General features: G+C 50.7%; 53 protein-coding genes, 1 tRNA gene and 2 pseudogenes (1 of these 56 only partly in view). 25 read left to right on the forward strand and 31 right to left on the reverse strand.

The features are described from left to right. Positions 1-273 precede the first annotated feature (273 nt). Entirely contained in the window at positions 274-1,395 is a 1,122-nt protein-coding gene (rnd, locus tag GTPT_RS10110; protein WP_025903023.1) for a ribonuclease D, read from the forward strand. Positions 1,396-1,448: 53 nt separating this feature from the next. Here rnd and minE read toward each other — a convergent pair whose 3' ends face one another. Genes minE through minC form a run of 3 tightly spaced genes read right to left on the reverse strand, consistent with a single transcriptional unit; the run spans position 1,449 to position 3,296 of the window. After that, positions 1,449-1,718: a cell division topological specificity factor MinE gene (minE, locus tag GTPT_RS10115; protein ID WP_025903024.1), complete on the reverse strand. Its 270-nt coding sequence runs from the start codon at positions 1,716-1,718 to the stop codon at positions 1,449-1,451. 3 nt (positions 1,719-1,721) lie between these two features. Next, entirely contained in the window at positions 1,722-2,534 is an 813-nt protein-coding gene (minD, locus tag GTPT_RS10120; protein ID WP_025903025.1) for a septum site-determining protein MinD, read from the reverse strand. A gap of 33 nt (positions 2,535-2,567) precedes the next feature. Next, positions 2,568-3,296, reverse strand: a complete 729-nt coding sequence (minC, locus tag GTPT_RS10125) for a septum site-determining protein MinC (protein ID WP_025903026.1) — start codon at positions 3,294-3,296, stop codon at positions 2,568-2,570. Between the two features lie 157 nt (positions 3,297-3,453). Here minC and GTPT_RS10130 point away from each other — a divergent pair, with 157 nt between their 5' ends. The 3 genes from GTPT_RS10130 to GTPT_RS10140 all read left to right on the forward strand — a co-directional run bounded on the left by GTPT_RS10130 (position 3,454) and on the right by GTPT_RS10140 (position 5,172). Next, on the forward strand, positions 3,454-3,726 hold the full coding sequence (locus GTPT_RS10130; RefSeq protein WP_025903027.1) for a YcgL domain-containing protein: 273 nt from the start codon (positions 3,454-3,456) through the stop codon (positions 3,724-3,726). A gap of 272 nt (positions 3,727-3,998) precedes the next feature. Continuing rightward, positions 3,999-4,658 (forward strand): fumarylacetoacetate hydrolase family protein, encoded by a 660-nt coding sequence (locus GTPT_RS10135; protein WP_025903028.1) that lies wholly within the window; start codon positions 3,999-4,001, stop codon positions 4,656-4,658. A gap of 64 nt (positions 4,659-4,722) precedes the next feature. Next, a complete protein-coding gene (locus tag GTPT_RS10140) occupies positions 4,723-5,172 on the forward strand; it encodes a YcgN family cysteine cluster protein (protein WP_025903029.1) in 450 nt (149 codons plus the stop codon). Positions 5,173-5,207: 35 nt separating this feature from the next. Here GTPT_RS10140 and dsbB read toward each other — a convergent pair whose 3' ends face one another. Further along, positions 5,208-5,723 carry a disulfide bond formation protein DsbB gene (gene dsbB, locus GTPT_RS10145; RefSeq protein ID WP_029990332.1) on the reverse strand — a complete coding sequence of 172 codons (516 nt, stop codon included), beginning with the start codon at positions 5,721-5,723 and terminating at the stop codon, positions 5,208-5,210. Positions 5,724-5,987: 264 nt separating this feature from the next. On the opposite strand from dsbB, the gene fadR reads away from it, so the two are divergent. Then, positions 5,988-6,707: a fatty acid metabolism transcriptional regulator FadR gene (gene fadR, locus GTPT_RS10150; protein WP_029990333.1), complete on the forward strand. Its 720-nt coding sequence runs from the start codon at positions 5,988-5,990 to the stop codon at positions 6,705-6,707. 31 nt (positions 6,708-6,738) lie between these two features. On the opposite strand, the gene GTPT_RS10155 is transcribed toward fadR, so the two are convergent. After that, positions 6,739-8,274, reverse strand: coding sequence for a SpoVR family protein (locus GTPT_RS10155; protein ID WP_029990334.1), 1,536 nt, complete (start codon positions 8,272-8,274; stop codon positions 6,739-6,741). A gap of 478 nt (positions 8,275-8,752) precedes the next feature. Here GTPT_RS10155 and GTPT_RS10160 point away from each other — a divergent pair, with 478 nt between their 5' ends. Further along, positions 8,753-10,051 (forward strand): D-amino acid dehydrogenase, encoded by a 1,299-nt coding sequence (locus GTPT_RS10160; protein ID WP_025903033.1) that lies wholly within the window; start codon positions 8,753-8,755, stop codon positions 10,049-10,051. Positions 10,052-10,068: 17 nt separating this feature from the next. Further along, positions 10,069-11,139 (forward strand): catabolic alanine racemase DadX, encoded by a 1,071-nt coding sequence (gene dadX, locus GTPT_RS10165; protein WP_029990335.1) that lies wholly within the window; start codon positions 10,069-10,071, stop codon positions 11,137-11,139. A gap of 95 nt (positions 11,140-11,234) precedes the next feature. On the opposite strand, the gene GTPT_RS10170 is transcribed toward dadX, so the two are convergent. The 5 genes from GTPT_RS10170 to GTPT_RS10185 all read right to left on the reverse strand — a co-directional run bounded on the left by GTPT_RS10170 (position 11,235) and on the right by GTPT_RS10185 (position 18,136). Next, positions 11,235-12,425 carry a multidrug effflux MFS transporter gene (locus tag GTPT_RS10170; RefSeq protein ID WP_025903035.1) on the reverse strand — a complete coding sequence of 397 codons (1,191 nt, stop codon included), beginning with the start codon at positions 12,423-12,425 and terminating at the stop codon, positions 11,235-11,237. A 159-nt stretch (positions 12,426-12,584) separates the two neighbouring features. Continuing rightward, entirely contained in the window at positions 12,585-14,300 is a 1,716-nt protein-coding gene (locus tag GTPT_RS10175; protein WP_371190692.1) for a potassium/proton antiporter, read from the reverse strand. Positions 14,301-14,512: 212 nt separating this feature from the next. Continuing rightward, the gene (locus tag GTPT_RS17525) at positions 14,513-14,611 is read right to left on the reverse strand and encodes a YoaK family small membrane protein (RefSeq protein WP_145959578.1); all 99 of its coding nucleotides are present in this window, start codon (positions 14,609-14,611) and stop codon (positions 14,513-14,515) included. A gap of 251 nt (positions 14,612-14,862) precedes the next feature. Further along, positions 14,863-16,137: a YeaH/YhbH family protein gene (locus tag GTPT_RS10180; protein WP_029990336.1), complete on the reverse strand. Its 1,275-nt coding sequence runs from the start codon at positions 16,135-16,137 to the stop codon at positions 14,863-14,865. A 64-nt stretch (positions 16,138-16,201) separates the two neighbouring features. Beyond that, complete coding sequence (locus GTPT_RS10185; RefSeq protein ID WP_025903038.1) at positions 16,202-18,136, reverse strand: PrkA family serine protein kinase; 1,935 nt, start codon at positions 18,134-18,136, stop codon at positions 16,202-16,204. 401 nt (positions 18,137-18,537) lie between these two features. Between GTPT_RS10185 and GTPT_RS10190 the strand changes: the two genes are divergently transcribed. After that, entirely contained in the window at positions 18,538-19,287 is a 750-nt protein-coding gene (locus GTPT_RS10190) for a MipA/OmpV family protein (RefSeq protein WP_241964815.1), read from the forward strand. Positions 19,288-19,389: 102 nt separating this feature from the next. Here GTPT_RS10190 and GTPT_RS10195 read toward each other — a convergent pair whose 3' ends face one another. Both GTPT_RS10195 and gapA read right to left on the reverse strand, forming a co-directional pair. Beyond that, positions 19,390-20,265, reverse strand: coding sequence for a D-hexose-6-phosphate mutarotase (locus GTPT_RS10195; RefSeq protein WP_029990338.1), 876 nt, complete (start codon positions 20,263-20,265; stop codon positions 19,390-19,392). 88 nt (positions 20,266-20,353) lie between these two features. Next, the gene (gapA, locus tag GTPT_RS10200; RefSeq protein ID WP_025903041.1) at positions 20,354-21,352 is read right to left on the reverse strand and encodes a glyceraldehyde-3-phosphate dehydrogenase; all 999 of its coding nucleotides are present in this window, start codon (positions 21,350-21,352) and stop codon (positions 20,354-20,356) included. 349 nt (positions 21,353-21,701) lie between these two features. Here gapA and msrB point away from each other — a divergent pair, with 349 nt between their 5' ends. Beyond that, on the forward strand, positions 21,702-22,088 hold the full coding sequence (msrB, locus tag GTPT_RS10205; RefSeq protein ID WP_029990339.1) for a peptide-methionine (R)-S-oxide reductase MsrB: 387 nt from the start codon (positions 21,702-21,704) through the stop codon (positions 22,086-22,088). A gap of 3 nt (positions 22,089-22,091) precedes the next feature. Then, positions 22,092-22,367 (forward strand): YeaC family protein, encoded by a 276-nt coding sequence (locus tag GTPT_RS10210; protein ID WP_025903043.1) that lies wholly within the window; start codon positions 22,092-22,094, stop codon positions 22,365-22,367. 50 nt (positions 22,368-22,417) lie between these two features. Here GTPT_RS10210 and ansA read toward each other — a convergent pair whose 3' ends face one another. Together ansA and sppA are read right to left on the reverse strand one after the other, a co-directional pair. After that, entirely contained in the window at positions 22,418-23,431 is a 1,014-nt protein-coding gene (gene ansA, locus GTPT_RS10215) for an asparaginase (RefSeq protein WP_025903044.1), read from the reverse strand. A 101-nt stretch (positions 23,432-23,532) separates the two neighbouring features. Further along, the gene (sppA, locus tag GTPT_RS10220; RefSeq protein ID WP_029990340.1) at positions 23,533-25,398 is read right to left on the reverse strand and encodes a signal peptide peptidase SppA; all 1,866 of its coding nucleotides are present in this window, start codon (positions 25,396-25,398) and stop codon (positions 23,533-23,535) included. A 169-nt stretch (positions 25,399-25,567) separates the two neighbouring features. Here sppA and GTPT_RS10225 point away from each other — a divergent pair, with 169 nt between their 5' ends. Next, positions 25,568-26,116, forward strand: coding sequence for an NAD(P)H nitroreductase (locus GTPT_RS10225; RefSeq protein WP_025903046.1), 549 nt, complete (start codon positions 25,568-25,570; stop codon positions 26,114-26,116). A 204-nt stretch (positions 26,117-26,320) separates the two neighbouring features. Beyond that, positions 26,321-28,246, forward strand: a complete 1,926-nt coding sequence (locus GTPT_RS10230; protein ID WP_025903047.1) for a DNA topoisomerase III — start codon at positions 26,321-26,323, stop codon at positions 28,244-28,246. A 168-nt stretch (positions 28,247-28,414) separates the two neighbouring features. On the opposite strand, the gene xthA is transcribed toward GTPT_RS10230, so the two are convergent. The 4 genes and pseudogenes from xthA to GTPT_RS17080 all read right to left on the reverse strand — a co-directional run bounded on the left by xthA (position 28,415) and on the right by GTPT_RS17080 (position 31,231). Beyond that, positions 28,415-29,221 carry an exodeoxyribonuclease III gene (gene xthA, locus GTPT_RS10235; protein WP_025903048.1) on the reverse strand — a complete coding sequence of 269 codons (807 nt, stop codon included), beginning with the start codon at positions 29,219-29,221 and terminating at the stop codon, positions 28,415-28,417. Positions 29,222-29,637: 416 nt separating this feature from the next. After that, positions 29,638-29,722: transfer RNA gene (locus GTPT_RS10240), tRNA-Tyr, on the reverse strand. 144 nt (positions 29,723-29,866) lie between these two features. Beyond that, entirely contained in the window at positions 29,867-30,715 is an 849-nt protein-coding gene (gene purU / locus GTPT_RS10245; RefSeq protein WP_025903049.1) for a formyltetrahydrofolate deformylase, read from the reverse strand. Between the two features lie 53 nt (positions 30,716-30,768). Further along, positions 30,769-31,231 (reverse strand): annotated as a pseudogene (locus tag GTPT_RS17080) (YchJ family protein). A 218-nt stretch (positions 31,232-31,449) separates the two neighbouring features. Between GTPT_RS17080 and rssB the strand changes: the two are divergent. The 3 genes from rssB (at position 31,450) to GTPT_RS10260 (ending at position 34,780) form a co-directional block, all read left to right on the forward strand. Next, the gene (rssB, locus tag GTPT_RS10250; protein WP_025903051.1) at positions 31,450-32,466 is read left to right on the forward strand and encodes a two-component system response regulator RssB; all 1,017 of its coding nucleotides are present in this window, start codon (positions 31,450-31,452) and stop codon (positions 32,464-32,466) included. 181 nt (positions 32,467-32,647) lie between these two features. Next, entirely contained in the window at positions 32,648-33,547 is a 900-nt protein-coding gene (gene galU / locus GTPT_RS10255) for a UTP--glucose-1-phosphate uridylyltransferase GalU (protein ID WP_025903052.1), read from the forward strand. Between the two features lie 225 nt (positions 33,548-33,772). Beyond that, positions 33,773-34,780, forward strand: a complete 1,008-nt coding sequence (locus GTPT_RS10260) for an NAD-dependent epimerase (RefSeq protein WP_029990342.1) — start codon at positions 33,773-33,775, stop codon at positions 34,778-34,780. Between the two features lie 81 nt (positions 34,781-34,861). On the opposite strand, the gene hns is transcribed toward GTPT_RS10260, so the two are convergent. Continuing rightward, positions 34,862-35,266, reverse strand: a complete 405-nt coding sequence (gene hns / locus GTPT_RS10265; protein ID WP_025903054.1) for a histone-like nucleoid-structuring protein H-NS — start codon at positions 35,264-35,266, stop codon at positions 34,862-34,864. 271 nt (positions 35,267-35,537) lie between these two features. Between hns and GTPT_RS10270 the strand changes: the two genes are divergently transcribed. After that, complete coding sequence (locus GTPT_RS10270; RefSeq protein WP_025903055.1) at positions 35,538-36,161, forward strand: thymidine kinase; 624 nt, start codon at positions 35,538-35,540, stop codon at positions 36,159-36,161. Between the two features lie 50 nt (positions 36,162-36,211). Here GTPT_RS10270 and adhE read toward each other — a convergent pair whose 3' ends face one another. Then, entirely contained in the window at positions 36,212-38,893 is a 2,682-nt protein-coding gene (adhE, locus tag GTPT_RS10275) for a bifunctional acetaldehyde-CoA/alcohol dehydrogenase (protein ID WP_025903056.1), read from the reverse strand. Between the two features lie 388 nt (positions 38,894-39,281). On the opposite strand from adhE, the gene GTPT_RS10280 reads away from it, so the two are divergent. The 6 genes from GTPT_RS10280 (at position 39,282) to oppF (ending at position 45,974) form a co-directional block, all read left to right on the forward strand. After that, positions 39,282-39,938: a YchE family NAAT transporter gene (locus GTPT_RS10280; RefSeq protein WP_025903057.1), complete on the forward strand. Its 657-nt coding sequence runs from the start codon at positions 39,282-39,284 to the stop codon at positions 39,936-39,938. Between the two features lie 459 nt (positions 39,939-40,397). Next, the gene (locus tag GTPT_RS10285; RefSeq protein ID WP_025903058.1) at positions 40,398-42,038 is read left to right on the forward strand and encodes an ABC transporter substrate-binding protein; all 1,641 of its coding nucleotides are present in this window, start codon (positions 40,398-40,400) and stop codon (positions 42,036-42,038) included. 86 nt (positions 42,039-42,124) lie between these two features. Then, the gene (gene oppB, locus GTPT_RS10290) at positions 42,125-43,045 is read left to right on the forward strand and encodes an oligopeptide ABC transporter permease OppB (RefSeq protein WP_025903059.1); all 921 of its coding nucleotides are present in this window, start codon (positions 42,125-42,127) and stop codon (positions 43,043-43,045) included. A 15-nt stretch (positions 43,046-43,060) separates the two neighbouring features. Further along, positions 43,061-43,969 (forward strand): oligopeptide ABC transporter permease OppC, encoded by a 909-nt coding sequence (gene oppC, locus GTPT_RS10295; protein ID WP_025903060.1) that lies wholly within the window; start codon positions 43,061-43,063, stop codon positions 43,967-43,969. An 11-nt stretch (positions 43,970-43,980) separates the two neighbouring features. Further along, positions 43,981-44,970, forward strand: coding sequence for an oligopeptide ABC transporter ATP-binding protein OppD (gene oppD / locus GTPT_RS10300; protein ID WP_025903061.1), 990 nt, complete (start codon positions 43,981-43,983; stop codon positions 44,968-44,970). After that, positions 44,967-45,974, forward strand: coding sequence for a murein tripeptide/oligopeptide ABC transporter ATP binding protein OppF (gene oppF, locus GTPT_RS10305; RefSeq protein WP_029990343.1), 1,008 nt, complete (start codon positions 44,967-44,969; stop codon positions 45,972-45,974). The genes oppD and oppF overlap by 4 nt, the downstream gene beginning before the upstream one ends. 383 nt (positions 45,975-46,357) lie before the next feature. Here the strand turns inward: oppF and GTPT_RS10310 are convergent, their stop codons facing one another. Then, positions 46,358-46,687 (reverse strand): HI1450 family dsDNA-mimic protein, encoded by a 330-nt coding sequence (locus GTPT_RS10310; protein WP_025903063.1) that lies wholly within the window; start codon positions 46,685-46,687, stop codon positions 46,358-46,360. Positions 46,688-46,721: 34 nt separating this feature from the next. Continuing rightward, positions 46,722-48,182: a cardiolipin synthase gene (gene cls, locus GTPT_RS10315; RefSeq protein ID WP_025903064.1), complete on the reverse strand. Its 1,461-nt coding sequence runs from the start codon at positions 48,180-48,182 to the stop codon at positions 46,722-46,724. A 137-nt stretch (positions 48,183-48,319) separates the two neighbouring features. Here cls and GTPT_RS10320 point away from each other — a divergent pair, with 137 nt between their 5' ends. Continuing rightward, the gene (locus GTPT_RS10320) at positions 48,320-48,517 is read left to right on the forward strand and encodes a YciY family protein (RefSeq protein ID WP_025903065.1); all 198 of its coding nucleotides are present in this window, start codon (positions 48,320-48,322) and stop codon (positions 48,515-48,517) included. Between the two features lie 252 nt (positions 48,518-48,769). On the opposite strand, the gene GTPT_RS10325 is transcribed toward GTPT_RS10320, so the two are convergent. Beyond that, positions 48,770-49,066, reverse strand: a complete 297-nt coding sequence (locus GTPT_RS10325) for a YciI family protein (RefSeq protein ID WP_025903066.1) — start codon at positions 49,064-49,066, stop codon at positions 48,770-48,772. 157 nt (positions 49,067-49,223) lie between these two features. Here GTPT_RS10325 and GTPT_RS10330 point away from each other — a divergent pair, with 157 nt between their 5' ends. Beyond that, positions 49,224-50,006 (forward strand): energy transducer TonB, encoded by a 783-nt coding sequence (locus GTPT_RS10330; protein WP_025903067.1) that lies wholly within the window; start codon positions 49,224-49,226, stop codon positions 50,004-50,006. A gap of 97 nt (positions 50,007-50,103) precedes the next feature. Here the strand turns inward: GTPT_RS10330 and yciA are convergent, their stop codons facing one another. From yciA to GTPT_RS10345, 3 genes are read right to left on the reverse strand one after another with little or no spacing between them, the layout of a single operon-like run. Continuing rightward, positions 50,104-50,523, reverse strand: coding sequence for an acyl-CoA thioester hydrolase YciA (yciA, locus tag GTPT_RS10335; RefSeq protein ID WP_025903068.1), 420 nt, complete (start codon positions 50,521-50,523; stop codon positions 50,104-50,106). A gap of 36 nt (positions 50,524-50,559) precedes the next feature. Further along, positions 50,560-51,096, reverse strand: coding sequence for a septation protein A (locus GTPT_RS10340; RefSeq protein WP_025903069.1), 537 nt, complete (start codon positions 51,094-51,096; stop codon positions 50,560-50,562). A 52-nt stretch (positions 51,097-51,148) separates the two neighbouring features. Beyond that, the gene (locus tag GTPT_RS10345) at positions 51,149-51,883 is read right to left on the reverse strand and encodes a YciC family protein (RefSeq protein ID WP_025903070.1); all 735 of its coding nucleotides are present in this window, start codon (positions 51,881-51,883) and stop codon (positions 51,149-51,151) included. A gap of 369 nt (positions 51,884-52,252) precedes the next feature. On the opposite strand from GTPT_RS10345, the gene ompW reads away from it, so the two are divergent. Further along, complete coding sequence (gene ompW / locus GTPT_RS10350; RefSeq protein WP_025903071.1) at positions 52,253-52,885, forward strand: outer membrane protein OmpW; 633 nt, start codon at positions 52,253-52,255, stop codon at positions 52,883-52,885. 69 nt (positions 52,886-52,954) lie between these two features. On the opposite strand, the gene GTPT_RS10355 is transcribed toward ompW, so the two are convergent. The 5 genes and pseudogenes from GTPT_RS10355 to trpD form a co-directional block, all read right to left on the reverse strand. After that, complete coding sequence (locus GTPT_RS10355) at positions 52,955-53,269, reverse strand: BON domain-containing protein (RefSeq protein ID WP_025903072.1); 315 nt, start codon at positions 53,267-53,269, stop codon at positions 52,955-52,957. 122 nt (positions 53,270-53,391) lie between these two features. Next, a complete protein-coding gene (gene trpA / locus GTPT_RS10360) occupies positions 53,392-54,207 on the reverse strand; it encodes a tryptophan synthase subunit alpha (RefSeq protein WP_025903073.1) in 816 nt (271 codons plus the stop codon). Beyond that, a complete protein-coding gene (gene trpB, locus GTPT_RS10365) occupies positions 54,207-55,397 on the reverse strand; it encodes a tryptophan synthase subunit beta (protein WP_029990345.1) in 1,191 nt (396 codons plus the stop codon). The genes trpA and trpB overlap by 1 nt, the downstream gene beginning before the upstream one ends. Positions 55,398-55,436: 39 nt before the next feature. Then, entirely contained in the window at positions 55,437-56,798 is a 1,362-nt protein-coding gene (gene trpCF / locus GTPT_RS10370; protein ID WP_029990346.1) for a bifunctional indole-3-glycerol-phosphate synthase TrpC/phosphoribosylanthranilate isomerase TrpF, read from the reverse strand. Between the two features lie 2 nt (positions 56,799-56,800). Then, a pseudogene (trpD, locus tag GTPT_RS17835) lies at positions 56,801-57,671 on the reverse strand (bifunctional anthranilate synthase glutamate amidotransferase component TrpG/anthranilate phosphoribosyltransferase TrpD) (it continues 720 nt past the right edge of the window).

Below are 57,671 nucleotides of genomic sequence, written 5' to 3' on the forward strand. Positions count from 1 at the left end.
TCGCATTTTCACCGTCTGGCGGGTAAATCAGGGCGGAGAGGTAAAGAGTTGCTTGACCCTGACTGTAATAATCTGACAGGGTAGGCAGATGCAGAAAACAGTTAATGCCCGGCAGCCGGACAATGTGGCTGGCCGGCACTGTTCAGGTCCACCGGAACAAGCTCCGTTATACCACCCCACGGTGGCGCCGGAATCTTTTTATACCAACGCCGGAGAGCCCGGCGTTTTTCATTATCGCTGTGATGCATTTCCACAGTAAGAGAGAATGTTGCTTTGAACTATCAATTAATTCATACCAATCAGCAACTGGCAGAGGTTTGCGCTGAAGCCAGACAGAAAACAGCCGTTGCCCTGGATACCGAGTTTGTCCGTACCCGAACCTATTATCCGCAACTGGGGTTGATCCAGTTATTTGACGGCTCACTCCTGACGCTGATTGATCCTCTCGGGATCAGCGACTGGGAACCCTTCAAGGCCCTGCTGAGTGATGTTCAGGTGGTTAAGTACCTGCATGCTGGCGGAGAAGATTTAGAAGTCTTCCTTAACCGTTTCGGTGTTCTGCCTGAACCCATGGTCGATACCCAAATCCTGGCGGCATTCCTGGGCTTCCCGATGTCACTGGGATTTGCAGCAATGGTCTCAGAGTTCGAGGGTGTGACGCTGGATAAAAGTGAATCACGCACTGACTGGCTGGCCAGGCCTCTCAGTGAACGTCAGTGTGAGTATGCCGCGGCAGATGTCTGGTATTTGTTGCCGATTGCACAAAAACTGCATCAGCAGGCTGAAGAGCAACAGGTGCTGGCAGATGCACTCAGTGAATGTACGATGTTATGCGAAAGGCGCAGAGATATCCTGCCGGCGGATCAGGCATGGATTGATATCAGTCAGGCCTGGCAGCTCCGCCCGTTACAACTGGCAGCGTTGCAGAAGCTCGCAGAATGGCGCCTGAACTATGCACGGCGTAAAGATATGGCGGTTAACTTCGTCGTCAAAGAGGAAAACCTCTGGAAAGTCGCACGCTATCTGCCAGGGTCTCTGGGGGAGTTACACGAGATGGGGCTTGCCGGACCGGAAATACGTTTCCACGGCGACACCTTGCTTCGTCTGGTCGCTCAGGCCAAAGAGGCCCCGGAAGAGAGTTATCCGTTACCGTTGAAAAATCTGATCGAATGCCCTGGCTATAAAGCCCTGTTTAAGGACCTGAAAGCCTGCATTAAATCGATCAGTGACCGCACGGGCTTCAGTCAGGAGTTACTGGCTTCCCGTCGGCAGATCAATCAGGTACTGAGTGAACACTGGAAAATTAAACCTGTGAGTCGCACGCCGGAGCTGCTGAAAGGCTGGCGGGGTAAACTGATGGAACAGGAAATTACCGCCATTATCGACGGTAAATAAGAAACCGGTGAATGCCGCCGTTGAGCGCGGCATTCATTATCGGTTGCAGGGCCTCATTTCGCGGCTTCTTCAGCTTCCGGTAGCGTCACGTTGAGCTCAAGAATCGAGATATCTTCCCCTTTCTGGTCCAACTGAACGGTAACCATCTCCGGATCAATCTTCACATACTTACAAATCACTTCCAGAATATCGCGTTTCAGTTGCGGAAGATAATGGGGTTCACTGTCTCCACGACGTCGTTCCGCGACGATGATTTGCAGACGTTCTTTAGCAATGTTTGCAGTATGTTTTTTCCGGGATAAAAAGAAATCAAGTAATGCCATGTCTTATCCCCCGAACAGGCGTTTTAGGAAACCCTTCTTCTCTTCTTCAATAAAGCGGAAGGGACGTTCTTCACCGAGTAAGCGATCGACGGTATCAGCATAGGCTTTGCCTGCGTCTGAAATAGTATCCAGAATCACAGGTTCGCCCTGGTTTGAAGCACGCAGCACTGACTGGTCTTCGGGGATCACTCCCACCAGAGGGATACGCAGGATCTCCAGGACATCTTCCATGCTTAACATGTCGCCACGGCTGACCCGGCCCGGGTTGTAACGGGTCAGCAGAAGGTGTTCTTTGATAGGTGTTTCACCTTTTTCTGCACGGCGTGACTTAGAGGCAATAATGCCGAGAATACGGTCAGAGTCGCGGACAGATGAGACTTCAGGGTTGGTGGTAATGATAGCTTCATCGGCGAAATAGAGTGCCATCAGCGCCCCGGTTTCGATACCGGCAGGGGAGTCACAAACCACAAAGTCGAAATCAAGGTCGGAAAGTTCGTTCAGGACTTTCTCCACACCTTCGTAGGTGAGCGCATCTTTATCGCGGGTCTGCGAAGCCGGCAAGATAAACAGGTTTTCGGTACGTTTGTCTTTAATCAATGCCTGATTCAGCGTGGCATCACCCTGGATAACATTGACAAAGTCATAGACAACCCGCCGTTCGCATCCCATGATCAGGTCCAGATTACGCAGACCGATATCGAAATCGATAACGACGGTTTTTTTCCCTTTCTGCGCTAAACCGGTAGCGATGGCCGCGCTTGACGTGGTCTTGCCAACGCCCCCTTTGCCCGATGTAACTACAATAATGCGTGCCATATATGATGATTTCCTTAACAATAGAAAAGGGGTCTAATTGAGTGTCTTAATCGACAGTACACCGTCAGTTAACGACAAGCGTGCCGCTTGTCCGGAATATTCTGACGGGATCTGATCCATAATCCAGTATTCACCGGCAATGGACACCAGTTCTGCCGCTAAATGGGTACAAAAAATTTCGGCGCTCTGCTCACCACTGGCTCCTGCCAGGGCGCGGCCCCGCATCATTCCGTAGATATGAATATTACCATCCGCGACAAGTTCGGCACCGGCACTGACACTGCTGGTGACGATCAGGTCCGCATTTTTAGCATAAATTTGCTGACCCGAACGTACCGGAGTATTGACGATCCGCGTACGGGCGAACGTCTCTCCCTCTGTCACCACAGGCGGTGCTGTCACCGGTGGCTCTGCCGGGGCAGGTAACGGTTCACTGTCACGGGTTTTACGTAAGTCTTTTCCCTCGGTCAGTACCGGCAGACCTGCAGCCTGAATCAGTTGCTTTAGCTGTTCATCTTTACAACCGCTGACACCCATAATACGCAAGCCGGTCGAGGTGATCGCTGACTGGATTTTCGGCCAGTTCACGTCCGCGGATAACGAGGAAATATTCAGAACAACCGGGGCATTTTTAAGAAACGCCGGTGCCTGATCAATTTTTTCCAGAATCGCCTGACGGATCACTTCGGGCTGTGTGTGGTGAAGATGTACAACAGATAAAGTAAAACTGCTTCCTTTAAGTTCAATTGGCGTTTGCGACATCTGTCCTGACCAGTCCTGTTTTTACAGTTTCATTTCTGAACAGGCGTTTAAATATCCGCCATTGGCCCAGAAGGTTCAATATTCGAATGACTCTTGTCATGTTATAGTTACACTATTATCAGGGCAAGTCACCACAGAGATTAATTCGGAGAAAAATATGTTATGTGCCATCTACAGAAGTTCATTACGGGACCAGACCTATCTGTATATTGAAAAAAAAGATGATTTCTCCCGTGTCCCTGAAGAGCTTCTGAAAGGTTTTGGCAAACCAGTGCTGGCTATGGTGCTATCCCTGGCCGGGCGGGAAAAATTAGGCAGTGCCGATATCAATAAAGTGAAGCAGGAATTGCAGGAAAAAGGCTATTATTTACAGGTACCACCACCGGTCGAAAACTTACTTAAAACACATCTGGCTTCTGCAAAAAATTAATTATTAAGATTACTCTGTAATTATAACCAGTATTATTTCCGGGATGTTCAATACATCCCGTTTCACATTTTCTGGTCAGAACCTCATTGCCACACCTCTCATTTTATCTTTAACCCGGCAGCCGGTTTCCGTTAACGTTAATCCGGGGTAAGAATTTGTTACCTGTTTCCCCGCAGAAGATGTGCTCAGCCGGAGGGGAACTATTTTCTTTTCTGCAGTTTCCTGATAATTATGGTTCGCTAATTGTTCACTTTTTGTAACGAGGGCTCGACATGTATCAGCATCGGAACTGGCAGGGAGAATTACTGGAGCTGCCCGCAGGTAAAGTGGTTTGCGTTGGCAGTAATTACGCGAAACATATCAGTGAAATGGGCAGTATTACCCCCGAAGAGCCGGTCGTCTTTATTAAACCTGAAACGGCACTCTGTGATTTACGACAGCCGCTGCATCTGCTTACCGGTTTTGGCGAAATCCACCATGAAACCGAGCTGGCAGTACTGATAGGCAGTACCTTACAACAGGCAAGCGAAGCACAGGTCTTACCGGCAATTGCAGGTTACGGCGTTGCGCTGGATTTGACCTTGCGTTCGGTGCAGGCGGGACTCAAAAAGAAAGGGCAGCCGTGGGAAAAATCAAAAGGGTTTGATAATTCCTGTCCTGTTTCGGGGTTTGTGCCGGCGGCAGAATTCAGCAGCGACCCGCAAAACACCACGCTGCAACTGGAGGTCAATGGGGAAATCCGTCAGTCAGGGAATACCCGCGATATGATCCATAAGATAGTGCCGCTGATAGCCTATATGTCCCGTTTCTTTACCCTCCGTCCCGGCGATATTATTCTCACCGGCACCCCTGAAGGGGTCGGGCCGTTGAATGCCGGAGATGCGTTAACCGTCTCTTTTGCCGGCCATGCGATTACCACACGGGTCGCATAGGGCTTGCATATCGGGCGATGACTCTTTATAACGGGCGCCTGAAACGGATAAAGAGAAATTGCTAATGACGACAAATGCCCCGTTCTGGGAAACCAGGCGCCTTGAAGAGATGACCGATGAGGAGTGGGAATCCGTCTGTGATGGCTGCGGACAGTGTTGTCTGAATAAATTACAGGACGCGGATACGGATGAAATTTACTTCACCAACGTGGCCTGTAATTTGCTGAACATCAAAAGCTGTCGTTGCAGGCACTATGAAAACCGCTTCGAGTATGAACCCGATTGCATCAAGCTGACGCGCGAAAACCTGCCGACATTCTCCTGGCTCCCCCGGACGTGCGGGTACCGTTTACTGGCTGAAGGCAAACCCTTGCCTGCCTGGCATCCGCTGCGCACCGGGTCTGCGAAAGAGATGCATGCGAACCGTATCTCGGTCAGATATATTGCCGTGCGGGAAAGTGAAGTGCAGAACTGGGAAGATCATATCATCGAACGTCCCGACCGGGGCTGCTAAGGGTAACCCATCCTGGCCGGGACATGCGGACCGGCTTACTTCCTTTTGAACAGGCTTATCTGGGCAATTAACACCACAACAGCGACCAGCAGATAGGCGGCGAACACGCCAACCAGCCACTCAGGCATGCTGAGGTTGAAAAGCGTCCAGCTGCGATCCAGACAGTTACCATTGGCGACGAACATTCCGGGGACCCACTGGTCCAGCGGCAGCCAGGAAGGAAAACGGGCTTTAAAGTCACAGGTTGCGAACAGCGGCGGATGGATCTGTAGCATCGTGTGTTCCCAGGATAACCTGAGTCCTTCCGTGGCACTGACCAGCCAGAAAATGATCCCGGCAAAGCGCAACGGGGTTGCCGGCGCGATAGCCCCCACAACTCCGGCCAGTAGCACGCCCAATAATGCACAGCGCTCATAAATACACATCACGCAGGGCCTCAGACCCATGACATGCTGGAACCAGAGTGCGGTGAGTTCAAGTGCCAGCGCTGTCAGAGCCAGAAGCAGCCAGGCGCCCCGGCCTCTGGAACAGCGATTTAACATTACTAACATACTGTTTTCCTTATTTAATCCCGACGTCAGGAAGTGTAAACAAAAACACGTTATATGCCATCTCTGTCGGAGAATATTATCAACAAAATATGTCAGAGGACGATCACTTTTTCTGACTGGCCGCTGCTGAAGAATTTAATACGTTGTTAATTAATTGATTGATGCTGATCCCGTTTTAGTTATCCGGGTGCTATAACGCTGAACAGGCTTTTGCTATGATACTTTTTTCGTCAAAGGCATGTCAGGTTAAGAGAAAGAAACGTTATGGTCATCAAGGCACAGACTCCTGCAGGATTTGCTGAAGAGTATATTATCGAAAGCATCTGGAACAGTCGTTTTCCCCCGGGAACCTATTTGCCTGCTGAACGCGAATTATCCGAACTTATCGGTGTGACAAGGACGACGCTTCGCGAAGTTCTGCAGCGTTTATCCCGGGATGGCTGGCTGACTATCCGCCATGGGAAACCGACGCAGGTGAATAACTTCTGGGAAACCTCCGGTCTGAATCTTCTTGAGACGCTGGCGCATCTGGACCATGAAAGTGTCCCGCAGATGATCGATAATCTTTTTGCGGTTCGTACCAGTATTGCGAGTATTTTTATCAGCCGGGCTTTGACACATAACCCTTTGCAGGCTCAACAGGTACTTACTGAAGCGCTAAATGCGGTAGCCGGCAGCGCAGAGTATACCGATATTGATTACCGGCTTTTCCAGGGGCTTGCTTTCGCCTCCGGCAATCCTATCTATGGTCTGATCATTAATGGCCTGAAAGGCTTGTTTACGCGGGCAGGGCGACAATACTTCTCACTGGATGAGGCTCGTCAGCTGGCATACAGCTTTTATCATAAACTTTATGAACTGAGCCTGGCCGGGGTAAGTAAATCAGAGGTGGCAGACACTATTCGTGATTACGGTCGGCGCAGTGGGGAGATCTGGCAGGCCTTGCAGGTCTCCATGCGACAGAACGCCGCAGAGGCATCGTAAACGCGCAGCGCCGGTCAGTCCGGCGCAGGCATTATTGACGGGGCGCACGGGAAGGGCAGCGCTCAAGCAGTTCCACACTTCCGTCCTCATTCTCCTGCTCCAGCAGAACATCAAAACCCCATAAGCGGTGAATGTGCTTCATGACTTCTGTCCGGGTGTCTGCCAGAGACACTCTTTTCTGCGGTATATAGCGCAGAGTCAATGATCTGTCGCCGCGTAAATCGACATTCCATACCTGAATATTGGGCTCCAGCAGGCTCAGATTATATTGTGCCGACAGTTGCTGGCGGATTGACCGATACCCTTCGTCGTCGTGGATAGCGGAAATTTCCAGATAATTTTTTCGGTCATCATCGGCCACCGCAAATAAGCGGAAATCCCGCATCAGTTTGGGCGACAGAAACTGGCTGATAAAACTTTCATCTTTAAATTCCCGCATGGCGAAATGCAGCGTTTCCAGCCAGTCTTTACCGGCAATGTCAGGAAACCAGCGCTTATCTTCTTCTGTGGGCTGCTCACAGATACGCCGGATATCCTGAAACATTGCAAACCCCAGCGCATAAGGATTAATCCCGCTATACCACTGGCTGTTATAGGGGGGTTGCGCGACGACATTGGTATGATTATGCAAAAATTCGAGCATAAACCGGTCACTGACTTTACCTTCGTCATACAAATGGTTCAGCAAGGTATAGTGCCAGAAGGTTGCCCAGCCTTCGTTCATGACCTGGGTCTGTTTTTGAGGATAAAAATACTGACTGATTTTACGGACGATGCGTAAGATCTCGCGCTGCCAGGGCTCAAGCAGCGGGGCATTTTTTTCCATGAAATAGAGCAGGTTTTCCTGAGGCTCTGCCGGATAGCGGGGCGCAGAGGTCTCTTCTGCCTCTTTTTCTTTACGTGGCAGAGTGCGCCACAGGGTGTTTATCTGGCTCTGCAGGTAGGCTTCCCGGCTCTGCTGGCGCACCTTCTCTTCCTGCAGTGATATTTTTTGGGGGCGCTTATAGCGGTCAACACCATAATTCATCAGGGCATGGCAGGAGTCAAGTAAACGTTCAACGCTCTCAATGCCATATATTTCTTCGCAATCCGCAATGTAATTTCTGGCAAACAGCAGATAGTCGACGATAGACCCGGCATCTGTCCAGCTGCGGAACAGGTAGTTATTTTTGAAAAAAGAGTTATGACCATAGCAGGCATGGGCCATCACCAGAGCCTGCATCGTCATGGTATTTTCTTCCATGAGATACGCAATACACGGATTAGAATTGATGACGATTTCGTAGGCGAGTCCTTGTTGGCCGTGTTTGTAGAGTTGCTCGGTTTCTATAAATTTTTTACCGAAAGACCAATGGGTATAATTGATAGGCATACCGATGCTGGAGTAGGCATCCATCATTTGTTCTGAGGTAATGACTTCAATCTGATGGGGATAGGTGTCCAGCCGGTAATGCTTAGCGACTCTGTCAATCTCAGACAGGTATTGTTCCAGCAAATCAAACGTCCAGTCCGGACCATCACTCAGGCGCTCAGGCCGCAGGACAGGCCGGTCAAAAAAGGTTGTCATAGCACACCTCGTCTTTCTGCAGCGAATTATCTTCCGGCGAACCGGCATCATCATCCTGATAAAAGAAACGTTTGCGTACCTGTCAGGTACTTTTTAAGGATAGTCGATACTTTTGCGGGGCAGTAACCCTGGCGGCAGAAAAGGGCGACAAAAAAAGGCTGAATTATGTTACGGGCTATTTTTGTGCCTGAAAGATAAATTTTGAGCAACAAAACAGGATAATATCCTGTATATAAGGTAATTTTATGGCAACATTTAAAAATTCTGACAACCTTTCTTAAAGCGCATATCCGCATAATTAACTACTAATTTTTAATATTAAACCGATTTAACTACTGAATATTCACTTTAGTGCTGATTTTAGTTACCAGGAAAGTAAAAAAAAGGTGAAATAGCCTGAATCGGGTCATATGGGTCGTGTTAGTTGATAACACTACTCTGAAGGTCTTTATCAGGTTTATTATGCTACGGGGGTGGTATGAAGGTTTTGATTCTGGGAAGTGGTGTTGTAGGAGTAACGAGTGCCTGGTATCTGGCGCAGGCAGGGCATGAAGTCACGGTCATCGATCGCAGTAGCGGGCCGGCAGAAGAGACCAGTGCCGGGAATGCCGGTCAAATCTCCCCGGGTTACGCCTCGCCCTGGGCAGCGCCAGGTATTCCCCTGAAGGCCGTAAAATGGATGTTCCAGAAACATTCACCCCTGTCGATCCGTCCGGACGGGACAACTTTTCAGCTGCAATGGATGTGGGAAATGCTGAAAAACTGCACCCTGCCACATTACCAGGAAAACAAAAGCCGTATGGTGCGGATTGCGGAGTACAGCAGGGATTGCCTGAAAGATTTGCGGGCGACGACGGGTATCCTTTACGAGGGCCGTCAGGGAGGAACCCTGCAGTTATTCCGTACCGAACAGCAGTATGAGAATGCCTCTAAGGATATTAAAGTGCTGGAGGAAGCGGGTGTTCCTTACCGTTTACTCAAATCCGCTGAGCTTCATAGCATCGAACCGGCGCTGGCAGCCACTCAGCATAAACTGACCGGCGGTTTGCAGTTACCGAACGATGAAACCGGGGATTGTCAGTTATTCACCCGGCGGTTGGCCGCCATGGCCGAAGAAGCCGGAGTCACCTTCCGTTATAATGTGGCTGTCGATCAGTTACTGCGTGACGGAAACAGCATTAGCGGAGTGAAATGCGGTGCGGAAACCCTGACCGCTGACCGTTATATTGTGGCCTGTGGCTCTTATTCAACCGCACTGCTGAAAGATATCGTTCCGGTGCCGGTTTATCCACTGAAAGGCTATTCCCTGACCATCCCGGTAAAAAACGCGGACGGTGCACCTGAATCCACCATCCTTGATGAAACCTATAAAGTTGCAGTAACACGATTCGATAACCGCATCCGGGTCGGAGGTATGGCAGAGATTGTTGGTTTTAACACCAAACTGTTACCGGCTCGCAGAGAAACACTGGAGATGGTCGTCAGGGATCTCTATCCTGAAGGCGGGTTTGTTGAACAGGCAACATTCTGGACCGGTTTGCGCCCGATGACCCCGGATGGTACCCCGATCGTTGGCCGTACACCGCTGACGAATCTGTACCTGAACACCGGGCATGGCACACTGGGATGGACGATGGCATGTGGTTCCGGAAAACTGATTGCCGATATTATTTCCGGTAATACGCCGGATATTGCGGCTGATGATTTGTCGGTGATGCGCTACTTACCGGGTTTTGATCGCCGGTCATCATTATCCGGTATTAAAGCTGTCAGTTAACGTTTCAGGAGAGTGAGATGTCCCGACCGATTTTCGCCACGGTAAATCAGCAGGCGTTAGAGCAGAATTTAGCGATTATCAGAAAAAAAGTGCCGGATTCAAAAATCTGGACAGTAGTTAAAGCAAATGCCTACGGGCACGGTATTTCCCGGTGTTATGAGGCCCTGAGTTCTGCAGACGGTTTTGCGCTGCTGAACTATGAAGAAGCCATACTTCTCCGTGAACAGGGTTGGAAAAAACCTATTTTGTTACTGGAAGGTTTTTTTAAGGCACAGGATCTGGCCTTGCTGGATCGCTATCGTCTGACGACCAGCGTACACAGTGAGTGGCAGATTGAAGCTCTGGCAAACGCCCGGTTATCCGCGCCGCTGAATATCTATGTCAAAATTAACAGCGGCATGAATCGTCTGGGCTTTCGCCCGGAGCAACTTAAGGATGTCTGGCACCGGTTGGCTGCGTTGCCAAATGTGGGCGAAATGACTCTGATGACACACTTCGCCCGCGGTGAAGAGTCGGACGGCGTGACAGAGCCGGTGGCTTTGCTGGATGTCGCGGCTGAGGGCATGGAAGTGTCGCGCTGTTTCGCGAACTCGGCGGCGACATTATGGCACCCGCAGACACACCATCAGTGGGTCCGGCCAGGCATTATCCTCTACGGCGCATCACCTTCGGGCCGGTGGCAGGATATCGCCGATACCGGACTGCAGCCGGTCATGCAGTTGCACAGTGAGATCATCGGTATCCAGCAGTTACAACCGGGGCAAGGCGTCGGGTACGGTTACCGTTATCAGGCTGAAAGTGCGCAGCGGATTGGCGTGGTGGCGTGTGGTTATGCCGATGGTTACCCGCGTCATGCACCTACCGGTACTCCGGTGGCGGTAGACGGTATTCTGACCCGTACCGTTGGCCGCGTCTCGATGGATATGATTATGGTGGATCTTACTCCCTGTCCTCAGGCACAGATTGGCTCTAAGGTCGAACTGTGGGGAGAGCAGGTGCATATTGATGATGTGGCCGCGGCCTCTGATACCGTAGGGTATGAGCTTATGTGTGCCGTCGCCCCCCGGGTACCCTTCCGCACTCTTTAATTCTCTGACAGCCTCCCCGGTGTGCGGGAGGCTGTATTCTGTTAATCCCCGGGCTTGCGGCTGAACGCCCGGGGATTAACAGAAGGCCCTGACCATTACAGCTCGGTCAGGGTACCTTTTACAGAGTGGCTACAGCGCCAGGCGATAAAGGCCAGTACCGCGCCGATTAACATCATAAGGGAAAGCGCATGCTGAGGTGTCAGGGGCAGGGCCAGCATGCACAGGCTGCCACCGGCTCCGCCTGCCATCTGGAAGAACCCCTGCAACGCCGATGCCATACCCGCCTGTTGCTGGTAAGGTTCCAGCGCATAGCTGGTGGCCGGGCCGATAATAAACGCCAGACCCGCAACGGCGAGTGCGACCGGCAACATATAACTCAGCCAGTGTTGCTGAAGGGCTGTGCTGAACAGTACGGCTTCACTGCTCAGAAGACAGGCAGCAATCAGCATGCATATACCGCCAAAGAACAGGCAGAAGGGACGACCGGCTTTACGGATGACGTAACTGACAACACTGCTGACCAGCATGATCCACAAACCGTTGGCTCCGAAGGCCAGTGCAAAAGCAAACGATGACAGGCCCGCTTGCTCCATCAGAACCAGCGGTGCGAGTGACACATAGGTCAGAACCATTCCCAGCGCCCCTGCATTTGCCAGAGCAAAGCAGACAAACCGTACGTCAGAAAGAATAGACGCATACTGCTTTAACGGAAAAAAGGGGACTTTTAGCGTCTCTTTTGGGCGTGTTTCCGGCAGGAACAGCAGGATGACCACCCCAATCATGACCGCATACAGGCAAAGGAAGCTAAACGGTGCACGCCATCCCCAGAATTCTGCCAGCGTCCCCCCCAGTAAAGGCGCAAGCGCAGGAACGATATTCAGCGCGCCATTAAGAAAGCCGAAAGTTTTCGCGGCTTCGTCACCGCTGAGACGATCACGGACTCCACTGAACGCAACCACAGCCGTACAGCAGACAGCACAGCCCTGGATGATCCGTGCGGCCAGAAATACCGGCCAGTGGTCGGCGAGTGCAGCGGTCAGGCTGCCAGCGGCGTAAAGGCCTAATCCGGCGAGGGCGACGGGTTTGCGGCCGAAGTTATCTACCAGCGGCCCGGTGATTAACTGACCCAGTCCCATCACCAGTAAGAACAAGGGAATGGTAGACTGAATATTACTCACCGGGGTATGTAACCCGGAGGCAACCTGTGGCAGTGTGGGCAGATACAGGTCTATGCCCAGCGGGGCTAGCAGGACCAGGCTCAGCAGTAACAGAGTGTATTTATTCATAAATAAGCAGGTGACCTGAAAAAAGCGGACAAGATTACCCTGTTTCCGCGGTAACGAATAGTGATAAATAATAATTTTATGTCTGACCGTGAAGGGACAGTATTAACAGCAGACGCAGACTCCGCTGCAAGGCAACGGAGCTGCTCCTTCCGGCCGGGGTCAGGAAGCTTCCCCGCTCATTCTTACGCCGACTTTGAGGATATCGTTGCCTTCTTTTTCAGCAATAGTCCAGGTGATATTCATCCATTCGAGCTGATCACCGATGACCGGCGTTCCGCCTAATTGCTGAACAATCAGTCGGGACAGTGGCTGATGTGCCCGGACGTCGGGGTCGAGTTCCAGTCCGTACACCTGAGCAATATCATAAAGGTCTGTGCTGGCATCCAGAATAAAATCGCCAAAAAAACGTTGCTCCAGTGAAGAGGGCGGACTTTGACTGAACATTTTACCTAATGCCGGCAAATCTTTTTCCCGGCCGATCACACAGAGGATGTCATCTTCCTGCAAGCGGGTTGACCCTGACGGATGCATCAGCACATTACCGCGGAACAGTGCCGCAATACGGGTATCCGCCGGCATTTCAAGTTCTCTCAGTGCCGCACCAATACACCATTTGTCCGCGCTGAGCTGATAGACAAACTCTTCCCATTGCGTATCCGGATGGATGTCCAGCCCGATACGCTGAATAGGCTCTGCGGTCGGTGGTACCACAACTCTGGCAAGCTTTGCTGCTTTGGTCAGGGAGGTTCCTTGCAGCATCAGAGAGACCAGTACCACAAAGAAGGCAATATCGAAGTAAAGCTTAGCATTATCAAGTCCGGCCATCATCGGGAAAACCGCAAGGATAATCGGGACGGCTCCCCGTAAGCCTACCCAGCTGATAAAAAAACGTTCTCTCAGGGTGAAGTTTTTAAAAGGTAACAGCCCGGCAAACACAGACAGCGGCCGGGCGACAAAAATAAGCCACAGAGAGAGCATCATCGCGGGGAACGCAATTTGCCACAAATCTGTCGGTACCACTAACAGCCCGAGGACAATAAACATGCCGATTTGGCTTAGCCAGGCCATTCCGTCAAACGTTTGCAGAATTCCGTTACGGTTACGGATCGGTGTATTTCCCAGCCAGCAACCGCACAGGTAAACCGCCAGAATACCGCTGCCTTCCATCAATGTGGTCAGCGCAAAAACGAGGATCCCGCCGCTGACGGCCAGTAAAGGATAGAGACCCGGCGGTAAGGTAATGCGGTTAATAAGCTGCTGAAGGGCAAAGCCGCCACCGATCCCCAGTACAATACCCAGCCCGAATTCCCGGACCAGGTGCACCAGAAACATCATGCTCAGACCGGTTTGTCCTTTCTGGATCATCTCTATCAGAGTTATGGTTAAAAACACGGCCATCGGGTCATTACTGCCGGACTCGATTTCCAGCGTGGCACTGACCCTTTCGTTCAGGCCTTTCCCTCCCAGCAGTGAAAACACGGCCGCGGCATCGGTGGAGCCGATAATGGCACCTATCAGGAACCCTTGCATCAGGTCGAGATGAAATAACCAGGCGGCCATCAGCCCGGTCAGCCCGGCGGTGATTAACACACCAATAGTGGCGAGGGACAGGGAAGGCCGGAGCGCGACTTTCAGCGATGCGACACGGGTGCGCATTCCCCCGTCCAGCAGGATAACCGCCAGTGCCAGGTTAGAGACCAGATAGGCGGCGGGGTAGTTATTAAATACAATCCCACCAATGCCATCTTCTCCGGCCAGCATGCCCAGCGCGAGGAAAATCACCAGGATAGGAATACCCAGTTTCGATGAAAAGGCACTGAGTATAATACTTGACGCTACCAGCACTGAGCCAATAACAAAGAGACTGTAAATCATGCCGGAATCCAATATAACTGCTCCCTGAAGATAAATAATGTGGCAGAGATGAAACTCTGCAGGATCCCTGAATCGGGCCGGAAATCATAAACGGGGTGGCTTATCGGATAAGTCCGGCACCTTCAGTGACAAACAGACTTACCAACGCGCGGGTTATCAACGATAAACCACACCCCCGACAGCGCAGTAAACCACGGTATTTCTTTCTGTGTTTATTGCCCCGGCATCCATGCGCCGCTGGCAACGAACCAGGTCAGTAATCCCACACCGGCAATAATAATTGCGATCGGAAATAAATAGCCAATTTTCATGAAACGCTCCCGGAAACGGATAACCGCTGGCCTGCAGACCAGGGGATTTTTACAGGCGTTATAAGCAGTATCAGCGGTTCTCTGATGCTGCAGTGGTATTATAAACGAATACGTTATCCGGATGCATCGTCTAAGGTTATCGGCAGAAAAATAACACCCGTAAACAGAAAAAAAGAACAGGAGTTTCGTGGCAGTCGCTAAAACGGGCGGGTGTGTTTCCCGGACAGCAAGGGCCGATCCGGGAGACGAACTCAGTTACCGGCCGTCTGGCGCCGGAATAATTCACGGAACACCGGGTAAATATCTTCCTGTTCACGGATTTGCTGTATGGCGAAATTTTCAAAGCGTTTTTGCAACTGCTCATATTCACGCCACAATGTCTGAGGGGCCCGGCGGGTGATTTCGATATAACTGTAATAACGCATCACAGGCAGCAGCTCAGAGGCCAGCAATTCCTTACAGAGAGGAGAATCGTCAGCCCAGTTATCACCGTCAGAGGCCTGTGCGGCATAAATATTCCACTGTTGCGGGTCGTAGCGTTCCCTGATGACCTCATTCATCAGTTTCAGCGCACTGGAGACAATGGTCCCCCCGGTTTCCTGGGAATAGAAAAATTCATGCTCATCCACTTCTTTTGCCTGCGTGTGGTGGCGAATATAAACCACCTCAACGTTTTCATAGTTACGGCTCAGAAATAAATACAACAGAATATAAAACCGTTTCGCCATCTCTTTCGTCGGCTGATCCATCGAGCCGGAAACATCCATCAGGCAGAACATCACTGCCTGGCTGGAAGGTTCTGCCCGCTTTTCGAAGTTCTTATAGCGTAAATCGAAAGTATCAATAAACGGAACACGGGCGATGCTGGCTTTCAGTTCAGCGATTTCATGCTCCAGCCGTTCCTCTTCCCGGAGTTGTGCCGGTTCCTGGTGACGAAGTTCGCTCAGTGCCTGCTCGCATTCAGCCAATCGCCGGCGTTTACCCGCCGTCATCGCAGTGCGCCGGGCCAGCGAGTTTTGTAATGAGCGCACGACACTGATATTAGAAGGCACCCCATTCGCACTGTAACCCGCACGGTGAACTTTATATTCGGTTAAGCGGTTCTGGTTATTTTTCTGCAAATCAGGCAGGGCCAGGTCGTCAAACAGGAGATCAAGATATTCATCTTTTGAAATTGAAAAGCTGAAACTGTCTTCACCTTCTCCCTGCTGACTGGCTTTACCCTGACCGGATCCTGAGCCGCCACCGCCAGGGTTACGTTCGATACGGTCATGGGTAATAAACTGATCATTGCCGGGATGGACCCGGGTACGCTCACCGCCGCCGCCCTGATGAAAGGACGGCTCATGGATATCATCAATAGGGATGGAAACGGATCCACCGCTGCCGGTATCGGTGACTGAGCGTTTGTTGATGGCATCAGCCAGAGATTTTTTTATTTGCGATTTATAACGACGTAAAAAGCGCTGCCGGTTCACCGCGCTTTTATTTTTACCGTTGAGTCGCCGATCGATAAAATAAGACATAACTGACTCCCGGACATCAACGAGAAACGGGAGGGCGGCAAACGTCTGCCGCCCGGAAATGTGTTCAGGAAGACTTACGCACTCTGAGGTACCATTCGCAAAGCAGACGTACCTGTTTACGGGTGTAGCCTTTCTCCATCATACGATCCACAAAGTCATCATGTTTTTTCTGTTCATCGGTGGAGGTCTTGGTATTGAACGAAATCACCGGCAACAGTTCTTCGGTATTTGAGAACATTTTCTTCTCAATGACGGTGCGCAATTTTTCATAGCTGGTCCAGTTCGGGTTATGGCCACTGTTCTGAGCCCTGGCACGTAGCACAAAATTCACTATTTCATTACGGAAGTCTTTCGGGTTACTGATCCCCGCCGGCTTCTCAATTTTCTCCAGCTCAGCGTTCAGGGAGCCGCGATCAAACAACTGACCGGTATCCGGGTCACGGTATTCCTGATCCTGGATCCAGAAATCAGCATAAGTCACGTAACGGTCAAAAATATTTTGTCCATACTCGGAATAGGACTCAAGATAGGCCGTCTGTATTTCTTTGCCGATAAATTCCGCATATTTAGGGATCAGGTAGCCCTTCAGGAACTCCAGATATTTATCGGCCACTTCCTGTGGAAATTGCTCCCGCTCTATCTGCTGTTCGAGAACATAGAACAGGTGAACCGGGTTTGCGGCAACCTCAGAATGATCGAAGTTAAAGACCCTGGAGAGTATTTTGAAGGCAAAACGTGTCGAAAGACCGTTCATTCCTTCATCGACGCCGGCATAATCGTGATACTCCTGCCAGGATTTTGCCTTAGGATCGGTATCTTTCAGGCTCTCTCCGTCATAGACCCGCATTTTTGAGAATATGCTTGAGTTTTCCGGTGACTTCAGCCGGGACAGGATGATAAAGCGGGCCAGAGTTTCAAGGGTACCCGGCGCGCAAGAGGCTTCGGTCAGTTCACTGTTATCTAACAGTTTTTTGTAGATCTTAATCTCTTCAGAGACCCGCAGGCAGTAAGGGACTTTCACGATGTAAACACGGTCGAGAAACGCTTCGTTGCTTTTATTATTTCGGAACTGTACCCATTCAGATTCATTAGAGTGGGCAAGAATAATGCCGTTAAAAGGCAGGGCTGAAATACCTTCGGTACCGTTATAATTCCCTTCCTGGGTCGCGGTCAGTAGCGGGTGGAGGACTTTGATCGGTGCTTTGAACATCTCAACAAATTCCATCACCCCCTGGTTAGCGCGGCACAATGCCCCGGAGTAGCTATAGGCATCCGGATCATTCTGAGCGAAATGCTCCAGTTTACGAATATCCACTTTCCCCACCAGGGCTGAAATATCCTGGTTGTTTTCATCCCCCGGTTCCGTTTTCGCGATAGCCAGTTGCTCAAGGATGGATGGCCAGACCTTGACGACCCTGAACCTGGAAATATCTCCGCCAAATTCATGCAGGCGTTTTGCCGCCCACGGAGACATAATCGTTCCCAGGTAACGGCGCGGAACACCATATTCCTGAGCCAGGATACCGGCATCCTCGGCGGGGTTAAACAGGCATAGCGGGTGATCGTTAACCGGGCTGCGTTCACCGTCAGCGGTCAGAACATAGATGGGGACCCGCTGAACCAGCGCTTTCAGACGCTCTGCCAGTGAGGATTTTCCCCCGCCGACCGGCCCGAGCAGGTAAAGAATTTGTTTCTTTTCTTCCAGCCCCTGAGCTGCATGTTTCAGGTAAGAGACGATCTGCTCGATAGCCTCTTCCATCCCATAGAACTCTTCAAAAGCAGGGTAGCGGGGAACCACTCTGTTCGAAAAAATACGGGAAAGCCTGGGGTCCTGAGCGGTATCCACCATGACGGGTTGTCCGATGGCGGTCAGCAGTCGTTCTGCGGCATTGGCGTAAGCACTGCGATCCTTTTTACAAATGGATAAAAATTCCTGCAGTGTGAACTCTTCGTCTTTGGCCGCTTCATAACGCTGGCGATAATGATCGAATATATTCATAGCGATGCCCGTCCTTTTATTTTTAGCACAGGTAAAGGAGCAGAATGATGACAGGATTTGCTCCGGGAAAGACGACTCACTGGCTGATACTGCAACCCGTATGCCAGAATGGGATGTTTAAGAAATAATTGACTGGCCGGTTGTCATTACAAATTTTGTACAGAGTCGTATTATTTAACTGTAGTCAGGAATTTTCAGTTCACACAGGGTTTTTTGCACTATTTAGCGATATATCAATAACAAACTGTACTATCGTGCCATTTATCAACCGTAGTATGCGGGAGATGAGGGCACGAATCGCTGACCGTTCAGAGGAATTTACGTTTATTCTTCTCTCCTTTCCCGCGGCGGAGATGACCGCTGGTACCGGTTAGCTAACATTTAATTAAGGATCCTCTGGTTTGAAAATATCATATTTGTCTCTCAGCACTCTGGCGGCTGTCTGTTTCTCCTCCGGAGTCTTCGCGGCAGGCTCCCCGCTGACGGTCGGCGCAGGCGCATTGTATGTGCAATCGCCTTATCAGGGGGGTAAAGAACGCTATTATCCGTTCCCTCTGGTGAATTACGAAGATGCGAATTTCTTCGTTTCCGGACTGCAGGGGGGGTACTTTCTGTGGAAAAATCCGCAGAACCAGTTATCACTGATCATCACCAGTTCGGGACAGGAGTACGATCCGAAACGAACCGACTCATCGGCCATGAAGCAACTGGATAAACGCCATCTGACCCTGATGGCCGGCGGACAATGGCAACATATTGCTGACTGGGGGGTGCTGAAAACCTCGCTGGTGGGTGATGTATTGGACCAGAGTAACGGTATTGTCTGGAATACCAACTGGCATTATCCGCTAATGCTGGACGGAATTTCACTTAACCCCGGGGCCGGGTTGAGCTGGAACAGCAGCCATCAGACGGATTACTACTACGGGGTGTCATCGGCGGAATCACGTCGCAGCGGAATATCTTCCTACCATGCCGGGGACAGCTGGCTTCCGTATGTGGAAATCAGCGCCAGTTATCCGCTGACCAAACGCTGGCAGTTAGGGGTCGGCGGACGTTATCAGTGGTTCGGCAGCGAAGTGAAAGACAGTCCGATGGTGGCGAAATCCGGTCAGGCAATGGTTTGGACGGGGATCAGTTACACGTTCTGAAACTCAGGTTGTGAATAGGGATTTCTGACGTTTGGGCCGGCGCGGGGCAGTGAATGCCCCGCAATCAGGCAGATAGCTGCGTCAGGGGGCACCCCTGATACATTATGCTGATCTGGCCACTTTAAACATCACTCCCAGGCGTGCCGGAGAATCATGTTTGCTGACCAGGGGCTGAGAGATCCGTGCCGTTTCCACACAGACCATGGTTTTATAACCATCATTGGCCATATCTCCCATACTGCAGGAGAGTGCCGGACCGGGATTCCAGGTGACAACGTCACTTTTATGATGGTGATAAATTTCCAGCCGTCGTTTACCGGCAGGATCGTCGATGACATTACAATCATCGGCGGCAGTAAATATACGGTCTACCTGATCAGAATAGGTTTGTGGCGTGAGTTGCTCTGCCGTCGTCCCGCCAGTCACTTTATCAATATACGACGTCCCCAGGCCACTGACAGAGACCCCGGCAATATCGGCCACACGGAAATAGCTGTGCAAGGCGGCGGTGGACGTAAATTCACCGTGGGCTTCCAGTTCAATTTCACAGTGCTTTCCAAGACGGAATCGGGCAATCAGTGAAAAATCGTGCGGCCAGTATTTATGGGTCTGTGGTGAGTGTTTAAGCTCAAAAGTGAGGATCACTCCCTGCTCATTTTCATCATGAGCCAGTAGTGTCCAGGGGAGGTTACGAGCAAAACCATGGGCCGGGTGACCGGCAGGGCCAAACCAGGGCCAGCATACCGGTACGCCGCCACGAATGGCTTTACCTTCAGTGAATGCCGTTTCATCGCTTAACCAAATCACCGGCTTTTCACCGGAAGGTTGCCATGAAATAAGATGAGCGCCCTGCAGTGCAACCACCGCATGTACAGCCGGATGATTAACCACAATCAGCGGTAACTGACCTTTCTGACGCAGAGAAATATAGGGGGTTATCTGACGGTTTACCGGCAGTTTATAGAGTGATTCCTGCATTCGCTCTCCTCAGAGGGATCAACCAACAAACAACAAAAAGAAGGGGCGACCGAAGTCGCCCCTGATATTTACGGACTGTCCGTTGATTTTATTTGGCCGCAACCAGTGCAATCAGGTCAAGGACTTTGTGTGAATAACCGGTTTCGTTGTCATACCAGGAAACCAGTTTCACGAAGTTATCATTCAGCGCGATACCTGCTTTCGCATCGAAGAATGATGTGCAAACTTCACCGTTGAAATCGGTAGAAACAACGTCGTCCTCGGTATAACCCAGAACACCTTTCATAGTGCCTTCAGACGCAGTTTTGATGGCAGATTTGATCTGCTCATAAGTGGCTGCTTTTTCCAGACGAACGGTCAGGTCAACGACAGAAACGTTCGGGGTAGGGACACGGAATGCCATACCGGTCAGTTTACCGTTCAGTTCCGGCAGAACTTTACCGACGGCTTTAGCCGCACCGGTAGAAGACGGGATGATGTTCTGAGAAGCACCACGACCGCCGCGCCAGTCTTTATGAGACGGGCCATCAACAGTTTTCTGCGTTGCAGTCGTCGCGTGAACAGTGGTCATCAGGCCTTCAACGATACCGAAGTTATCATTGATGACTTTGGCCAGAGGGGCCAGGCAGTTAGTGGTACAGGAAGCGTTAGAAACGATATCCTGGCCCTGATATTTATCGAAGTTCGCACCGCGAACGAACATCGGTGTGTCGTCTTTAGAAGGACCGGTCAGAACAACTTTTTTCGCGCCTGCGGTAATGTGTTTACGTGCAGTTTCGTCGGTCAGGAAGATACCGGTCGCTTCTGCAACAACATCCACACCCACTTCGTCCCATTTCAGGTTAGCCGGGTCTCTTTCGCTGGTCACACGGATTTTTTTACCGTTAACGATCAGTGCACCGTCTTTAACTTCTACGGTCCCGTCGAAACGTCCATGGGTGGAGTCATACTTCAGCATGTAAGCCATGTATTCGGCGTCGAGCAGGTCGTTAATTGCAACGATCTCGATGTCTGAACGCTGTTGCGCAGCACGAAAAACAATGCGACCGATACGGCCAAAACCGTTGATACCTACTTTGATAGTCATATATTCCACCAGCTATGGGTTATTGAATAAAAGGTTGGCTGTAAAATTACAAAAACCGCTTCAGGCGTCAAGCTTAATCGTGTCAATTATTGTGGCAGATCAATCCTCACCTGCAGTTTTTTACCCGTTAAAGCATAAGTACCCTTAACCATAACGGGGACTCGCCCGGCAGAGAGTGTGCAGGACCTTTCCATCATAAATTGGGATGCAGATCACAATTTCAAACCCACCGGTTATCCTGTGTTCAACGCACAAATTACCCGTCGTGATTGTTGCCTGTTTGTTATAATACGCATATTCATTGGATCAATCATATGGCTTCTACATGACATCGGAAAAAAACAGAAACATGCCTGAACGTGACCTGACAGAAATACAACGTTATGTCACCCGTGATCGCGGAACGGAGCCTCCGTTCAGTGGTGCTTTGTTGCACAATACTGACGAAGGCATTTACCACTGCCTGGTGTGTCATGTGCCATTGTTCTATTCAGAGACAAAGTTTGATGCCGGTTGCGGATGGCCGAGTTTTTATCAACCGGTTTCCCCGGATGCTATCCACTATATCGAAGATTTCTCGCATGGCATGCACCGGACAGAAATTCGTTGTGCACATTGTGATTCGCACCTGGGGCATGTATTCCCGGACGGTCCGCAACCCACGGGTGAGCGTTACTGTGTGAACTCTGCCTCGCTAAGTTTTACCGATCCGCATGGCAATAATACTCCGGGGTGACAGATGAAGGATCTTGAAAATTTACTGGCAGGCATGACCCCTGAATTGTATGAACGTCTGGTTCTCGCCAGTGAAACCGGAAAATGGCCTGATGGTGTGGCGCTGACTCCGGCACAGCGTGAGCACACTCTCCAGCTGGTAATGCTATGGCAGGCGAGATATAACGACAACCCGGGCCATATGACGATTGGCAAAGGCGGAGAGATGGTGGTGAAGAGTAAGCAGGCCCTGAAGGAAGAGTTTGGTATCGACGGTTCGGTGACGAAACTGACTCTGTAGGTGGCCCTCATACCGGCTTGTCAGGGACGCGCACAAGCCGGTGTTGAATGTTAATCCGCGGTCAGTTCGCCACGAAGATTTTGCTGCATAAGGTCCCGGATCTGTTGCGGATCATAGCCGGCAGAGAGCAGATAATGCAGCTTAGTCAGGGCCGCTTCTACGGTCAGGTCATATCCGCTGATCACTCCGGCATTTTCCAGCGCATTCCCGGTGGCATAGCCCCCCATATTGACCTTCCCCGAAATACATTGCGTCAGATTGACGACCACAATGCCACGCTCAGAGGCTTGTCTGAGTTCAGTCAGAAATTCAGCATTCTGCGGAGCATTGCCTACGCCATACGAACGAAGGATCAGCGCTTTCACCGGCTGGCGCAGGAAATTACGCACAACCTCGGCCGGGATACCGGGATAAAGCGTAACGACACCCACCGGTTGTGGTGTGATGTTATGGACGGTAAACGGCCCCTGAGCCTGCGGTGCGGCCGGCGTATGTAACCGGCGGATATGGATACCGGCTTCCAGAAGCGGAGTCAGATTAGGGGATGCAAAAGCATCGAAACCATCAGCATGAGCCTTTGTGGTCCGGTTACCCCGGTAGAGCGTATTATTAAAAAATAACGTGACTTCATTCACCGGGTAATTGGCGGCAACATACAACGAATTAAGCAGATTCTGCTGGCCGTCAGAGCGTAGCTCAGCCAGCGGTATTTGTGACCCTGTCACAATGACCGGTTTCCCCAGGTTTTCCAGCATAAACGAGAGCGCAGATGCGGTAAACGCCATGGTATCGGTACCGTGCAGGATCACAAAACCATCATACAGTTCATAGTTTTTATGAATATCATCAGCAATGACCTGCCAGTCCTGCGGGGTCATGTCTGACGAGTCCATCAGTGGCTGATATTCATGAATAGAGAAAGAGGGCATTTCCGGACGATGGAACTCCGGCATCGCCAGTAATTGCTGTTGCAGATGGCCGGACACCGGCACATACCCCTGGGCAGAACGTTGCATACCAATGGTCCCGCCTGTGTAGGCGACATAAATATTTTTTCTCTGCATGACGTATTCTTTTCAAAAGTCGTAAAAAAGCCGGATTAGGGTGGCAGTATAAAGCAATTCACGGGAAAAGCAGCCTGAACCCGGTTCAGGCTGCCGGCCGGTCAGTTCATAACACCGCAGTTAAGGCAATAAGCATAACGGTTTTGCGGATCGGCCGCCTGGCCTGTCAGGCCGGGCTGATTTTGTAAATCGGTCATCACTTCGGCCAAAGGCGCTGGCAGGAAAGCCTTAATACTGGCAGGGAGTGACGCACTGACCGAAGAACTCATTTGATCCAGTACCTGGTCAAAGAAGGTCGGCTGTTCCTGATACCAGTCCAGACGAGGCGTAGTGATATGTGCCAGCTCTGCCGCTTTGCGGGTCGCATCATCAAAGTCACCCAATTCATCGACCAGTCCGTTTGCTTTTGCATCACTGCCTGTCCAGACGTGTCCCTGGGCTATCTGGTCTATCTGGTCCGTGGTTTTATGACGGGAGTCAGCCACCAGGCTCAGGAAGTTATGGTACCCGTTTTCGATGCTGATTTGCATCATCTGCTGCACCTGATCCGGCAGTGCTTTGGTCATAGAGACATCGGCCAGCGGAGAGGTCGAGACACCGTCAGTGTGCACGCCCAAAGTGCTTAGCGAGTTCTCAATGGTATTGATCACACCGAAAATACCAATCGAGCCGGTCAGGGTGGACGGGCTGGCAATAATGTAGCTGGCCGGGGTCGAGATCCAGTACCCGCCGGAGGCGGCAACACCGCCCATGGAGACAACCACAGGTTTACCAGCCTGTTTTGCGGCCATCAGCTCTTCACGAATAGCTTCAGAGGCCGTCACGCTGCCTCCCGGACTGTTAACCCGCAGAATAATGGCTTTAATGTTTTTATCCAGACGCGCAGCACGGATTTGTGAAACCAGCGTATCACTGCCCACGTTACCGGCACCGGAGTCGCCGTCAACAATCGCCCCGTTCGCGACAATAACCGCGATATTCGCCGGGCCATCCGTCTGAGAGTCTTTTAACGGATAATCATAAATACTGACATTGCGGTAATCATTGGTCTGACTATCCCAGCCAAATTTATGGATAAGGATCTGATCCACCGCCGCACGGGATTCCAGTCCATCTACCAGCCGGGTATTCAGCGCATAAGTGGCGGTACTACCGTTCACGGCTTTCAATGCGGTAATCAGGTTGTCTGCGCCCGGGAAGACCTGCTGCGGCGTTATCTGACGGTTGGCAGAGACCGTGGTCAGATAGTTGTTCCATAACTGGTTAATCCAGCGGCTATCGGCATCTCTCGCTGCCGGTGACATGTTATCGCGCAGGAAAGGTTCTACCGCAGATTTATAAGTACCGACACGGAAAACATGGGAGGATACTTTCAGCGTATCCAGCAGGGTTTTGTAGTAGAGGGCATTGGTCGCCATACCGTGAATATCCACGGCACCCTGAGGAGAGAGATAAATCGTATTAGCAAAACTGGCCAGGTAGTATTGAGCCTGGCTAAAATTATCGCCATAGGCATAGACAGGCTTTCCGGCATCACGGAATTCGCGTAAGGCTTTACCGATATACTGCAGAGAAGGCTGATCGCCGCCACCGAAATTCCGCAGGTCCAGCACGATGCCGGTGATTTTATTGTCACTTTTTGCCTGACGGATGGCATTAACGATATCGAAGACAGAGTTCTGCTGCAGTGTTTCACTGCGGCTGCCCAGCAACTCCCGGCCAACTTTACTCAGACGGTTTTGTGCTGAAGGCTGGTCAACGACCATACCGGCAAGATTAATTTTCAGCGCCCCCCCGGTCAGCGTTTTTGCCGAATTCGCCGACCCGCCACTGACCTGTGACCAAATCCCGACCCCCACGACGATCAGCAACAGCAGGAACAGGTTCAGGATACACTCCCTGATAAAATTGATTATCCGCCAGACGGCAGAAAATAACCTGCCGGTAATTCGCCACAATGTGCGCATAATTTCTCCATGTAATTGTCAGCAGACTCTTTTGAGCGCTGCGTTCTGAATCATTCCGCCCACATCCTAAAGAGCGCCGCTCTAAAAGTCAGCAGGAAATCACAGCAGACTGTTACAAATCACGTTGTTATGCCAGACTTGTCAGAGACAGACTGAATATGAGGAAGTTATGGACGCATTAGACTTGTTATTACAGCGACGCTCTGCGTCACGGCTGGCGGATCCTGCCCCTGAAGGTGAAACGCTGGAAAATATTCTGCAGGCGGGCTTACGAGCGCCTGATCATGGTGCTCTGCAACCCTGGCACTTTGTTATGATCACAGAAGAAGGGCGTGAGCGTTTCAGCCAGCTGCTGGTTTCAGCGGCAACCGGCGACGGAGCTGATGAAAAAGCCATAGAAAAAGCGCAAAATGCCCCTTTCCGGGCACCGCTGATTATCGCGGTCATTGCCCGATGTGAAGAGCATCCTAAAGTTCCGGAATGGGAACAGGTGGTTTCCGCTGGATGTGCTGTAATGGCTATGCAGATGGCCGCCCAGGCGCAGGGCTTTAACGGGATCTGGCGCAGTGGTGCCTGGACAGAACATGAGGTCGTCCGTCAGGGGCTGGGATGCCGGCCACAGGATAAGATTGTCGGTTTCCTTTATCTGGGCACCCCCCGGCTGAAAGCGGCACCGTTAACCGCTGTAGATCCCGCACCTTTTGTCAGCTATTTCTGACAGATCTTTGCCAGTCAGTCTGGCATGATTAACCCCGCGACAGCGCCCCGGACTTTTGTGCCGGGCATTTGTCGTTAAGCCGCAGTATGCAGAAGACCGGCAGAGCAGCCGGCAGGTCGCCGATTCTGACGACTGAAAGTATTCACCCCCGGTGCGGGTATGTCTACCTCATTCCTGGCCGGACAAAAAGGAAGATCGCGGTTAATGCGTTTGTTTATTGCCGAAAAACCCAGCCTTGCCCGGGCGATTGCTGAAGTTTTGCCTGAGCCTCATCGCCGCGGACAGGGGTTTATTGCCTGCGGAGATAACCAGATTGTGACCTGGTGTGTCGGCCACCTGCTGGAACAGGCACAGCCGGAAAATTATGACCCGCGCTTTGCCCGCTGGTCCCTGGCCGATCTGCCTATTATTCCTGAAAAATGGCAACTGAAACCCCGCCCCGAAGTGGCAAAGCAGCTCAATGTCATCGATGAATTACTCCAAAAGGCAACTCATATTGTCCATGCCGGCGACCCCGATCGTGAAGGGCAGTTACTGGTCGATGAAGTGCTTGATTATCTGAAACTCAGCGATGAGAAAAGAAAGTCGGTACAACGCTGTCTGATCAATGATCTCAATCCGCAGTCTGTCGCCCGTGCTATTGAACGGTTACGGGATAACCGTGATTTTGTACCGCTCTGTATTTCCGCGCTGGCCAGGGCCAGGGCCGACTGGCTGTACGGTATTAATATGACCCGCGCTTACACCCTGTTTGGTCGCAATGCCGGCTACGACGGTGTGCTCTCTGTCGGACGGGTACAGACCCCGGTACTCGGACTGGTGGTACGCCGTGACGAAGAGATCGAGAATTTTGTTGCCCGCGATTTCTTTGAAGTGAAAGCCCATATTCTGGCCGGTGATGAACAACGTTTCACCGCACTGTGGGTGCCCAGTGATGCGTGTGAGTCCTGGCAGGATGAAGAGGGACGACTACTGAACCGTTCACTGGCAGAACATGTCTGTCAGCGGATCAACGGCCAGCCGGCGAGGGTCATCCATTACCAGGATAAACGTGAGTCTGAGATAGCACCGCTGCCGTTCTCGTTATCAGGTTTACAGATTGAGGCGGCCCGCCGGTTCGGGCTCAGCGCTCAGACGGTACTGGATGTCTGCCAGCGACTTTACGAAACCCACAAACTGATCACTTACCCCCGCTCAGACTGTCGTTATCTGCCCGAAGAGCACTTCGCAGGACGTCATGCGGTGCTGGAGGCTATCGGGACCCATCTGCCTCATCAGACCATGCCACAGGAACTGGATACCGAAACGCGTAATCGTTGCTGGGATAACAAAAAGGTCGATGCCCACCATGCCATCATTCCTACCGCCAGACGCAGCCGGACAAAACTGACGGAGAATGAACTCAATATTTACGGGCTGGTGGCTCGCCAGTACCTGATGCAGTTTTGCCCGGAGGCGGTTTACCGCAAATGCGTTATCGACCTGGAGATTGCGGGTGGAAAGTTTATCGCCAAAGCCCGTTTTCTGGCGGTAGCCGGCTGGCGGGTATTACTGGGGAACAAAGAGCGTGACGAGGAAAATGACGGCACGCCACTGCCGGAAGTCAAAAAAGGGGATGAGCTGTTGTGCGAGAAAGGCGAAGTGGTGGAAAAGAAAACACAACCCCCGCGCCACTTTACCGATGCGACTTTACTTTCTGCAATGACCGGCATCGCACGTTTTGTCCAGGATAAAGCCCTGAAGAAAGTGCTCAGAGAGACCGATGGATTAGGAACCGAGGCGACGCGTGCAGGGATCATCGAATTGCTGTTCAAACGAGGGTTTCTGGAAAAAAAGGGGCGGTATATACACTCTACCGTGGTGGGGAAAGCCCTGATCCACGCGTTACCGCAACCGGCTGCCAGCCCGGATATGACGGCACAGTGGGAGTCGATGCTGACCAGCATCAGCGAGAAAAACTTTCGCTATCAGGATTTTATGCAGCCTCTGGTCGGAACGTTGCATAGCCTTATCGGCGAAGCCCGGCGCACCCCCCCGGTACAGATCCTGAGGCAATTACCCCGTGGTCAGGCCAAACGCGGCAGCAAAGGGAGCACCAAAGGGAGAAAACATAAAGCTGCCCGCGAGTAACCGATGTTGTCTTCAGGGGTGGGGTTTCTGATGATATTAGCGGCAGGGGACAGTGGCACCGTGTCGCATGGAAAGCCCCTCCCTGAGTCCGGGAGCGACGGCACTCAGCCGTCCCGGCGGCCCGCGAGCCGTCAGGCCCGCGGGAGCGTATCCATCGGTGACTAAAACTCAGAGGTCAAAGGTCGCCCACACCGGGGCGTGATCTGACGGTTTCTCCATACTGCGGATATCATAATCGATACCGGTCTCCAGGCAACGAGAGGCCAGAGGCTGGCTTGCCAGCAGTAAATCGATACGCAGACCGCGGTTATCATTGAACCCTTTAGAACGGTAATCAAACCAGGAGAAGCGATCATTGGTTTCAGGCCAGGCGGCACGCCATGTATCGGTGAGCCCCCAACCGAGCAGCTTATCCATCCACTCGCGTTCTTCCGGCAGGAAAGAGCATTTCCCGGTACGTAACCAGCGTTTGCGGTTGTCATCACCGATGCCGATATCATTGTCGGTACAGCTGATATTCATATCACCCATGATCAGTACAGGCTGCTGAGGATCCAGGCGCGATTCCAGATGATCCTGCAGATCACGGTAGAATTTTTCCTTTGCCGGGAACTTCAGTGGATGGTCACGGCTTTCACCCTGCGGAAAATAGCCATTGATCACGGTGATATTGCCGATAGCCGAAGGGATCTCAGCCATGATGATCCGCCGCTGGGCATCGTCTTCATCGGTAATAAAGCCACGCTGCACACTGACCGGTTCCATTTTCGTCATCAGTGCGACACCGTAGTGGCCTTTCTGGCCATGGAAGAAGACGTGATAACCGAGTTTCTGCACCTCTTCCAGCGGGAACATATCATCATGAACTTTGGTCTCCTGCAGCCCGATAATATCCGGCTGGTGAGTTTCGACCAGCGCGGCCAGCTGATGGGGACGCGCCCGGAGTCCGTTGATATTGAAAGAAACAAATTTCATGTTTTAACCACAGTCAGAGAATTTACCCGCGATGGTAGCGATTTTTTCGATGATTGTCACCGTCACTACGGTGCCGGTCCGGATGGCAGAGGCAGCGCACCGTAGAGGAGCACAACAGCGTTTTCGCGACCGGGGATGGAGGGGCAAGTGATTTCCCCGGCAATGTTCTGTAGTAAGTGACAGCTCCGGTGTTATGAGAATATTTCTATATGGATATTTTCGGTGAAGCCCCTGAATAAAGCGTTTTCAGGCAAGCCAGAAGGAGTTAACGAATACCGGGCAGTGAGAATAATGCAGATGATGTCGAAAGATCATACCCGAAGATAATGGCATAACGAGTGAGGAAAAATATCAAAAAAGGCATCTGGTACAGGGAAGTGTAAAACAGGGGATTACAGGCTGAAGCTTATCAGGAATGGTGGTGGGAGAAGGATTCGAACCTTCGAAGTCTGTGACGGCAGATTTACAGTCTGCTCCCTTTGGCCGCTCGGGAATCCCACCTGATTGTGATGCTTCGTTGTGTGCTGAAGCGGGGTGCATAATAACAAAACTTATCTATGTGTAAACAGGCAAAACGGACATTTATGACTGTTTGCCTGTTTTTTACACTAAAAATTAATGGGTTGCGTATTATTTGTCCGGAAATTACAGGATGATAGTCCGGTTACCGTAAACAAAGACCCGTTGTGCCAGCACTTTATCCAACGCACGGCTCAGTGCATTTTTTTCGACATCTCTGCCTGCACGCATCATATCGTCAGCGCTAAACGTATGATCGACGTGGATCACGTCCTGCATAATAATCGGGCCTTCATCTAGGTTATCATTCACATAGTGCGCAGTAGCACCGATAATTTTTACGCCACGCTCATAGGCCTGATGATAAGGCCGCGCCCCGATAAAGGCAGGCAGGAAGGAGTGATGGATATTAATAATCTTATTCGGAAAGCGCTTAACGAATTCCGGGGTCAGTACCCGCATGTACTTCGCCAGCACGACATAATCCGGCTGATAGCGTTCAATCTCATCAGCCATCAGCATATCGTGTTCTTCACGGGTATGTCCTTCATGGCTGATCAGCACAAAAGGAATATCAAAACGTTCAACCAGCGAACGTAATGTTTCATGGTTTCCGATGACGGCCGCAATTTCCATATCCAGACCACCAAAGGCACTTTTCATCAGTAAGTCGCCCAGACAGTGTGCTTCTTTTGTCACCATAATAACCACACGGCGGCGACCGGCGGGTTGCAGTTCGCGAACTGAACCGACGGGTAAGGCGCTGTCTAAATCTGCCAACAGAGTGGTGTCATTAAAAATACCTTCAAGCTCAGTACGCATGAAAAAGCGGCCGGTCCGGTGATCGACAAACTCGTTATTCTGAACAATGTTCAGTTCGTGCTTGTAGCAGATATTGGTAATTTTAGCGATAAGGCCTTTCGCATCAGGGCAAATGGTTCTTAAAACTTTTTTTTGTAGTGTCTGGGCTTGCATTGTGCAATGTATCCTGTCGAATCAGATTTCAGTCATGTCGGGCATTTTAATTATCATAAGCCACAACATTTTTTAAACTTTTTGCCCGAACCGCAAGGGCAGGGGTCATTTCTGCCAGCCTGCAGATGAACGCCATCAATATAATACCAGTGTTGTTCTTCTCTGATAAAGCGTGAACGTTCGTAAATGGCAGAAGTTTGTTGTTTTTCGCGATATCTTGCATAAAAAAGTGACGAACGCTTCATTACTATCTTTTTCGCAAGTATGTGAGATAACATTCAGTCCGAGCCACTCAGTTTCTGACAAGCCGGCAGAGAGGCTGGCGGTCAGTTCAGGGCTCCGTTGCGAAGGATGCCAGGTGGCAATCAGCCAGTCGGTATTTCCTCGCTGGTATGCGGTGTATCGCGAACGCATCAGTGATTCAGCATCAGGGATGCGTTGCTGTCCGCTAAGATATCGGCCACAGCAGGCATCATAGGTTTCTGTGTTTCCACAGGGGCAGTATTCAGTGGACACATCATCTCCGTATTATCACAACCTGTTTATACTATCATGTCACACCCTGGAGGGAGGTAACAAAGTGAACGATACGAAATGAACTATACTATAGTTAACTGTCAAATTCTTATTCACGGGGCCAGGGAACGTTGCCGGCGTCTGTAATACAGGCAGGCAGGAGGACTTCCGGCCCAGCGGAGAGGGTGCCAGTCAGGTCTTAATCACAGGTATTTGTAATGAGTAATACACTATCCGGTAAGCTGATTCTGGTGGTTGATGATGAACCTGTATTTTCGTCATTGTTATGTGGTGTGTTAGCGAATATGGGCGCAAATACTCTGCAAGCCATCAATGGGGTGACAGCCCTGCAAATGCTGGATCAGCATCCTGTTGATCTGATCATCTGCGATCTTGAGATGCCGGTCATGCGCGGGGACAAATTCGTGCAGCAGGTACGCTCGCAGGGGAGGACATTGCCTGTCATTATCATGACAGCCAGTGAGGATGTTTCAGAAATTGCCGGAATGTTGCGTTTGGGCGTACAGGATGTGGTGTTAAAACCGCTGGATGATATTCCGCGGTTGCGTGAAGTGCTTCTGGAGTGTCTTTATCCGTCGATGTTTGCCTCTAAAGTAAAAGAAGATGAACAATTATTCGATGGCTGGGACAGTCTTATTCGTCATCCGGAAAAAGCAGTCCAGCTTCTCCGGCAGTTACAACCCCCTATCAGACAAGTGCTGGCAGAGACGCGGGTCAATTATCGCCAACTGACACCGACGGAGAAACCCGGACTGGTGTTTGATATCGCCGCGCTTTCTGATCATCAGATCGGCTTTTACATACTGGATGTCACCAGAGCGGGTGATAACGGAGTGATGGCGGCCTTACTGTTGCGGGTGTTGTTTAATGAATTGCTGAGGAAAAAAATTGCCGGACAGCATCAGCAATTGCCTCAGATAAACACAATTCTCAATGATATTAATCAGTTACTCGAAGATGCCGGGATGGAAGGGCAGTTCCCGCTGCTGGTGGGTTATTACAACCGCCATCTTCATAATTTATTATTGATCCCGGCAGGCTTGCATAGCACGCTTACCTATAACGGGCAGCATCAGGTTCTGGAAACCGGGGTTCCTCCCGGTACGTTCCGTAAAATACATGCCAGTCAGCACAGTTTTAATCTTAACGCCTGTGAATGTAATATCAGTGGCGCAGGCGGTAGAATTAATCTTATGTTTTCAGATAATGATTAGTTTTCCTGATAATAAATATGTTGTAAGTTGCTTATGTTCAGACAGAAATCCCCGGTTAGTATTATTCCTAATTTGAGCGGATTTATGTTTTGAGGATAAACTCCCTGTGCTGAGCTGGTATACTGATAACATTAAAATTTAAAGACTTATGGGTTTTCATACCCGCGAATGAGGTAATTTGATGTCTGCTTATAAATCAAAAGTAAAAAAGGCGGTAATTCCGGTCGCCGGATTGGGAACCCGAATGCTACCGGCAACCAAGGCGATTCCGAAAGAGATGCTGCCACTGGTTGATAAACCACTCATTCAGTATGTCGTGAATGAATGTATTGCTGCCGGAATCAACGAAATTATTCTGGTGACGCATTCTTCAAAAAACTCCATTGAAAACCACTTTGACACTAGCTTTGAACTGGAAGCGATGCTTGAAAAGCGCGTAAAACGTCAGCTTCTTGATGAAATTCAAAGTATCTGCCCGCCACACGTCACTATTATGCAGGTGCGTCAGGGGGTTGCTAAAGGGCTGGGCCACGCAGTGATGTGTGCACATCCGCTGGTAGGTGATGAACCTTTTGCGGTGATCCTGCCGGACGTTATTATTGATGAATACGAATCTAACCCTCAGCAGGACAACCTGGCAGAAATGCTACGTCGTTTCGATGAAACCGGAAGCAGCCAGATTATGGTGGAACCGGTTGCAGATGTGACCGCATACGGTGTGGTGGACTGTAAGGGAGCAGAACTGCAACCGGGTGACAGCGCGCCTATGGTGGGAGTGGTTGAAAAACCTAAAGCCACAGAGGCTCCTTCTAACCTGGCAGTTGTCGGACGTTATGTTCTGTCTGCAGATATCTGGCCTTTGCTGGCGAAAACGCCTCCGGGTGCCGGTGGTGAAATCCAGTTAACAGATTCCATTGCAATGTTGATGGATAAAGAAACTGTCGAAGCTTATCACCTGAAAGGGCTGAGCCATGACTGCGGTAATAAGCTGGGCTATATGCAGGCTTTTGTTGAGTATGGTGTCCGCCATCCGGTGTTAGGTGAAGACTTTAAAGCCTGGCTGCAAAAGACCGTCGACTGATAGCTTGCGCTGATACGCTTGACAGGCCATACAACATTGTTGTGTGGCTTTTTTTTCACCTGAACAGCCTGAAATGTATTTTTCCGCGGCTATCAGCGACGGTTATGAAAACAAACCGTGATCTTTAGCGACGGAAACCTGTATCATTTGCGCAGTCTGAATAACAGGAATTAACGGTGCTTCTGAACAGAAGTGCCTTTATTAGTGGTAAGAGTTGAGGGTGATATGAATTATTTGGTGACCGGTGCAGCAGGATTTATTGGATTTCATGTGAGTCTGAGACTACTCAAGGCCGGTTACCGGGTCACTGGCGTCGATAATCTGAACGATTATTATGATGTGCAGTTAAAAAAAGACCGCATCCGGTTGCTGGAAGCTTATCCGGATTTCACCTTTCAGCATACCGATATTGCTGACCGTACAGCAATGGAGCAATTATTTGGCCGCGTCCGGTTTGACCGGGTGATCCATCTTGCTGCACAGGCCGGCGTCCGTTACTCGATTGAGAATCCCCATGCGTATGTGGATGCCAATATTGTCGGACATCTGAATATTCTGGAAGGCTGCCGTCAGCAAAAAGTCGGTCATCTGTTATTCGCCAGTTCAAGTTCTGTCTACGGGCTGAACCGTAAATTGCCTTTTTCCACAGAAGACAGCGTGGATCATCCGGTTTCTCTGTACGCTGCGACCAAAAAATCGAATGAACTGATGAGTCATAGTTATGCGCATCTGTACCAGTTACCTGTCAGCGGATTACGCTTTTTTACAGTGTATGGTCCCTGGGGGCGCCCTGATATGGCCTTATTTAAGTTCACCCGGGCGATGCTGGCGGGTGAAGCGATTGATGTTTATAACTACGGTAAGATGCAGCGCGATTTCACCTATATTGATGATATTGTGGAAGCTATTTTCCGGGTACAGGATAAAATTCCGATCCCGAATGCTGACTGGAGCGTAGAGTCCGGGTCAGTGGCGATGAGTTCAGCCCCATACCGTATTTATAATATCGGCAACAGCCAGCCGGTTCCCCTGATGGATTATATTTCCGCACTGGAGCAGGCATTGGGAATGACCGCGAAGAAAAATATGCTGCCATTGCAGCCAGGTGATGTACTTGATACCAGTGCTGATACTAAAGAGCTTTATGATCTGATCAATTTCATTCCGGAAACTTCGGTGGTGACAGGCGTGAAGAAATTTGTCGACTGGTACAGAGGCTATTATCAGGTATAAAAAAACGGGAGGATAATTATCCTCCCGTTAACGGGTTTATTATCGCTAAGACAGTAAACCCGACGAAAAAAAGGCCTTCACTCAGAGGGCAAAATCTTCCAGTGTTTTTCCGGATTCCATCGCTTTTCTGATCACTGCAGGTGTACGTCCCTGGCCCGTCCAGGTCCGGTTTTCACCTTTTTCATCAGTGTATTGGTATCTTGCAGGGCGGGCAGCACGTCGTGTCTTAACTGCTGGTTTTGTTTCTGCCATTGACTGCAGCAATTCATTCGGGTCAATACCGTCAGCAATTAACATTTCACGATATTGCTCAAGCTTACGTAATTTTTCGGCATTGTGAGCGACAGCATGTGATTCTTCTTCACGGCGTTCGTTGACAATAACTTCAAATTTTTCCAGCATATCTTCCAGCGTTTCGATGCTGTATTCTCTGGCTTGCGCACGCAGTGTACGAATATTATTCAACGATTTAATGGCATCGCTCATTGTCCGGATCTCACAATTTAATTGGTTATTATGCGTAAGTATATAATCATAGTCTGCGGTAAAATTTACTGCAACTGAATACTATGCTGGTGTTTCTAAATAAAGCGTAAGGGCGTTTTACCGGATCCCCGGACGGGTGATTAATTCATACCCGCCACGGGAAGTCATTGCACATTCCTCCTTCAATGACCGGTAAATGCGTCATCACATTTTCAGTTGACGATTATGTTAATATAGACGTTATTATTCTTTCCTGACTGAGATCATTCTGATGGCACAGCTGTACTTCTATTACTCCGCAATGAATGCCGGAAAATCGACATCGTTACTGCAATCCTCTTATAACTATCATGAGCGGGGAATGAAGACGGTTATTTATACCGCAGAAATTGATAACCGGTTTGGGCACGGAAAAGTCAGCTCACGCATCGGGCTCTCTGCCGAAGCGCTGTTGTATCGTCCCGGCACAGATATCGCGAAGCAGGTCGCAGAAATACATGGTCGCGATAAAATCCACTGTGTGCTGGTGGACGAAAGCCAGTTTCTGACCCGTGATCAGGTCAGGCAGCTCACTTCTGTCACGGATTTACTGGATATTCCTGTGTTGTGCTACGGATTACGCACAGATTTTCGCGGAGAACTCTTTGAAGGGAGTCAATACTTACTGGCCTGGGCAGACAAACTGGTAGAACTGAAGACCATATGTCACTGTGGCCGCAAAGCCAGCATGGTACTGCGTCTCGACAGTCAGGGTAAGCCGTTTAAAGAAGGGGAGCAGGTGGTGATTGGCGGGAATGAGCGGTATATCTCGGTCTGCCGTAAACATTACTGGCAGGCGATTGATGAGAACAGCACTACCGCGATTTATGGTGACGGGCAGTCACCGGCCGGGTGAGTCGTCTATCGTTTTATCAGGCTGCCGGTATACCGGCGGCCTGTGTAAGACTATTTTGCTTTTTTACGGCCTTTTCCTGCGGCAGTCGGCGTCGGGTCTTTTATTTCCAGAGGCACTTCGGGGATTTCACTGAATTCACGTCCGTAGTAACTGTCCAGCATTAACTGTTTCAGTTCACTGATTAACGGATAACGCGGGTTCGCACCTGTGCACTGGTCATCAAAGGCATCTTCTGCCAGTTTATCCACTTTAGCCAGGAAATCAGCTTCCTGAACACCGGCGTCACGGATGGATTTCGGAATACCCAGCTCGGCCTTAATCTCTTCCAGCCACTGCAGCAATGCGGTTATTTTACCGGCAGTACGTTCACCGGGCTGACCTAAGCCCAGATGGTCGGCAATTTCGGCATAACGGCGACGTGCCTGCGGGCGATCATACTGACTGAATGCGGTCTGCTTAGTCGGGTTATCATTGGCGTTATAACGGATCACATTAGAGATGAGCAGGGCATTAGCGAGGCCGTGCGGGATATGGAATTCAGACCCCAGTTTGTGAGCCATAGAGTGACATACGCCCAGGAAGGCATTCGCAAAGGCGATACCCGCAATGGTGGCGGCATTGTGTACGCGTTCACGAGCGATAGGGTTTTTCGCCCCCTCATGATAGCTGGCTGGCAGATTCTCTTTCAGCAGTTTCAGGGCCTGTAAGGCCTGACCATCTGAATACTCATTCGCCAGAACAGACACATACGCTTCGAGAGCATGAGTGACGGCGTCCAGGCCCCCGAAGGCGCACAGTGATTTAGGCATATCCATCACCAGATTGGCATCCACAATCGCCATGTCCGGGGTCAGGGCATAATCTGCCAGCGGATATTTTAACCCGGTCGCGTCGTCGGTGACGACGGCAAATGGCGTGACTTCAGAGCCGGTCCCCGAAGTGGTCGTGATCGCGACCAGGCTGGCTTTTACACCCATTTTCGGGAACTTATAGATACGTTTGCGGATATCCATAAAGCGTAATGCCAGATCTTCAAAGTGAGTTTCAGGATGTTCATACATGACCCACATGATCTTAGCGGCATCCATGGGGGACCCCCCGCCCAGAGCGATAATGACATCGGGTTTAAAGCTATGCATCTGTGCAGCGCCCTGGCGCACAATACTGAGTGTCGGGTCAGCTTCCACCTCAAAGAACACCTCAGTTTCCACTCCCTGTGCTTTTAACACCCGGGTGACCTGATCGGCGTAGCCATGATTAAACAGGTAACGGTCCGTCACGATAAAAGCACGCCGGGCACCGTCACTGGCAATCTCTTCAAGCGCAACCGGTAATGACCCACGGCGGAAATAGATAGATTTAGGAAGTTTGTGCCACAGCATATTTTCAGCCCGTTTAGCGACGGTTTTTTTATTGATCAGGTGTTTAGGCCCGACGTTTTCAGAAATTGAATTTCCGCCCCAGGAACCACAACCCAGCGTCAGGGAGGGGGCCAGTTTGAAGTTATAAAGGTCACCGATCCCGCCCTGGGATGCAGGGGTATTGATAAGAATTCGCGCTGTCTTCATTTGCGCGCCGAACTGATTGACTCTCTCCGTCTGATTGTCCTGATCCGTATACAGGCAGGAGGTGTGGCCAATGCCGCCCATTTCTACCAGTTTTTCTGCTTTGCTCAGGGCATCCTCAAAACCGTTTGCCCGGTACATTGCGAGGGTAGGTGACAGTTTTTCGTGGGCAAAGGGTTCGCTTTCATCAATATCTGTCACTTCGCCGATCAGAATTTTGGTGTCGGCCGGGACGACAATACCTGCCATTTCAGCGATCTTCGGTGCCGGTTGTCCTACGATAGCGGCATTCAGCGCACCATTTTTCAGGATCACCCCGCGGACAGCCTGCAGTTCTTCGCCCTGCAGCAGATACCCGCCATGGGACGCGAACCGCTGGCGGACCGCATCATAAATCTGCGTATCGACGATAACGGACTGCTCAGAAGCGCAGATAACGCCGTTATCAAAGGTTTTTGACATCAGAATGGAGGCAACTGCTCTTTTTATATCCGCAGTTTCATCGATGACCACGGGGGTATTCCCGGCCCCAACGCCAATGGCTGGTTTGCCTGAACTGTACGCCGCTTTCACCATACCCGGCCCACCGGTGGCAAGGATAAGGTTAATATCAGGGTGGTGCATCAGCTGATTGGATAATTCGACGGAAGGCTCATCAATCCAACCGATGATATCCGGTGGCGCGCCCGCGGCAATGGCCGCCTGCAATACAATATCCGCCGCTTTGTTGGTTGCGGTCCGTGCCCGCGGGTGAGGGGAGAAAATAATACCGTTACGGGTTTTCAGACTGATCAGCGCTTTAAAAATTGCCGTCGAGGTGGGGTTGGTGGTCGGAACAATACCGCAGATGATGCCGATAGGCTCAGCAATTGTAATGGTACCGAAAGTATCATCAGTTTCCAGAATACCGCAGGTCTTTTCGTCTTTGTACGCGTTGTAAATATATTCGGAAGCAAAATGATTTTTAATCACTTTGTCTTCAATAATCCCCATCCCCGATTCAGCAACGGCCATCTTCGCTAAAGGGATCCTGGCATCGGCCGCGGCGAGTGCTGCAGCACGGAAGATCTTGTCAACCTGCTCCTGACTGAACCCGGCAAAGGTCCGTTGGGCATTCTTAACCCGCGAGACCAGCGCATTTAACTCAGCAATGTTTGTGACAGTCATGATTATCTCCTGAAGGAAAATTAAGCTTTTTAGTAAACAGACGTGCAGTTCAGGTGTTCTGCAGAGGCACGACGAATGTTTACTAAAAAGGTTTCACTTCAGTGCTCTTAAAGCATAGCCAGATTATCGAAAACTGCCGGTGCCGATAATGATGCAGATCAAGCAGGAGTGAAGCTGATACCATTCAGCGTGAACATTCGAGGGGGCGGGGAGAAGCCGTACCGGGGAGGAGGTCAAATCCCGGGGAGCAGAGCAGGGTAAACACCGGCATTGGCACTCAGATAAAATGATAAAAGTGCCTGTCCCGGCCCTGTAATAGTGCTTTTCCTGCAGTAAGGACCTGTCTATACTTACGCTTTGATATTTGCCCCCCAGTCTGAGGTACACTTTGTCTTCTTTTCTTTCCGACCTGCCTACCTATATCAAATTTTATATCGGGTTATTTGCGCTGGTGAACCCGGTCGGTATCATTCCTGTATTTATTACCCTGACCAGTACGCAGGGAACCGCAGAACGCCATAAAACGAATATGACGGCCAACTTATCGGTGGCCATTATCCTGTGGATTTCATTGTTGCTGGGCAACAGTATTCTGGCCCTGTTTGGTATTTCTATTGACTCCTTCCGTATCGCTGGCGGCATTCTGGTCGTGACCATTGCGATGTCAATGATCAGCGGCAAAATTGGTGAAGACAAACAAAACAAACAAGAGAAAGCGCAGACCTCAGAAACGCACGAGAATCTGGGGGTGGTTCCGTTAGCCCTGCCGTTGATGGCAGGACCGGGAGCCATTAGTTCGACCATTGTCTGGGGAACACGCTATGACTCGTGGGTAAATATTCTCTGCTTTTCTGTGATGATTGCACTTTTTGCCGCCAGTTGCTGGTTACTGTTCCGCGCCGCCCCGATGATGGCACGTGTCCTGGGGCAGACCGGGATTAACGTCATTACCCGAATTATGGGCCTGTTACTGATGGCATTAGGTATCGAATTTATTGTGACCGGTATTCGTGCGCTTTTCCCGGGCTTATCTGTAATGCATTAACTTAATTCGCGCCAATTTTCAGCCTCACCAAAACAGGGCACCATTTTGGTGAGGTGCACCATAATTAACCTTCTCTATTCCTGTCGCTTATAACACCGCTGTGGTTATTAGCTGCTTTTCTGATTAAAGAGTGTCCACCCGGATTTTCAAAAAAACCAAAGCGTTAGCCCCCGCCCTTGTACATGGAAAATATTCATCTTTAATGACATTTATTGGCATAGTTTATGCATTGATTGGTCTTTTATTGTGAAGTTTATCCCTTTATAGTGATTATGTTTCACAATGTGAGGATGATTCGCTTCGCGGTGAAATTATCCTGCTATTCATACATCGGATTGATTCCCGGGTAAAAAGACAGACACAGTGACGACGGTAAGGAAATAATAAGTATAAACCTCCGGAAATACGGGGGTGACCTATCCGCCAGACAATAACAAATGCAAACAACGGAGCCGGAAAATGAGTAAATTACCTGGTAAGAGGTTACTCGCCGCAGGGATAGTCCTTGCAATGAGCCAGATGGCTATTCAGCAGGTGCAGGCCGCAGACGTCCCAGCCGGGGTAACTCTGGCCGCGAAACAGGAATTAATAAAAGGTAATGGCGGGGAAGTGCAGTCGCTGGACCCGCATAAAATTGAAGGCTCACCGGAGAGTAATGTCAGTTATGATCTACTCGAAGGGCTGGCGGTAGTAGGCACCGAGGGTAAAGTGATCCCGGGGGTGGCAGAGAGCTGGGAAAATAAAGACGGTAAAGTCTGGACTTTCCATTTACGTAAAAATGCCCTCTGGTCGAATGGTGCCCCGGTGACGGCGCAGGACTTTGTTTACAGCTGGCGCAGACTGGTGAATCCGAAAACCGCATCACCGTATGCCAGTTATCTGCAATACGGGCATGTGGAAAATGTTGATGACATCATTGCCGGTAAAAAATCGCCGGACCAACTTGGCGTAAAGGCGCTGGATGATCATACTCTTCAGGTGACACTGACCACATCAGTTCCTTTCTTTGATCAGCTACTGACTTATGCGGCACTGTCTCCGGTCTATCCACCGGTGGTTGAAAAATATGGCGATCAGTGGACATTACCGCAGCATTGGGTCGGTAATGGTGCATATACTCTGCAATCCCATATTGTGAATGAGAAGATCGTGGTTGTCCGTAATCCGAAATACTGGGATAACGCCCACACAGTGATTAATAAAGTCACGTTCCTGCCCATTGATTCTGAAGTTAACGACGTTAATCGCTTCTACTCTGCAAATGGCAGTGATGTCACTTATAACAATCTGCCTATCGAATTATTCCGCAAGCTGAAGCAAGACCATCCTAAAGATCTGCATGTTGATCCTTATCTCTGCACCTATTTCTATGAACTGAATAATAAGTCAGCACCGTTTAATGATGTCCGTGTCCGTACCGCCATCAAGCTTGGACTGGATCGCGATATCGTCGTGAATAAAGTGCTGGCCCAGGGACAGACTGCCGCGTACAGCCTGACCGATCCTGCGACCAATGGTATTGATGTGACAAAACCGGCCTGGTTTACCGAAACTCAGGCACAACGCAACGCTGAGGCTAAAAAATTATTGCAGGAAGCCGGCTATGGCCCGGGGCATCCGCTGACCTTCACGCTGCTCTATAACACTTCAGACCTGCATAAAAAGCTGGCGATTGCCGCGGCATCCCTCTGGAAGAAAAATCTGGGTGTGAATGTGGTACTGGAAAATCAGGAATGGAAAACTTATCTGGACTCTCGTCATCAGGGGACCTATCAGATGGCGCGTGCCGGCTGGTGTGCTGATTATAACGAGCCGAGCGCATTCCTGAACACTATGCAAACCGGTGACAGCAATAATACCGCGTTCTATTCAGATACTGCGTTCGACCAGGTACTGAAAGATGCCGCCAATGCCAGCGATGCGGCACAACGTGCGTCGGACTATCAGAAAGCGGAGCAGATCCTGGACAAAGATTCGGCTATCGTCCCTGTATTTTATTATGCCAATACCCGGCTGGTGAAAACCTATGTTGGCGGCTATACGGGTAAAGATCCACTTGACCATGTTTATGATAAAAACTTATATATAATCAAACATTAATTTATTTTACGGATCCGGCCTGTCTCTGTAATACAGGCCGGTTTTCCGGTCAAAAATGACGGTAGCAATGGAATTAAGGTAATGTCATGTTGAAATTTATTTTACGAAGGGTCGCTGAGGCCATCCCGACGTTGTTTATATTGATTACTATCTCCTTTTTTATGATGCGGCTTGCACCAGGCAGCCCCTTCACCGGAGAGCGTAATCTCCCTCCGGAAGTCATGGCGAATATTGAAGCCAGTTATCACCTGAATGAGCCTATTGGCGAACAGTATGTTGACTACCTGGTCAAGCTGGCCCACGGCGATTTCGGGCCTTCCTTTAAATATAAAGATTTCAGTGTTAACTATCTGATAGGGCAAGCTTTCCCGGTTTCTGCATCTCTGGGGCTGGCGGCATTTTGCTTTGCAATGGTGTGCGGTATCGCGGCCGGTATCATTGCTGCCCTGCGGCAGAACACCTTCTGGGACTATGCGGTGATGGGGGTGGCAATGACCGGTGTGGTGATCCCGTCGTTTGTTGTCGCTCCCTTACTGGTCTTAATATTTGCGATCACCCTGAAATGGCTTCCCGGCGGAGGCTGGAATGGCGGGCAGTGGCAATACGTCTTACTGCCGATGCTGGCCCTGTCACTGGCTTACATCTCCAGTATTGCCCGAATTATGCGCAGCTCAATGATTGAAGTTATGCATTCGGACTATATCCGTACTGCGCGTGCAAAAGGAATGCCGATGAGCCGTATCGTCTTCCGTCATGCTCTGCGTCCCGCATTACTGCCAGTGGTTTCCTATATGGGGCCAGCTTTCGTGGGCATTATTACCGGGTCGATGGTCATTGAATCAATTTTCGGATTGCCGGGCATCGGGCAACTGTTTGTGAATGGCGCACTGAACCGCGATTATTCACTGGTTCTCAGCCTGACTATCCTGGTCGGGGTACTGACCATTGCTTTTAACGCCATCGTCGATATTTTGTATGCCGTTATCGACCCGAAAATTCGCTACTGATGGCGGGAGTTGAAGATGATTTTATTTAAAAGAAATAAAGAACTGACCCAAAGCTTACTGGGTGATACCACCATCAAAGGCCGCAGTCTGTGGCAGGATGCCGGTCGCCGGTTTATCCATAACCGTGCCGCTCTGGTCAGCCTGTTTTTGCTGCTTCTTATCATTCTGTTCGTGGCCTTCGCTCCGATGATATCGCCGTTTGCCTACGATGATACCGACTGGAATATGATGTCTGCGGCACCGGATTTCAGTTCCGGGCACTGGTTCGGAACTGACTCGTCCGGTCGTGATCTTCTGGTGCGGGTAGCGATTGGCGGACGTATCTCACTGATGGTCGGTATCGCATCGGCCGCTATCGCCGTGATTGTCGGTACCCTGTATGGGTCGATTGCCGGTTATGTGGGGGGGAAAATCGATGCATTTATGATGCGCTTGCTGGAAATCCTTAACTCTTTCCCGTTCATGTTCTTTGTGATCCTGCTGGTTACCTTCTTTGGCCGTAATATCCTGCTGATTTTTGTCGCCATTGGTATGGTGTCCTGGCTGGATATGGCGCGTATTGTACGCGGGCAAACACTGGCCCTGAAAGGGAAAGAGTATATTGAAGCGGCTCGTGTGGCCGGAGTCTCCACCAGTGGAATTGTGCTTCGACACATTATCCCGAATGTCTTAGGGGTTGTCGTCGTGTATGCCTCGTTGCTGGTGCCCGGAATGATCCTGTTTGAATCTTTCCTGAGCTTCCTTGGTCTGGGTACCCAGGAACCGCTGAGCAGTTGGGGGGCTCTGTTAAGTGACGGAGCAAACTCTATGGAAGTCTCCCCCTGGTTATTACTGTTTCCGGCCAGTTTTCTGGTGGTCACTCTGTTCTGTTTTAACTTTATCGGCGATGGTTTGCGTGATGCCCTCGACCCGAAAGATCGCTAAGGAGCACCGCAATGACTGTTGAAAATTTAAGGACACAGCCGTTACTGGCGGTAAAAGATCTGCGGGTGACTTTTTCGACCCACGATGGTGATGTGACCGCGGTCAATAACCTGAGCTTTGACCTGAATGAAGGTGAGACGCTGGGGATTGTCGGGGAATCCGGCTCAGGTAAGTCTCAGACCGCATTTGCGTTGATGGGATTACTGGCCAGAAACGGAAAAGTGTCAGGATCAGCACAATTCAAGGGGCAGGAATTACTGAACCTGCCGGAGAAACAACTGAATAAGTTGCGTGCCGGGCAGATAGGGATGATTTTCCAGGATCCGATGACGTCACTGAATCCGTATATGAAAGTCGGTGAGCAGTTAATTGAAGTGCTGATGTTACATAAGGGATTGAGTCATAAGGTGGCGTTTGAAGAGTGCGTGAAAATGCTGGATGCAGTAAAAATCCCGGCCGCACGTCAACGTATGAAAATGTACCCTCATGAGTTTTCCGGCGGTATGCGTCAGCGGGTAATGATAGCCATGTCGCTGTTATGTCAGCCACGACTACTGATTGCGGATGAACCGACCACTGCACTGGATGTGACTGTACAGTCACAAATTATGACACTATTGAATGATCTCAAGCGGGAGTTTTCCACCTCGATTATTCTGATCACCCATGACCTGGGCGTTGTGGCAGGGGGCTGTGATAAGGTGCTGGTGATGTACGGGGGCCGGACGATGGAGTACGCCACGGCAGATGAGCTATTTGCTCAGCCGTCACATCCTTATACCCGGGGCTTGTTAAAAGCCGTACCCCGTCTGGACCGGGAAGACAGCGAATTGCGTACTATCCCGGGGAATCCTCCTAACCTGCTGAATTTACCTTCCGGCTGTCCGTTCCGTCCGAGATGTGAATTTGCAGTGCCGCTGTGTGAAACCTCACCGGCTGCCGTTATGAGTGCAGGAGGCAGGATCAGAGCCTGCCACAGAAGCGTGGAGGAAATACAATGATAACGGCGAATGAAACCCGTAATCCGTTGCTGCTTGAAGTTAAAAACCTGAAAGTCTGGTTTGAGATCAAACAAAAAAAACAGTGGTTCTGGCAACCGGCCGTGAACCTGAAAGCGGTCGATGGTGTGAGTTTTAAACTCCACCAGGGAGAGACCCTGGGTGTGGTCGGAGAGTCCGGCTGTGGTAAATCTACCCTGGCACGTGCGGTGATCGGGCTGGTGAAAGCCACCGAAGGCAGTATTTGCTGGATGGGTAAAGAGCTGGCCGGCGCAAATGCTGCTGAATGGCAAAAGGCCCGCGGGGATATCCAGATGATTTTTCAGGATCCGCTCGCCTCCCTTGACCCGCGGATGACCATTGGCGACATCATTGCTGAACCGCTGCGCAGCCGCCGCCCGCGGGTGTCAAAAGCTGAAGTCAGAGAACGCGTACAGGCCATGATGCAGAAAGTGGGCCTGCTGCCGAATATGATCAACCGCTATCCACACGAGTTCTCCGGCGGACAGTGTCAGAGGATCGGCATTGCCAGGGCACTGATCCTTGAGCCTAAACTGATTATCTGTGATGAGCCGGTGTCGGCACTGGATGTTTCTATCCAGGCGCAGGTGGTTAACCTGCTGAAAAAGCTGCAGCGCGAAATGGGGCTGGCGTTAATTTTCATCGCCCATGATCTAGCGGTGGTAAAACATATTTCTGATAAAGTGATGGTCATGTATCTCGGCCACGCGGTTGAAACGGGTGATGATGAAAAAGTGTATACAACACCGGCACATCCGTATACCCGTGCCCTGATGTCGGCAGTACCGCTGCCGGACCCGGAACTGGAAAGAAATAAAACCATTCAGTTACTTGAGGGAGACCTGCCATCCCCGATAAATCCGCCCCGGGGTTGTGTCTTTTCTACCCGCTGCCCGCTGGCTGAGGATCGGTGCCGTAACGAACGACCTCAGATACAGGGAGACGCTACTCATACGGTAGCCTGCCTGAAAGCTGAAGCACTCTGAGGGTGATCACCCTGCGTTAACCAAAAGCCGGGGCAACCCGGCTTTATTGATCTGAGATGCTGCATTTTTTTCCGGCTAGCCTTCGCACACAACCCCGGGTGACCCGTTCATCCCCGGACAGAACCGGCATGCCGTTCCGTCGGTCAGTAAGTCACCGAAACGGATCGCCATGACGAACGTTTGCGGTCACGGTAAAGGGCCTGCGAGGAGGTACTGAGATACCGGCGTAAAAAAGAGACGTGCCGGGTGAGCGAACAATACAGGGAAAATCAGCAGGGAAGAGAGGGTATAAAAAGAAAGTTTTCATCGGTGGCCGGAAGAAGGGTAACCTCCGGCGGGACCGGGGTTACCTCGTTATCATTCACCGGATGACTGAACGATAATTACTCACGCCACAGAATATGGCACAGCTTATGATCTTTCTCCCGGCACAGTAATACGCGGGCAAAAATATCCGTCACCGGGTCAGCTTCGGTCTCACCGAGACCAATCACTACCTCAGCAAAAAAATCAGGGTTCAGGTCGAAATCGACGTGTTCCTGCCAGTCTTCGGCAGGGTCCAGTAATTCGGCACTACCACGCTCTTCAAACTGCAGGTTAAACAGAATGATATCAGCCGGTTCCAGGTTATCTCCTGCCAGCTCAAGAAAGATATCGTAAGCCTGCTCCAGCGTTTCATCTTCAGTAAGACGATTATTAAGATCCATGTTCAGCCTGTACTAATCAAAAGTGTATATGCGGCCTTTTTTACAGCAAAGGACTAAAGAAGTAAAACAGTCGTTCCAGAATCCGCCGCCAGTACGAGCGTTTCGCCCATTCTGCACCGCTCAGTCGTGTTGAACGTTCAATATAATCCTGCTGTACCAGGTCGACATCATTACCGAAATCACCATCATCCACTACCAGCGTGACCTCAAAATTCAGCCACAGACTACGCATATCCAGATTGACGGTGCCTACCAGACAAAGTTCACCGTCGATGAGCACACTTTTGGTATGCAGCAGCCCCTCAGAGAACTGATAAATTTTTACGCCTGCCTCCAGCAGTTCAGTAAAGAATGCCCGGCTTGCCCAGTCGACCAGCATGGAATCGTTCTTTTCAGGAACAATCAAGCGAACATCCACACCACGCAGAGCCGCAGTGCAGATAGCATGCAGCAGGTCATCACTGGGAACAAAATACGGCGTTGTCATGGTCAGTTGTTCACGAGCCGAATAAATAGCAGTGAGCAGGGCCTGATGGATCATATCTTCCGGAAAGCCCGGGCCGGAGGCGATAACCTGAATAATATGCCCGCTGGATTGCTCAAAGGGCATGACAACCTGGTCGGGTTGTGGCGGTAAAATCCGTTTCCCGGTTTCTATCTCCCAGTCACAGGAATAAACGATCCCCAGCGTGATCGCCACGGGGCCTTCCATGCGTGCCATCAGGTCGACCCATTGGCCGACACCGGCATCCTGTTTGAAAAAGCGTGGATCCACCAGATTCATACTGCCGGTATAGGCAATATAATTATCAATCAGTACGATTTTACGGTGTTGCCGCAGATCCATTCGTCGCAGGAACACCCTCAGCAAATTAACCTGTAAGGCTTCGACGACCTCGATACCCGCCTGACGAAACTTTTTAGGCCACGGGCTTTTGAAAAACTGCCGGCTGCCCGCGGAGTCCAGCATGAGTCGGCAGTGAACGCCCCGTTGTGCGGCGTCCATAAAGGCTTCGGCCACATCATCAGCCCGGCCCCCGGGCTGCCAGATATAAAACACCATCTCGATATTATGGCTGGCCTGACGGATATCGTTGACCAGCGACGCCATTACGTCATCCGGGTGCGTCAGTAACGTGAGCTGATTCCCACGCACACCGGCAATCCCGTGGCGATGTTCGCATAATTTAAACAGGGCGCTGGCAACATCGCTGGTGCGGGTCGCAAATATATGAGAAGACTTCCTTAACTCAGCCAGCCAGCGAGCGGTAGAGGGCCACATGGTTCTGGCCCGTTCTGCACGGCGTTTACCCAGATAGAGTTCACCGAAACTCAGATAAGCAATAATGCCGACCAGGGGCAGGATATAGATAATCAGCAGCCAGACCATAGAGGATGATACGGTTCTTCGCTTCATCAGGATCCGGAGGGTAACCCCTGCAATTAATAGCCAGTAGCCAAATAATAGTAACCCGTTGAGCAGGGAATAGAATGTCGTCATTAAATGGAAGTCCGGTTCACGCTTTCGTGTAATGAGTTTACGTTGAGTTCCGGTATTGTGAAACCTTTTCTAATCGGTCATTGGATCCCCGGGGCATTGGCGTATAATGCACCAATGACGCGGAAGAGGGTGGAACAATGAAAAAAAGCAGAAATGAAGTGGCCCGTTGGCGAATGGCCCGGCAGAAAAATCGCCGCAAGGTGCGCTGGCTGGAAGCGCAGTCACGCCGCTATACACGCATTATTGCTATCCGGCATCAGTTAGCCAAAAAGCAGCGAAGCTCCCTGCTGTTTATCCTTGCTAACCCGCCCGCAACTGTTAAACATTACTTCTGAGTTTTGCCGGAGGTTCAGTCCGTACTGGCAAACGGATGCACCGACTGATGGTGGAGTTATTGAAGGTGACGTACGGGACATGGACGATGCCAGGGGGAGCCGGGAGCTAAAACAATGTCATGGCATGGGTGTGCTGCTGATATAAGATTAAAAGATCGGGCAATAAATATTTCGTGTACCTCATAGTGTACCTTCTGTATTTTATTCCCGATGCTTTCATGCTAACCATTGGGTTTTTTAGCTTCGTCTTTTTCAGAACACCTGCTTAAAGGGTTTTACGGTAACGTTCTGGTAAACATTCGCCGCAACATAGGGGTCATCATTCGCCCAGGATTCCGCTTCTTCCAGTGAAGAGAACTCAGCGATCACCGTTGAACCCGTAAATCCGGCGGCCCCCGGGTCATTACTGTCAACCGCCGGCATTGGCCCGGCAATAATCAGTTTCCCCTCATCCCTCAGTAGCTGCAGACGCGCCAGATGCGCCGGTCTGACAGACAGCCTTTTTTCCAGTGAATCCGGGGTATCCTCTGCATAAATGACATATAACACGTTGATAATCTCTCAGGGCAACTGTTTGTAACCTTAACGGTAAGCTAACTCTGCAATCAGTGCAAATAAAATGACAGGGGGAGGACGGGCATTACTTATTGAAACTGATTGCTATTTGCATTTAGAATGGGGGCTTTCAAGAACTGACGCGATGGCTATGAGTACTTTGACCGAAGATTTTCCTAAACGTTTGCCGCTGTCTATGCTGGTTTCTGTCGCTCTTCATGGCGCGGTGATTGCAGGGCTCTTATTTGCGTCATTTCATCAGACTATGAATGTGCCGCCCGCACAAGCGGTAATAGATGTCTCTATGGTTGCCCCTGAAGTGCAACCTGAAGCGGCCAAATCACAGCCTCAGCCTGAACATCAGCCGGAAAAGCCGGTAGAGCCTGCAGAGGTCCCCCCGCAGCCCGCGCCGGAACCTCCGGTCGACAAGCCTGTACCGATAGAAAAGCCCAGGCCAGTGGTTAAACCCAAACCGGTGGTCAGAAAACCGCATGAAGTGAAGAAGCCGATCGTCAAACCTCACCATGAGGTGAAACCTGTCCGTGAGCCGGTGAAAGAGGCTAAACCGACACCGTCTGCCGTGCAGAATGATAATAACGCATTACAGACAAAAGCACAGACAGCCCCTGAAACGTCGAAATCGAATCAACACAGTATTTCTGACGGTAAGCCTCAGCCGCAGAACATTACGCTACCGGCTTATCCGGCCCGTGCTCTGGCTTTCCATCTCGAAGGACGGGTACAGGTACAATTTGATGTGGATAATGACGGCAGGGTCGTTAACGCACGCATTATCGATTCTCAGCCGAAGATGATGTTTGATCGCGAGGTGAGAATAGCAATGACGCGCTGGCGTTATAAAAGCGGCAGTCCCGGTACCGGCCTGAAGATGACGATTGTATTTAAGCTTGATGGCAGTTCATCCGTGGAATAATCGGAACAGAGCCTTATTACCGCAGAAAAAACGCCTGATAATTTCATCAGGCGTTTTGTTTGGCGGGGGTTGCCAGGTCAAAGCCTGGCAAAAAGCGCTAAGGAAACTGCTTATTGGCAATCATTTCATTCAGAGGACGTGACTTACCGTTTTCATCCACTGCGACATAGATAAAGACTGCCTCTGTGGTACAGTAACTTTTACCGATTGGCTCTGAAGAAACTTTTTTTACCCAGACTTCGACATTGATGGTAATCGAGCTGTTTCCTGTGCGGATACAATGGGCATGACAACTCACCACATCGCCGATAGCGACAGGCTTCATAAACGTCATCCCGTCAACGCGTACGGTCACCACCCGGCCATTAGCGATCTCTTTCGCCAGTATAGCCCCGCCCATGTCCATCTGCGACATCAGCCAGCCCCCGAAAATATCGCCGTTAGGATTGGTATCTGAGGGCATTGCCAGGGTGCGTAATACCATTTCACCGCGGGGCTGTCTAAGTGTTTCGGTCATACTTTTCTCTTTTATTCTTCGGTCTGTAAGGCCCGGTTATTTCTCTTCACGAGGCAGGTGACGCCAGATATACAATCCGCTGAACAGCGTAAATAATAGTGTCAGTGCGGTCAGGCCGAAGACTTTGAAATTCACCCAAAGCGATTCCGGCAGCCAGAAAGCCACATAAATATTGATCAGGCCACAGATAAAGAAAAACAGAGCCCAGGCAATATTTAACCGGCGCCAGACCGCTGACGGTAACACCAGTTCTTTACCCAGCATCGACTGAATAAGTGGTGTTTCCATCCACCACTGACTGAACAGCAGTGCGGCAGCAAAGAGGGTGTAGATAACGGTGACTTTCCATTTGATAAAGTCATCATTATGGAAAATCAGCGTCAGCGACCCGAAAACGGTGACCAGAACGAACGTAATAATGGTCATTTTTTCCAGTTTACGATACACCACCCAGCTGACAACCAGCGCGATAGCTGTTGCCGCAATGAGCGCACCGGAAGCAACGAAAATGTTATAGAGCTTATAAAAGACAAAAAAGACCACAAGGGGCAGAAAGTCGAGTAATTGTTTCATAGCAGGTCCGGTAATACGGCTTACCAGGTAAGCCGGAAATTAAAAACAGACGTTATCGTAAGAGCATATACGCACGGTAAAGATAGATAACCAATGCGGCCGATAATAAATTGCCTAACGCGGTAATAATTAAGGAAGAGAAGGCAACAGGTAAACTGGTCATCGAAGAGAAGAGAATAATCAGGATAACTTTCGCCAGTAGCCAGCAGATCACCGCCGGTGCCAGTACTTTAAAATTCTTCCAGGCGAGGGGCACACTCTGTTTCATGCTGCCGATAAGACCGGCCTGTTTCTGACTCAGTAGCACCGGGGAGAAGGAGAAAAGGATCGTTAACAGGATCCCCGGCACCAGCAGTACCATAAACCCGAGCTGGACAATCAGGGTCACCAGAAACGTCTGGATCAGCAATGCAGGCAGAAAACCCAGCGATCCGCCGATAGCCGTCAGGGCACTCAGTTGCTTTCCTGCAGAAACCGCCGGCAGCAGGATCAGCATACCTCCCAGTAACAGCGTGTTGCCAATCAATGCCGCAAGAGTGCTAACGGCAGAGCTATGCAGTAATATTTTTTGTTGTTCGGGTGACATCCCCTGCAACAGGCTGATCAGTGACCCGGTACTGTCACTGTTCTGAGCCAGTACAGATAACTCATCGGGGCCCGGAGCAAAAACAGTGCTCAGGATCACAGTGACAAACGCACTGACCAATGAAATCAGAACGATTGTTTTTAACTGGTGGCGCAAAAAATTTGCGGTATCACGGTATAACGAGCTGGCCGTGAGAGACATGAACACTCCTTTGGAAAACAAATGGATTAACCGTCTGATTGTACATGTTTAGCTTCCTTTCCGGCACCCCGACTTACATAACTTTCGGATCTAATCATTACAGAGAATGCTCTGACATTCCTCCGGTGCGTATCTGTGCCTCACAACGCCATTTACTTTCGCGGACAGTTTTTATGAAAAAAAGGTCATTAATAAATTCCGGAAAAATTGATCTAAATCAAGGCTATGTTTTTTAAGGTTTTTTTTGTGAAGTAAACGAATGATTTTCTCGATAAATCACGTTAAATATAGGAACCATAAAGGGAAGTTGAAACATTGTTCATCTTTATAAAACTAAAAAAGCAAAGCGCGTACCTAAGAGGAGTGGCTATGAAACTGGCAAAAATTGGCTTACTGATGGCAGCATTATTACCCGCCGTGGCATCAGCGCATCAGGCCGGAGATTTCTTTATCAGAGCAGGCAGTGCAACCGTCCGTCCGACCGGGGGTTCTGATAATGTTTTAGGGATGGGTGGCTTTGATGTCAGTAACAATACACAGCTGGGTCTGACATTTACTTATATGGCGACCGATCATATCGGTGTGGAATTACTGGCAGCGACACCTTTCCGTCATAAAGTCGCTCTCGGACCGACCGGTACCCTGGCAACCGTTCACCAGCTCCCGCCAACACTGATGGCACAGTACTACTTCCTGGATAACAGCTCTAAATTTCAGCCTTATGCGGGTGTTGGTGTGAACTATACCGCATTCTTCAATAACAAATTTAATGATACCGGTCGTGACAGTGGTCTGACGGATCTGAGTCTGAAGAATTCATGGGGTGTAGCAGGGCAGGTCGGTATGGATTATCAGCTTAACCAGCACTGGATGCTGAATGCCTCACTGTGGTACATGAATATCGATACTAAAGTCCGGTTCAAAGCGGCTGGTGAGCAACAAAGCATTAATACTAACATCAATCCGTGGGTATTCTTCCTGGGTGCAGGTTACACCTTCTGATAACTCCCTGTGGAACCCGGAAAATAAAAAAGGCCGTCAGACGGCCTTTTTTGATGGCAGCGGGTTCCGCTACTTAATCTGCATATTATTCACAACGGAGACTACGCCCGGTATTCTGCGTGCAACATCGACTGCACGGCTGGCTACCTGAGGCGAGGACACAAAACCGCTCAGTTGTACGCGGCCTTTGAATGTTTCAACATTAATCTCAGTTGATTTCAGCTCCTTAGTATCCAGCAGCTGAGCTTTAACTTTCGTAGTTATTACCGTGTCATCAATGTAGCCACCGGTACCTTCTTTCGTTGGTGTTGGCGCACAGGCTGCAAGTGATAATGCAACCACGGATGCCATAACAGCGCTGGCTAAAACCTTAACAAACTTCATTTAATGCCTCCCTGTATCATGGTTATGATCAACCGGAAATCTTCCGGCATAAGTAAGTTTAACCGCATTCCCGGGAACTACCAATTTTAAACGTAAAAGGCACCGGAGTGCCTTTTACGCTCTCAGGAGACGTTCTGTCGGGTGGCCGCTTTCAGTGACGCAGCAAACCCGGTCAGCTTATCCAGCATGACCGACGGCTCGTGCTGGTGGGTTTCGATGATTTTTACCACCGCCGACCCCGAAATAGCCCCGGCAGCCCCGGCCTGCAAGACCTCACGGACCTGTCCGGCTTTGGAAATACCGAATCCCTGGATAGGCGGAGCCGCATGATATTCCTTCAGTTTCACGATCAGATGCTCTAAAGGCGCTGATCTGCTGTTCTCGGCGCCAGTCACCCCGGCGCGTGAAAGCAGATAGGTATAGCCGCGCCCGTGGGAAGCAATCTCGCGGAGTAAATCATCACTGGCATTTGGCGGGCAGATAAAAATAGGCGCGATCTCATGGCGCATTGCTGCCTGACGGAAGGGCTGAGATTCTTCAACCGGCACATCGGCAACCAGAACAGAATCCACCCCGGCGTCCCGGCAACGGGAATAGAAGGCATCGATACCCGGGCGGAAGATCAGGTTTGCATAAATCAGTAAACCGATAGGCAGGTCAGGATACTTGCTGCGAACCCGGGTGATGATATCGAAACATTTTTCGGTATTCATCCCCGCATTCAGGGCGCGCAGGTTAGCGGCCTGGATGGTCGGACCGTCCGCCAGCGGATCAGAAAACGGAAAGCCCAGCTCCAGAGCATCCGCACCTCCCGCCACCAGGGCGTCAATAATGTCCAGAGAAGACTCAAAGGAAGGGTCACCCAGGGTGACAAAAGGGACAAAAGCACCTTCACCTTTCGCGGAAAGTTGCTTAAAAAGTTCAGAATAACGTTCCATCAGAATTCTCCACGCTGCTTCAGGATGTCATGCACGGTAAAAATATCTTTGTCGCCACGTCCTGAGAGGTTAACGACCAGCAATTGCTCTTTTTCCGGATTATCTCTGGCCATTTTCAGAGCATGAGCAAGGGCGTGTGAAGATTCCAGGGCCGGAATAATCCCTTCATGGCGGGATAACTCTTTAAATGCGTCAATGGCTTCATCATCGGTGACAGACACGTAATCCGCACGGCCAATACTGTTCAGCCAGGCGTGTTGCGGACCGACTGACGGGAAGTCCAGCCCGGCGGAGATGGAGTAAGATTCCTCAATCTGGCCATCTTCGGTCTGCATCATCGGGGCTTTCATCCCGAAGTAAATCCCGGTTTTACCGTATTTCAGGGGGGCACCGTGCTGGCCTGACTCTATTCCGAGACCGGCGGGTTCAACACCAATCAGACCGACGGACGTTTCATCAATAAAATCGGCAAACATCCCAATCGCGTTAGAACCGCCACCGACACAGGCAATCACCGCATCCGGCAGACGTCCTTCGTGCTCCAGGATCTGCTGCCGGGTTTCTTCTCCAATCATCCGCTGAAATTCGCGCACGATCGTCGGGTAAGGATGCGGGCCGGCGGCCGTCCCCAGCATATAGTGAGCCGTCTCGTAACTGCCTGACCAGTCACGTAAGGCTTCATTACAGGCGTCTTTTAGGGTGGCTGACCCGCTATGCACCGGGATCACTTCTGCACCCATCAAACGCATACGGAAAACGTTAGGTGACTGACGTTCAACGTCTTTAGCGCCCATATAAATACGGCATTTCATGCCCAGCAGGGCACAGGCCAGTGCTGAGGCGACACCATGCTGTCCCGCGCCGGTTTCAGCGATAATTTCGTTCTTCCCCATCCGTTTTGCCAGCAGTGCCTGACCGAGTACCTGGTTAGTTTTATGAGCTCCGCCGTGCAAGAGATCTTCGCGTTTCAGGTAAAGGCGGGTACGTGTGCCCCGGGTCAGATTACGGCACAGCGTAAGTGCGGTCGGACGGCCGGCATAATTCTTCAGTAATCCGGTGAATTCGGCCTGAAACTCAGGGTCGCGCTGGGCACTGACAAACGCTTCTTCAAGCTGGCTGAGCGCCGGCATCAGGATCTGCGGAACATACATTCCGCCAAATTCGCCAAAATAAGGGTTCAGTAACGTCATAACTCAATTTCCTGTGTCGTCAGAATGACGAATCTTAATTTAGTAAGCCCGTAATTGTTGGAATACGTCTGCCAGTTTGTCTGCATCTTTGATGCCCGGGGCCTGTTCAACGCCTGAATTAATATCCAGGCCGGCACAGCCGGTATCCGCGGCCGCAGCACAGTTCTCAGGGGTGATCCCCCCGGCCAGCATGACATTGTGCAGCTCCTGGCCTTTCAGTAATGACCAGTCGAAGCACTGACCGCTGCCGCCTTTGCCATGATCAAACAGATAACGGTCCACATAGGGCAGGTCGCGTGCCGGTAAATGATCACTGATGCTGAATGCTTTCCAGATGGCGACGTTGTCCGGCAGCAACCGGCGCAGGCGGGCTATCATGTCGGCATCTTCCTCTCCGTGCAGTTGCACCGCACTCAGGGACAGACGGCGGGCGATACCGGCGATGTGTTCCGGTGTATCATTACGGAAAACACCCACGAATTTCAGCGGCGCAGCCCGGGTGAGTTCTGCGGCCTGTTGTTCGGTAACCTGGCGCGGTGAACCGGCGGCAAAAATGAATCCGCCGTAAACGGCACCGTGCGTATAGGCTGCTTTGACATCTTCAGGCCGTGTCAGGCCACAGACCTTATTATCGCCGGTCAGGACGCGACGCACCGCCATGCCCAGATCATCTTCAGACATCAGGGATGATCCGATCAAAAAGCCCCCCGCATAATGCTGTAATTCACGGATTTGAGCATAGTCGTAGATACCGGACTCACTGATGACGATAGCGTCTTCAGGTAACTGCGGGGCGAGCTGACGGGTTTTTTCCAGGTCAATTGACAGGTCGCGCAGGTCACGGTTATTGATCCCGGCCACACGGGGTTTCAGTACCCGCGCGCGTTCGAGTTCTTCCTGATTACTGACTTCGGTCAGGACCCCCATATTCAGGGAGTGAGCGACCTCAGCCAGCTCACGGTATTGCTGGTCATCCAGTACCGATAGCATCAGTAATATGGCATCTGCCTGATAATGGCGAGCCAGGTAGATCTGGTAGGGATCAATAATAAAATCTTTGCACAATACCGGCTGGGTGGTCGCCTGACTCACGATAGGCAGGAAATCAAAGCTGCCCTGGAAATATTTTTCATCAGTCAGCACCGATACCGCGGACGCATATTCGCGGTAGACCCCGGCGATAGTGGCCGGGTCAAAATCCTCACGGATCAACCCTTTTGATGGCGATGCTTTTTTACATTCCAGAATAAAGGCGCTTTTTTCACGCTGCAGAGCCTGATAAAAATTGCGGGAAGAAGGTGCCAGAGCATCCCTGAACGTTTCCAGGGGCTGTTTTTGCTTACGTTCGGCAACCCAGATGGCTTTATCGGCAACAATTTTCTCTAAAACGGTACCCTTCATGGTTATCCTCTTGCAGCCAGTGCGGTGACACAGTCATAAGCCCGTCCGCTACGGAGGGTTGCAATGGCCTGTTCAGCATTGTGGCGTAAATCTTCATGACCAAACAGTTTCATCAGCATGGCGACATTGATAGCAATGGCATGTTCATGCGCTGTCTGCCCTTTACCCTGCAGCAGTTGACGCAAAATGTCACGGTTTTCTCCGGGCGTTCCGCCGGCCAGGGAATCCTGCGAATGGAAATCCAGACCAAAATCCGGCGGACTGACCTCATAGCGGGTGATTTCCCCGTCGCGCAATTCGGCCACCAGAGTGCTGCTGTGGACTGCAATTTCATCCATTCCTCCGCCATGAACCACGGCAGCGCGGTGATACCCTAACATCCGCAGGGTTTCAGCCACCGGTTGCAGTAACTGCGGGCTGTAAACGCCGATCAGTGCCAGCGGAGGGCGGGCCGGGTTAATTAACGGCCCGAGCACATTAAACAATGTGCGTGTCTGCAGTTGTTTACGCACAGGCATCGCATACCGGAAGCCGCTGTGGTACTGCGGGGCAAACAGGAAGCAGAGGTTATCTTCATCCAGGGCCTGACGGGCGGTTTCCGGGGGCATGTCCAGGTTGATGCCAAAGGCCGCCAGTAAATCGGAAGAGCCAGACTTACTGGAGACACTGCGGTTTCCATGTTTGGCAACTTTCAGGCCACAGGCCGCAGCAACAAACGCACTGGCGGTGGAAATATTAATACTGTTGCTGCCGTCGCCGCCGGTACCCACAATGTCAGCGAAGGGGTAATCAGGGCGCGGAAAGTTCCGCGCGTTGGCCAGCAGGGCGGTTGCGGCCCCGGCAATCTCCGGGGGAGTTTCCCCGCGGACTTTC

This window comes from Tatumella ptyseos ATCC 33301 (assembly GCF_000735525.1).
Lineage (GTDB): Bacteria > Pseudomonadota > Gammaproteobacteria > Enterobacterales > Enterobacteriaceae > Tatumella > Tatumella ptyseos.

Excerpts from the sequence above, each read along its gene's own strand:
- GTPT_RS10285 (WP_025903058.1), top strand. The coding sequence starts at position 40,398 with ATGAGTAAATTACCTGGTAAGAGGTTACTCGCCGCAGGGATAGTCCTT.
- GTPT_RS10225 (WP_025903046.1), top strand. The coding sequence starts at position 25,568 with ATGGACGCATTAGACTTGTTATTACAGCGACGCTCTGCGTCACGGCTG.
- ompW (WP_025903071.1), top strand. The coding sequence starts at position 52,253 with ATGAAACTGGCAAAAATTGGCTTACTGATGGCAGCATTATTACCCGCC.
- oppF (WP_029990343.1), top strand. The coding sequence starts at position 44,967 with ATGATAACGGCGAATGAAACCCGTAATCCGTTGCTGCTTGAAGTTAAA.
- trpA (WP_025903073.1), bottom strand. The coding sequence starts at position 54,207 with ATGGAACGTTATTCTGAACTTTTTAAGCAACTTTCCGCGAAAGGTGAA.
- GTPT_RS17525 (WP_145959578.1), bottom strand. The coding sequence starts at position 14,611 with ATGAAAATTGGCTATTTATTTCCGATCGCAATTATTATTGCCGGTGTG.
- dadX (WP_029990335.1), top strand. The coding sequence starts at position 10,069 with ATGTCCCGACCGATTTTCGCCACGGTAAATCAGCAGGCGTTAGAGCAG.
- minC (WP_025903026.1), bottom strand. The coding sequence starts at position 3,296 with ATGTCGCAAACGCCAATTGAACTTAAAGGAAGCAGTTTTACTTTATCT.
- galU (WP_025903052.1), top strand. The coding sequence starts at position 32,648 with ATGTCTGCTTATAAATCAAAAGTAAAAAAGGCGGTAATTCCGGTCGCC.
- GTPT_RS10195 (WP_029990338.1), bottom strand. The coding sequence starts at position 20,265 with ATGCAGGAATCACTCTATAAACTGCCGGTAAACCGTCAGATAACCCCC.
- GTPT_RS10140 (WP_025903029.1), top strand. The coding sequence starts at position 4,723 with ATGACGACAAATGCCCCGTTCTGGGAAACCAGGCGCCTTGAAGAGATG.
- oppD (WP_025903061.1), top strand. The coding sequence starts at position 43,981 with ATGACTGTTGAAAATTTAAGGACACAGCCGTTACTGGCGGTAAAAGAT.
- minE (WP_025903024.1), bottom strand. The coding sequence starts at position 1,718 with ATGGCATTACTTGATTTCTTTTTATCCCGGAAAAAACATACTGCAAAC.
- oppB (WP_025903059.1), top strand. The coding sequence starts at position 42,125 with ATGTTGAAATTTATTTTACGAAGGGTCGCTGAGGCCATCCCGACGTTG.
- GTPT_RS10170 (WP_025903035.1), bottom strand. The coding sequence starts at position 12,425 with ATGAATAAATACACTCTGTTACTGCTGAGCCTGGTCCTGCTAGCCCCG.
- minD (WP_025903025.1), bottom strand. The coding sequence starts at position 2,534 with ATGGCACGCATTATTGTAGTTACATCGGGCAAAGGGGGCGTTGGCAAG.
- sppA (WP_029990340.1), bottom strand. The coding sequence starts at position 25,398 with ATGCGCACATTGTGGCGAATTACCGGCAGGTTATTTTCTGCCGTCTGG.
- xthA (WP_025903048.1), bottom strand. The coding sequence starts at position 29,221 with ATGAAATTTGTTTCTTTCAATATCAACGGACTCCGGGCGCGTCCCCAT.
- GTPT_RS10330 (WP_025903067.1), top strand. The coding sequence starts at position 49,224 with ATGAGTACTTTGACCGAAGATTTTCCTAAACGTTTGCCGCTGTCTATG.
- GTPT_RS10320 (WP_025903065.1), top strand. The coding sequence starts at position 48,320 with ATGAAAAAAAGCAGAAATGAAGTGGCCCGTTGGCGAATGGCCCGGCAG.
- GTPT_RS10155 (WP_029990334.1), bottom strand. The coding sequence starts at position 8,274 with ATGACAACCTTTTTTGACCGGCCTGTCCTGCGGCCTGAGCGCCTGAGT.
- yciA (WP_025903068.1), bottom strand. The coding sequence starts at position 50,523 with ATGACCGAAACACTTAGACAGCCCCGCGGTGAAATGGTATTACGCACC.
- GTPT_RS10180 (WP_029990336.1), bottom strand. The coding sequence starts at position 16,137 with ATGTCTTATTTTATCGATCGGCGACTCAACGGTAAAAATAAAAGCGCG.
- GTPT_RS10175 (WP_371190692.1), bottom strand. The coding sequence starts at position 14,300 with ATGATTTACAGTCTCTTTGTTATTGGCTCAGTGCTGGTAGCGTCAAGT.
- rssB (WP_025903051.1), top strand. The coding sequence starts at position 31,450 with ATGAGTAATACACTATCCGGTAAGCTGATTCTGGTGGTTGATGATGAA.
- GTPT_RS10355 (WP_025903072.1), bottom strand. The coding sequence starts at position 53,269 with ATGAAGTTTGTTAAGGTTTTAGCCAGCGCTGTTATGGCATCCGTGGTT.
- purU (WP_025903049.1), bottom strand. The coding sequence starts at position 30,715 with ATGCAAGCCCAGACACTACAAAAAAAAGTTTTAAGAACCATTTGCCCT.
- GTPT_RS10210 (WP_025903043.1), top strand. The coding sequence starts at position 22,092 with ATGAAGGATCTTGAAAATTTACTGGCAGGCATGACCCCTGAATTGTAT.
- trpB (WP_029990345.1), bottom strand. The coding sequence starts at position 55,397 with ATGACGTTACTGAACCCTTATTTTGGCGAATTTGGCGGAATGTATGTT.
- msrB (WP_029990339.1), top strand. The coding sequence starts at position 21,702 with ATGCCTGAACGTGACCTGACAGAAATACAACGTTATGTCACCCGTGAT.
- GTPT_RS10160 (WP_025903033.1), top strand. The coding sequence starts at position 8,753 with ATGAAGGTTTTGATTCTGGGAAGTGGTGTTGTAGGAGTAACGAGTGCC.
- GTPT_RS10130 (WP_025903027.1), top strand. The coding sequence starts at position 3,454 with ATGTTATGTGCCATCTACAGAAGTTCATTACGGGACCAGACCTATCTG.
- GTPT_RS10260 (WP_029990342.1), top strand. The coding sequence starts at position 33,773 with ATGAATTATTTGGTGACCGGTGCAGCAGGATTTATTGGATTTCATGTG.
- oppC (WP_025903060.1), top strand. The coding sequence starts at position 43,061 with ATGATTTTATTTAAAAGAAATAAAGAACTGACCCAAAGCTTACTGGGT.
- GTPT_RS10230 (WP_025903047.1), top strand. The coding sequence starts at position 26,321 with ATGCGTTTGTTTATTGCCGAAAAACCCAGCCTTGCCCGGGCGATTGCT.
- GTPT_RS10270 (WP_025903055.1), top strand. The coding sequence starts at position 35,538 with ATGGCACAGCTGTACTTCTATTACTCCGCAATGAATGCCGGAAAATCG.
- dsbB (WP_029990332.1), bottom strand. The coding sequence starts at position 5,723 with ATGTTAGTAATGTTAAATCGCTGTTCCAGAGGCCGGGGCGCCTGGCTG.
- hns (WP_025903054.1), bottom strand. The coding sequence starts at position 35,266 with ATGAGCGATGCCATTAAATCGTTGAATAATATTCGTACACTGCGTGCG.
- ansA (WP_025903044.1), bottom strand. The coding sequence starts at position 23,431 with ATGCAGAGAAAAAATATTTATGTCGCCTACACAGGCGGGACCATTGGT.
- cls (WP_025903064.1), bottom strand. The coding sequence starts at position 48,182 with ATGACGACATTCTATTCCCTGCTCAACGGGTTACTATTATTTGGCTAC.
- GTPT_RS10135 (WP_025903028.1), top strand. The coding sequence starts at position 3,999 with ATGTATCAGCATCGGAACTGGCAGGGAGAATTACTGGAGCTGCCCGCA.
- gapA (WP_025903041.1), bottom strand. The coding sequence starts at position 21,352 with ATGACTATCAAAGTAGGTATCAACGGTTTTGGCCGTATCGGTCGCATT.
- fadR (WP_029990333.1), top strand. The coding sequence starts at position 5,988 with ATGGTCATCAAGGCACAGACTCCTGCAGGATTTGCTGAAGAGTATATT.
- adhE (WP_025903056.1), bottom strand. The coding sequence starts at position 38,893 with ATGACTGTCACAAACATTGCTGAGTTAAATGCGCTGGTCTCGCGGGTT.
- GTPT_RS10185 (WP_025903038.1), bottom strand. The coding sequence starts at position 18,136 with ATGAATATATTCGATCATTATCGCCAGCGTTATGAAGCGGCCAAAGAC.
- trpCF (WP_029990346.1), bottom strand. The coding sequence starts at position 56,798 with ATGAAGGGTACCGTTTTAGAGAAAATTGTTGCCGATAAAGCCATCTGG.
- GTPT_RS10345 (WP_025903070.1), bottom strand. The coding sequence starts at position 51,883 with ATGTCTCTCACGGCCAGCTCGTTATACCGTGATACCGCAAATTTTTTG.
- GTPT_RS10340 (WP_025903069.1), bottom strand. The coding sequence starts at position 51,096 with ATGAAACAATTACTCGACTTTCTGCCCCTTGTGGTCTTTTTTGTCTTT.